The 57671-nt window shown below is 60.8% G+C and carries 53 protein-coding genes (2 of these 53 only partly in view); 25 read left to right on the forward strand and 28 right to left on the reverse strand.

Annotated elements, in window-relative coordinates; genetic code table 11:
• The 8 genes from JL474_RS06745 to JL474_RS06780 form a co-directional block, all read right to left on the reverse strand.
• Positions 1-863 carry the 5' portion of an IS1182 family transposase gene (locus JL474_RS06745; RefSeq protein WP_203141449.1) on the reverse strand. 709 nt of this gene lie to the left of the window's left edge, so the window shows 863 of its 1572 coding nt (coding positions 1-863); it begins with the start codon at positions 861-863; its stop codon lies beyond the left edge, outside the window.
• Between the two features lie 660 nt (positions 864-1523).
• Positions 1524-2387: a DUF2971 domain-containing protein gene (locus JL474_RS06750; RefSeq protein ID WP_203141450.1), complete on the reverse strand. Its 864-nt coding sequence runs from the start codon at positions 2385-2387 to the stop codon at positions 1524-1526.
• Between the two features lie 108 nt (positions 2388-2495).
• Positions 2496-2810 (reverse strand): hypothetical protein, encoded by a 315-nt coding sequence (locus JL474_RS06755; protein WP_203141451.1) that lies wholly within the window; start codon positions 2808-2810, stop codon positions 2496-2498.
• Positions 2811-3316: 506 nt separating this feature from the next.
• Positions 3317-3601: a hypothetical protein gene (locus JL474_RS06760; protein WP_203141452.1), complete on the reverse strand. Its 285-nt coding sequence runs from the start codon at positions 3599-3601 to the stop codon at positions 3317-3319.
• A gap of 85 nt (positions 3602-3686) precedes the next feature.
• Complete coding sequence (locus JL474_RS06765) at positions 3687-4247, reverse strand: hypothetical protein (protein WP_203141453.1); 561 nt, start codon at positions 4245-4247, stop codon at positions 3687-3689.
• A gap of 94 nt (positions 4248-4341) precedes the next feature.
• The gene (locus JL474_RS06770; RefSeq protein ID WP_203141454.1) at positions 4342-4836 is read right to left on the reverse strand and encodes a hypothetical protein; all 495 of its coding nucleotides are present in this window, start codon (positions 4834-4836) and stop codon (positions 4342-4344) included.
• A 439-nt stretch (positions 4837-5275) separates the two neighbouring features.
• The gene (locus JL474_RS06775) at positions 5276-6997 is read right to left on the reverse strand and encodes a bifunctional protein-serine/threonine kinase/phosphatase (RefSeq protein WP_203141455.1); all 1722 of its coding nucleotides are present in this window, start codon (positions 6995-6997) and stop codon (positions 5276-5278) included.
• 56 nt (positions 6998-7053) lie between these two features.
• Entirely contained in the window at positions 7054-7896 is an 843-nt protein-coding gene (locus JL474_RS06780; RefSeq protein WP_123632995.1) for a formate/nitrite transporter family protein, read from the reverse strand.
• A 424-nt stretch (positions 7897-8320) separates the two neighbouring features.
• Between JL474_RS06780 and JL474_RS06785 the strand changes: the two genes are divergently transcribed.
• The 5 genes from JL474_RS06785 (at position 8321) to JL474_RS06805 (ending at position 13292) form a co-directional block, all read left to right on the forward strand.
• A complete protein-coding gene (locus JL474_RS06785) occupies positions 8321-9202 on the forward strand; it encodes an AEC family transporter (protein WP_203141456.1) in 882 nt (293 codons plus the stop codon).
• A gap of 187 nt (positions 9203-9389) precedes the next feature.
• Entirely contained in the window at positions 9390-10475 is a 1086-nt protein-coding gene (locus tag JL474_RS06790) for an extracellular solute-binding protein (protein WP_131483812.1), read from the forward strand.
• 11 nt (positions 10476-10486) lie between these two features.
• Positions 10487-11572, forward strand: a complete 1086-nt coding sequence (locus JL474_RS06795; RefSeq protein ID WP_203141457.1) for an ABC transporter ATP-binding protein — start codon at positions 10487-10489, stop codon at positions 11570-11572.
• A complete protein-coding gene (locus JL474_RS06800) occupies positions 11569-12429 on the forward strand; it encodes an ABC transporter permease (protein WP_328797792.1) in 861 nt (286 codons plus the stop codon). The genes JL474_RS06795 and JL474_RS06800 overlap by 4 nt, the downstream gene beginning before the upstream one ends.
• The gene (locus JL474_RS06805) at positions 12429-13292 is read left to right on the forward strand and encodes an ABC transporter permease (protein ID WP_203141458.1); all 864 of its coding nucleotides are present in this window, start codon (positions 12429-12431) and stop codon (positions 13290-13292) included. The genes JL474_RS06800 and JL474_RS06805 overlap by 1 nt, the downstream gene beginning before the upstream one ends.
• On the opposite strand, the gene JL474_RS06810 is transcribed toward JL474_RS06805, so the two are convergent.
• Together JL474_RS06810 and JL474_RS06815 are read right to left on the reverse strand one after the other, a co-directional pair.
• The gene (locus JL474_RS06810; protein WP_203141459.1) at positions 13289-13654 is read right to left on the reverse strand and encodes a twin-arginine translocation signal domain-containing protein; all 366 of its coding nucleotides are present in this window, start codon (positions 13652-13654) and stop codon (positions 13289-13291) included. The genes JL474_RS06805 and JL474_RS06810 overlap by 4 nt on opposite strands.
• Positions 13641-15014, reverse strand: a complete 1374-nt coding sequence (locus tag JL474_RS06815; RefSeq protein ID WP_203141460.1) for a GMC oxidoreductase — start codon at positions 15012-15014, stop codon at positions 13641-13643. Before JL474_RS06815 ends, JL474_RS06810 begins: the two co-directional genes overlap by 14 nt.
• A 199-nt stretch (positions 15015-15213) precedes the next feature.
• Between JL474_RS06815 and rarD the strand changes: the two genes are divergently transcribed.
• On the forward strand, positions 15214-16107 hold the full coding sequence (gene rarD, locus JL474_RS06820; protein ID WP_203141461.1) for an EamA family transporter RarD: 894 nt from the start codon (positions 15214-15216) through the stop codon (positions 16105-16107).
• An 11-nt stretch (positions 16108-16118) separates the two neighbouring features.
• Here rarD and JL474_RS06825 read toward each other — a convergent pair whose 3' ends face one another.
• The gene (locus JL474_RS06825; RefSeq protein WP_203141462.1) at positions 16119-17762 is read right to left on the reverse strand and encodes an aminotransferase class V-fold PLP-dependent enzyme; all 1644 of its coding nucleotides are present in this window, start codon (positions 17760-17762) and stop codon (positions 16119-16121) included.
• 151 nt (positions 17763-17913) lie between these two features.
• Here JL474_RS06825 and JL474_RS06830 point away from each other — a divergent pair, with 151 nt between their 5' ends.
• Positions 17914-18381: an Lrp/AsnC family transcriptional regulator gene (locus tag JL474_RS06830; protein WP_203141463.1), complete on the forward strand. Its 468-nt coding sequence runs from the start codon at positions 17914-17916 to the stop codon at positions 18379-18381.
• 208 nt (positions 18382-18589) lie between these two features.
• Here the strand turns inward: JL474_RS06830 and JL474_RS06835 are convergent, their stop codons facing one another.
• From JL474_RS06835 to JL474_RS06855, 5 genes are all read right to left on the reverse strand, one after another.
• On the reverse strand, positions 18590-19561 hold the full coding sequence (locus tag JL474_RS06835; RefSeq protein WP_203141464.1) for an MBL fold metallo-hydrolase: 972 nt from the start codon (positions 19559-19561) through the stop codon (positions 18590-18592).
• Between the two features lie 115 nt (positions 19562-19676).
• Positions 19677-19874, reverse strand: a complete 198-nt coding sequence (locus JL474_RS06840) for a hypothetical protein (RefSeq protein WP_123632975.1) — start codon at positions 19872-19874, stop codon at positions 19677-19679.
• A 25-nt stretch (positions 19875-19899) separates the two neighbouring features.
• Entirely contained in the window at positions 19900-20193 is a 294-nt protein-coding gene (locus JL474_RS06845) for a hypothetical protein (RefSeq protein WP_203141465.1), read from the reverse strand.
• 217 nt (positions 20194-20410) lie between these two features.
• Positions 20411-20917, reverse strand: coding sequence for a DUF2244 domain-containing protein (locus JL474_RS06850; RefSeq protein ID WP_203141466.1), 507 nt, complete (start codon positions 20915-20917; stop codon positions 20411-20413).
• 136 nt (positions 20918-21053) lie between these two features.
• Positions 21054-21509: an aminoacyl-tRNA deacylase gene (locus JL474_RS06855; RefSeq protein WP_123632969.1), complete on the reverse strand. Its 456-nt coding sequence runs from the start codon at positions 21507-21509 to the stop codon at positions 21054-21056.
• 257 nt (positions 21510-21766) lie between these two features.
• On the opposite strand from JL474_RS06855, the gene JL474_RS06860 reads away from it, so the two are divergent.
• The 3 genes from JL474_RS06860 (at position 21767) to JL474_RS06870 (ending at position 25124) form a co-directional block, all read left to right on the forward strand.
• Positions 21767-22654: a chemotaxis protein gene (locus JL474_RS06860; protein WP_203141467.1), complete on the forward strand. Its 888-nt coding sequence runs from the start codon at positions 21767-21769 to the stop codon at positions 22652-22654.
• Positions 22655-22787: 133 nt separating this feature from the next.
• Positions 22788-23852 (forward strand): hypothetical protein, encoded by a 1065-nt coding sequence (locus JL474_RS06865; RefSeq protein ID WP_203141468.1) that lies wholly within the window; start codon positions 22788-22790, stop codon positions 23850-23852.
• A 207-nt stretch (positions 23853-24059) separates the two neighbouring features.
• Positions 24060-25124 carry a hypothetical protein gene (locus JL474_RS06870; protein WP_236012097.1) on the forward strand — a complete coding sequence of 355 codons (1065 nt, stop codon included), beginning with the start codon at positions 24060-24062 and terminating at the stop codon, positions 25122-25124.
• A 43-nt stretch (positions 25125-25167) separates the two neighbouring features.
• On the opposite strand, the gene JL474_RS06875 is transcribed toward JL474_RS06870, so the two are convergent.
• Together JL474_RS06875 and JL474_RS06880 are read right to left on the reverse strand one after the other, a co-directional pair.
• Complete coding sequence (locus JL474_RS06875; RefSeq protein WP_123632964.1) at positions 25168-25458, reverse strand: DUF6482 family protein; 291 nt, start codon at positions 25456-25458, stop codon at positions 25168-25170.
• Positions 25459-25634: 176 nt separating this feature from the next.
• Complete coding sequence (locus JL474_RS06880; RefSeq protein ID WP_123632962.1) at positions 25635-26252, reverse strand: LysE family translocator; 618 nt, start codon at positions 26250-26252, stop codon at positions 25635-25637.
• A 146-nt stretch (positions 26253-26398) separates the two neighbouring features.
• On the opposite strand from JL474_RS06880, the gene JL474_RS06885 reads away from it, so the two are divergent.
• Positions 26399-27523 carry a patatin-like phospholipase family protein gene (locus tag JL474_RS06885; protein WP_123632960.1) on the forward strand — a complete coding sequence of 375 codons (1125 nt, stop codon included), beginning with the start codon at positions 26399-26401 and terminating at the stop codon, positions 27521-27523.
• Positions 27524-27526: 3 nt separating this feature from the next.
• Here JL474_RS06885 and JL474_RS06890 read toward each other — a convergent pair whose 3' ends face one another.
• A complete protein-coding gene (locus JL474_RS06890) occupies positions 27527-28156 on the reverse strand; it encodes a LysE family translocator (protein WP_328797794.1) in 630 nt (209 codons plus the stop codon).
• Positions 28157-28427: 271 nt separating this feature from the next.
• Here JL474_RS06890 and JL474_RS06895 point away from each other — a divergent pair, with 271 nt between their 5' ends.
• Positions 28428-30416, forward strand: coding sequence for a hypothetical protein (locus JL474_RS06895; protein WP_203141469.1), 1989 nt, complete (start codon positions 28428-28430; stop codon positions 30414-30416).
• 8 nt (positions 30417-30424) lie between these two features.
• On the opposite strand, the gene JL474_RS06900 is transcribed toward JL474_RS06895, so the two are convergent.
• Positions 30425-31726: an MFS transporter gene (locus JL474_RS06900; RefSeq protein ID WP_203141470.1), complete on the reverse strand. Its 1302-nt coding sequence runs from the start codon at positions 31724-31726 to the stop codon at positions 30425-30427.
• A gap of 122 nt (positions 31727-31848) precedes the next feature.
• Between JL474_RS06900 and JL474_RS06905 the strand changes: the two genes are divergently transcribed.
• Positions 31849-32325 (forward strand): sll1863 family stress response protein, encoded by a 477-nt coding sequence (locus JL474_RS06905; RefSeq protein WP_203141471.1) that lies wholly within the window; start codon positions 31849-31851, stop codon positions 32323-32325.
• 115 nt (positions 32326-32440) lie between these two features.
• Here JL474_RS06905 and JL474_RS06910 read toward each other — a convergent pair whose 3' ends face one another.
• On the reverse strand, positions 32441-32806 hold the full coding sequence (locus tag JL474_RS06910; RefSeq protein ID WP_203141472.1) for a cupin domain-containing protein: 366 nt from the start codon (positions 32804-32806) through the stop codon (positions 32441-32443).
• 186 nt (positions 32807-32992) lie between these two features.
• Between JL474_RS06910 and JL474_RS06915 the strand changes: the two genes are divergently transcribed.
• Entirely contained in the window at positions 32993-33943 is a 951-nt protein-coding gene (locus JL474_RS06915; RefSeq protein ID WP_203141473.1) for a 1-phosphofructokinase family hexose kinase, read from the forward strand.
• Positions 33944-34094: 151 nt separating this feature from the next.
• Here the strand turns inward: JL474_RS06915 and JL474_RS06920 are convergent, their stop codons facing one another.
• Both JL474_RS06920 and JL474_RS06925 read right to left on the reverse strand, forming a co-directional pair.
• The gene (locus JL474_RS06920; protein WP_236012098.1) at positions 34095-34448 is read right to left on the reverse strand and encodes a n-acetylglutamate synthase; all 354 of its coding nucleotides are present in this window, start codon (positions 34446-34448) and stop codon (positions 34095-34097) included.
• Positions 34449-34487: 39 nt separating this feature from the next.
• A complete protein-coding gene (locus tag JL474_RS06925; RefSeq protein WP_203141474.1) occupies positions 34488-34811 on the reverse strand; it encodes a hypothetical protein in 324 nt (107 codons plus the stop codon).
• 316 nt (positions 34812-35127) lie between these two features.
• On the opposite strand from JL474_RS06925, the gene JL474_RS06930 reads away from it, so the two are divergent.
• The 5 genes from JL474_RS06930 to JL474_RS06950 all read left to right on the forward strand — a co-directional run bounded on the left by JL474_RS06930 (position 35128) and on the right by JL474_RS06950 (position 46355).
• A complete protein-coding gene (locus tag JL474_RS06930; protein ID WP_203141475.1) occupies positions 35128-35904 on the forward strand; it encodes a CLCA_X family protein in 777 nt (258 codons plus the stop codon).
• A gap of 353 nt (positions 35905-36257) precedes the next feature.
• On the forward strand, positions 36258-39584 hold the full coding sequence (locus tag JL474_RS06935; protein ID WP_203141476.1) for an alkaline phosphatase family protein: 3327 nt from the start codon (positions 36258-36260) through the stop codon (positions 39582-39584).
• Positions 39585-39701: 117 nt separating this feature from the next.
• The gene (locus JL474_RS06940; protein ID WP_203141477.1) at positions 39702-40514 is read left to right on the forward strand and encodes a gamma-glutamylcyclotransferase family protein; all 813 of its coding nucleotides are present in this window, start codon (positions 39702-39704) and stop codon (positions 40512-40514) included.
• A gap of 49 nt (positions 40515-40563) precedes the next feature.
• Entirely contained in the window at positions 40564-41277 is a 714-nt protein-coding gene (locus JL474_RS06945) for an MBL fold metallo-hydrolase (protein WP_203141478.1), read from the forward strand.
• 32 nt (positions 41278-41309) lie between these two features.
• Positions 41310-46355, forward strand: coding sequence for a diguanylate cyclase domain-containing protein (locus tag JL474_RS06950; RefSeq protein WP_203141479.1), 5046 nt, complete (start codon positions 41310-41312; stop codon positions 46353-46355).
• A gap of 29 nt (positions 46356-46384) precedes the next feature.
• Here JL474_RS06950 and JL474_RS06955 read toward each other — a convergent pair whose 3' ends face one another.
• Complete coding sequence (locus JL474_RS06955; RefSeq protein WP_203141480.1) at positions 46385-46879, reverse strand: MarR family winged helix-turn-helix transcriptional regulator; 495 nt, start codon at positions 46877-46879, stop codon at positions 46385-46387.
• A gap of 261 nt (positions 46880-47140) precedes the next feature.
• On the opposite strand from JL474_RS06955, the gene JL474_RS06960 reads away from it, so the two are divergent.
• From JL474_RS06960 to JL474_RS06970, 3 genes are read left to right on the forward strand one after another with little or no spacing between them, the layout of a single operon-like run.
• Positions 47141-48700 (forward strand): DHA2 family efflux MFS transporter permease subunit, encoded by a 1560-nt coding sequence (locus JL474_RS06960; protein WP_203141481.1) that lies wholly within the window; start codon positions 47141-47143, stop codon positions 48698-48700.
• A 52-nt stretch (positions 48701-48752) separates the two neighbouring features.
• Positions 48753-49958 carry an HlyD family secretion protein gene (locus tag JL474_RS06965; protein ID WP_203141482.1) on the forward strand — a complete coding sequence of 402 codons (1206 nt, stop codon included), beginning with the start codon at positions 48753-48755 and terminating at the stop codon, positions 49956-49958.
• A gap of 56 nt (positions 49959-50014) precedes the next feature.
• A complete protein-coding gene (locus JL474_RS06970; protein ID WP_203141483.1) occupies positions 50015-50449 on the forward strand; it encodes a universal stress protein in 435 nt (144 codons plus the stop codon).
• Positions 50450-50492: 43 nt separating this feature from the next.
• Here JL474_RS06970 and JL474_RS06975 read toward each other — a convergent pair whose 3' ends face one another.
• Complete coding sequence (locus JL474_RS06975; RefSeq protein WP_203141484.1) at positions 50493-51704, reverse strand: MFS transporter; 1212 nt, start codon at positions 51702-51704, stop codon at positions 50493-50495.
• Positions 51705-51881: 177 nt separating this feature from the next.
• Positions 51882-54317 carry a response regulator gene (locus JL474_RS06980; protein WP_203141485.1) on the reverse strand — a complete coding sequence of 812 codons (2436 nt, stop codon included), beginning with the start codon at positions 54315-54317 and terminating at the stop codon, positions 51882-51884.
• Between the two features lie 186 nt (positions 54318-54503).
• Here JL474_RS06980 and JL474_RS06985 point away from each other — a divergent pair, with 186 nt between their 5' ends.
• Positions 54504-54710, forward strand: a complete 207-nt coding sequence (locus JL474_RS06985) for a hypothetical protein (protein ID WP_203141486.1) — start codon at positions 54504-54506, stop codon at positions 54708-54710.
• A gap of 6 nt (positions 54711-54716) precedes the next feature.
• Here JL474_RS06985 and JL474_RS06990 read toward each other — a convergent pair whose 3' ends face one another.
• Positions 54717-55502, reverse strand: a complete 786-nt coding sequence (locus tag JL474_RS06990; protein ID WP_203141487.1) for a ZIP family metal transporter — start codon at positions 55500-55502, stop codon at positions 54717-54719.
• 289 nt (positions 55503-55791) lie between these two features.
• On the opposite strand from JL474_RS06990, the gene JL474_RS06995 reads away from it, so the two are divergent.
• Both JL474_RS06995 and JL474_RS07000 read left to right on the forward strand, forming a co-directional pair.
• Positions 55792-56457 carry an AbiTii domain-containing protein gene (locus tag JL474_RS06995; protein WP_123632924.1) on the forward strand — a complete coding sequence of 222 codons (666 nt, stop codon included), beginning with the start codon at positions 55792-55794 and terminating at the stop codon, positions 56455-56457.
• A 102-nt stretch (positions 56458-56559) separates the two neighbouring features.
• A complete protein-coding gene (locus tag JL474_RS07000) occupies positions 56560-57219 on the forward strand; it encodes a hypothetical protein (protein WP_203141488.1) in 660 nt (219 codons plus the stop codon).
• Between the two features lie 6 nt (positions 57220-57225).
• Here the strand turns inward: JL474_RS07000 and JL474_RS07005 are convergent, their stop codons facing one another.
• On the reverse strand, positions 57226-57671 hold the 3' portion of the coding sequence (locus JL474_RS07005) for an ATP-grasp domain-containing protein (protein ID WP_203141489.1). 373 nt of this gene lie beyond the right edge of the window; 446 of the gene's 819 nt are visible here — the last part of the coding sequence; its start codon lies off the right edge, out of view; its stop codon occupies positions 57226-57228.

The following is a 57671-nucleotide window of genomic DNA, read 5'->3' on the forward strand; positions in this document are numbered from 1 at the left end:
ACCCGTTCGAGAACCGGCTGCAGCGTGTGATGCTCCTGACCCTCGCCGAAGGCCTGGGCGTCGATGATGACCTGGTGTTTCTTATCCACGGTGGCCACGCCGTTGTAGCCCTGGAGGGTGCCCTTGGCTGTGGTCATCTTGGCGCTGTCGTTATCGGTCAGGTTGCTCTTCACTTCCTTGTTCTGCTTCCCCCGGCCCATCCTTGGGCGGTTCGTCTTTAGGAAGCGGTCGACCTTGGTCAGGGCTTCATCCAGCGAGAGGATGGTCTTTGCCCGGCGGATGTCCCGATCCAGTTCGGCTTCGGTCTCGGCTTCGTCCCGGGCGTAGTGTTCCTGCAGGTGGTGGCGGATCAGCCGTCGCAGCTTCTCCCGCTTCTCGCCCAGCTCCTTGAAGGTACCGGACCACTCCTTGCTCGCGTTGGAGGACATCTTGCAGCCGTCGATGGTAAAGAGCTCGTTGCCCAGCAGGCCCTGCTCGTGGCACACCAGCAGCACCTGCTCGAACAGCTCTTCGATCTCATCGGCATGGCCGCTGACGAACTTCGCCAGCGTGGTGAAGTGCGGCACCGTATCGCAGGAGAGCGCCTTGAAGATGATGTTGGTCTCGCAGCACCACTGCATCTCGCGGCTGGAGGTGATGCCCTTGGAATAGGCGAACAGGATGATCTTCAGCAGGATGGCGGGATCGTAGGCCAGGCGGCCGGTGTCTTCGTTACGGTACTTGGGGTGGAAGACGGACAGGTCCAGCTTGTGTTCGATCAGGTAATGCACCGCGTGTTCGAAGGTGCCGGGCTGGAGCTGCTCCTGATAATTGATCACGACCATCGCGTCCTGGTCGTAGTTGTAGTGCTTGAAGCGGGGCATGGGAGACGGGTCCTTGTCAGCCTGCGATCACTCGATGCTACCAAACCCGGAACAGCGATTCCGGGACTTTTTCTACAGCCTCAACGCCAATGTTCAGCGGCCGGTTTGGAGGCGCACCGCGCCGGAAAACCGGTCCGGTGGAGGGCCGTCAGGCCCGGAACGAACTGCAACTACTTGTTAGATTGACTGTACCGGATTGGGGGCGCTTCTTTTAGGTTTTGATTTGCATGAGAAAAAGCCCAGAACATTAATGTAGCCCCAGCTATCTACTCTGTCTTGGATCTGATATTCGCCTAATCTTGAACCTTGCTTGATGCAAAACGATTCCATTGAAATAAGTGCGGCTTGGGTTAGGTAACTCGCTCTTGTCGTCCTTTCCGAAATCAAAGCAGACCCCTGATATACAACAACTTGATATCTATTTGTTCCCACAGTTTCAATTTTGTACTGGGGATCAGTTGGTATACTTTTACCAAACTGACTATTAAAGTCGAGTAAATCCGACTGCCCAGACGTCGCACAGCCCAGCAATAAGAAAGTAAATATTACAATTAGACTCGATCGCACCATTGCTTCCTTAAAATCTAACGCGAAGCGCACCGGTGGCCTTTACAGAGCGAAGCGGCGTGAAGGACATCCGTGTGGCGCGTATTGTTACACCTATCCACGGTATGGCGTTTTCGAATACCGTCTACGAAATAGATTTTTGGTTACTTGCATATATACGCGAAGCGATTCAGCTGCCAGATGCCTTTCTTTGCAAGGCCCAAGATAGACCTCTGAAATTGGCAGATACCCATCTTCATCCCTGACTAGCTTCAGCTCATAGTAGGGCAACAAAAGCCCATCTCTTGTTCGCCATTGGGATTTCTTGTCTTTCCAAGAAAATGGACCGCCAATTAGACGCCATTCCTGCTCCTCGACAAAAGACGAGTGTTTCATTGTTGATCCGATTTTTAGGATTCGGCTATAAAACTTGCTTTCTCGTTCAATGACGTCGAAGTCCTCCCTGCCATCCTGAGATTCGAAATAGCTGACAGCGGCTTCAATTACTTCGCCAATCAGCCTTTCTTTCTCGGTGTCGTCGTATACGCACTTTTCGAGCCTGAAATTGGAAGTTTCACACAGTTCTTGGAGAGCCGATTTATTAAATCCTATGGAATAGCCGCCTAGTCCACAATAACCACGCCATTGGCTTAGCTGGTCAGGGTTCTCAGTCATGGAGAAAATAAACGTTCTTGCTCCATTACTTGAGCCCAAAGTGTTCTCCATGGCTGAATAGAACTGTGCTAGTCGGGCAGAAGCTGAAAATTTCTTTCGTTTGATCAATCCAAGAGCGATATCGACTGCATGCCCAAACTCCTTGGAATCGTTCATGTATTGAATCTGTGTAGTCCACAGTGATTCGTTATCGAGGATTCCTTTGAGGCCTTCAACAGAAGTGTAGTGATAAAGCCGTTCGTATCTCTCGGCTCGTTCAGTTTCTAGTTGAGTGGCTCCCAATTCTTCTTCAAAAAAGCTCATCTTCAGACGGACTCTTTAAAGGATGTAACGCCAGCCATAAGCGGCCGAAAAAACCGCCAGGTTTTTGAGGTCCAGCCGCCCGCAGGGCGGCGATGCTTGATGGCCTTGTTATAAGCCTTGGAAGAGCTTCTTCTTGGCATAGTTTGCGGCAGCATCTTTCTGCATCTCTTCCCAAGATGAATATGAAGTGCTTTTACTGATGAAAGCATCCCATTCATCATCAGGTATGGCGGCGAAATCTTCAGCTGATTCGACCTTAAAACCGCTATCATCAACCAGCTCTTCAAAACTTGAATACGAAGAACATTTGGACATGAATTCTGAGTCGAAAAGATCTATCAGCTTCACTTCGCTCTGGCCGGACAGCTTCTCCATATTGTCTTTCAGCTTATCCAGTCCGCTTGTATCACTCTTAAAAGACATCTCTATACCTCCTGCAACTTATAACGCTCAGGCGCAGCGGCCGGTTTGGAGTGCAACGGAAAACCGGTCCGACTGACGCGGCTGGTTATGTGGTACTCCCAAGTTCTGACAATCTCACCCGGGGTTGGCACGCCACAAAAGCCAGCGTAGATAATTATTGTGCCCTGGGCACCAATCTTGGCGGCATTCACCAAGCACCCATTTTCATTTTGTGAATCCAATTCGTTTGTTTAGCGCCGTTGAACAGAGATTGGTCAGCTACCAACAAACTTATCAATCAAGCTTGACGGAAACACCTGAGTTTCATTGCTGGCAACGGATATGGCCGGCCTGCCGGGATTCCCAATTCTCTTCAATCATCCGATTTTCTTTGCGCCGAACACCTTGAGCCTGGCAACCACTAGCTCTGACTTCAATCTGCCCGCCCCACATAACGCCTGCAGCACGCGCGCCCTTGGAATGGAGCCGAAGGCGCAATGGAAAGGGCTTCGCCGTGCCTGCACTGGTTATGTTGTCGATGCCAAGATCGACTTATAGCGATTAGCATGCAGATGCCCCATTAAGTTTGCCGCTTTTAGCAGATGCTCCCAGAACTCTCTGCCAGGGTTTGGGTTGTCCTCTATGACACCGTCAAGTTCTTCCATTGCTAGAAGCAGCTCATTTGCTTCGAGGTAAGAAAGAAAATCGCTCTCTCGGTAACCGTTTTCGGATTCAACGACGTTCTCAGGCAGCAAGCTGTAAGCTGCCCTCAACTCGACCTCAATTTTTTCCCATTTCTCTGCTTGATTCATAGTTCGCTAAGCAACATAACGCGAAGCTTTGCGGCAATTTTGGAACCGCGAAGCGGTGGAAAAATTGTCCGCCAACAGCGGCTGGTTATATTTTCCCGTCAATTTGATCTGCGGCCTTCTGTAGAACACTTGGATCAAGTGATGGCGAAAGCTCGTTCAGGAAAATGACTTTGCCACCATTTTCACTAGCACTTTTAAGTGGCCCTGGTTTTTTGTCGAGTGTCAGGACGTAATTGTGCACGGACAGTGCTCCAAGCTCGATATCAGCCTCTTGTTTGTTAAGAATCAAGCCATCTTTCCGTTTTCCCTGCCCACCAAACAGGGCATTCAACCTTTCCCGTTCTTTGTTCTCAAAAACGGAACTAAATCCACCCACACCAAAACCTGAGGATCGTTGCTCATCTTCTGGATAACGTGGATCTTTGAAGCCAAAGGTGTGAACTTCCTCTATATCGCTACCGAGGAGTGAGAAGATGTATTTCTTGAGCCCGATCGTGTATGGCTTATCGGACATCTGATTGATCTCAAATCGACCGTGCTTACTGATTGCGAGAGTGAACTTATCCCGAGGAAAATAAGCCATCAAATCAACATTGTTTTGATAGGCGAAATCCCAAACATTGTTATCAAGATAGACTCGGCTCATCAGCTCCCTCAAATATAACGCCCGCAGCATGCGCGGCTTTGAAATGGAGGCGAAGCCGCAATGGAAAAGACGTCGCCGTGCCTGCGATGGTTATCTATTCCTTGTAATCTGGAAGTTCAGTTAAGCTCGGATGCTCTTTCGTTTGAGCTACTGCGTCAAGGTAACCGCACAGATAATGGATGACACCACGTAAAGTCTCGTTTACGTCAAATTCTGCATCCTTTTTGATTTCCGTAAATCGTTTACCGAACGGGCTTCCAATCTTCGCCACATCAGACGCCGTGATGGATTTATTGAGGTTATGCGCAGCTTGATTTCGTATCTTGTTCAGATTCCGGAGCGAGGAAATTGCAGAATCTGGAACCACGTCAAATGCGTTAACGACCGCCAGTTTATGGTGGAAGCTTAGGTTCCCAGACTCAATCAATCTGTCCCCCCTAGGAAAGAGGGCCAGGATCAAACGTTCGAGAGTATTTTCGGTATAGAGGTGCCCTCTAAGTACAAGCATGGTTGGGTCAGACTCGCCGCCAACCGCAGACTCAAATTCGTCGTAATCCTGACCATATACCGTGTTAGCGAGCTTATCCACGCTCAACTCCCTATTAGATAACAGCTAATTCAACTGACTTTGTCGTATATCACCCACGCGGATAACTCCGCAGCGCGAAACCTTCAAATCTCCGAAAAGCGTAGCCCTGTCAGTCATATAAGGCCAGTAGCCTGCTTCACGCTTCTGGAGTTTTCCGACAAAGCGAGGATAACTCCGAGGCGTGTAATACTCAGTAGCAAAAGCACCTATTCTGATAAAGTAAGAAAGTTCAATACGTTACATTTGTTAGCTTGTGCATGTTCCGGAGTTTTCGTGCATTCAGTCGCTGAACTCTGCATTTTGAGCGCGGTCAACTCGCTTCCCGCGGTGTCCTGACCATCATCGTTGCCCATACGGCAAGCGATAGGGGTGTTCGTGTTCGATCGGGGAGAGGCGGCTGATAACAACCGGGAAACGAGGAAGGACTCTCTAGAGAACACTACCGCACCAACAAATAAACCACCGCCGCCGCCAAAACCGCCGAAATCCCCTGCCAAACTGCCACCGGATTCCGCTCCAGCAGAGGCGGCCGGGTCTTGTTGAGGTAAGCCTTGTTAGGATGCCGCAGGTCGTAGGTAAACTCGGACAACTCCTGGTAGCGTTTGTCCGGGTTGGGGTGCAGGGCCTTTTTCAGGGTTTCGTCCACCCAGGCGGGGATGGTGCGCTCGTCGTCGAGCACACTCTGGTATTTCAGGTTGCGCTGAGCGGCGGCGGTCTTGGCTTTGGCCACCTGTGGGCCGTAGGGAAAACGCCCGGACAGCAGGTGATAGGTGAGCACGGCCAGGGAGTAGAGGTCCGACCGCGCGGTGCCGACTTCCCCCATGAAATATTCCGGCGCCATATACAGCGCGGTGCCGGGCAGGGCGAGGGGATCGTCGTCGGTGCGCGCTTCCTCGATGCCGGCCACCCGGGCGACCCCCAGGTCGATCAGGCGCACGGTGCCGTGGGTGTCGATCATCACGTTATCCGGCTTCAGGTCCTGGTGCAGGATTTCCATCCGGTGCAGGGCGTACAGGCCTTTGCTGATCTGTTCGACCAGATCGCGCACGGTTTCCAGATCGGGCTGCGGGTGGTCGTTGAGCCACTGTTTGAGCGTCTGCCCCTCGATGTATTCGGTGACGGTGTAGAGGTACTGACGCTGGCGCGTTTGCGGCCCCGCTTTCATGACGTGCGCGCTGTGGACCCTACGGGCGATCCATTCCTCCATCAGCAGCCGTTCCAGGTAGTCCTCGTCCTGCTGCAGATCGATGGACGGCAGCTTCAGCACCACCCGTTCGCCACTGACCTGATCTTCCGCCAGATAGACATGGCTGCGGCTGGTGGCGTGCAGTTCCCGCAGGATCGTGTAGCCGTCGAAAGACGCGCGGGCCTCCAGCACCGGCGGCAGGGGCAGGTCGGCGATGGTGGCGTGAAAGTCGGGGGTCGTGTCCCGGGGGATCGAATCCACTCGCACGATCTGAAGGGTCAGGTTGTCGCGGCTGCCGTTGTCGAGCGCGTGGTCGATGATGCGCCGGGCGGCTTCGTCCAGATCCTCCGCGTACTCCCGGCAGCACTGGAGAATGAAGGCGGTCTCGGCGTGTTCGTAGACGCCGTCGGTGGCGAGGATAAACAGGTCGCCCGGCCGGATGGAGACGGAGCGGTAATCGAGTTCAATCGACGCCTCGATACCCAGCGCCCGACTCAGGTAATGCTCTTCGGGGGAGACCCAGAGGCGATGGTCGTGGGTCAGTTGTTCCAGCCCGGCATCGTTCAGGCGGTAGATGCGGGTGTCGCCCACATGGAACAGGTGGGCCCGGTCGGCCTTGAGCACCAGCGCGCTGAGGGTGCAGACGTAGCCGCGGTTCTTGTCGAAACGGGCATCGCTGCGCTGGGTCTGGGAATGCAGCCAGCCGTTGGTGGCGGTGAGCACTCGCTCGACGGCGTGGCGCACGGACCAGGCATCGGAGGTGCAGTAGTAGTCATCCAGGAAGGCGCGGACGGCGGTTTCGCTGGCGATGTGGCTGACATCGCTGCTGCTGATGCCGTCGGCCATGGCCAGGGCAATGCCTTTGAGGTCCCGCATCGCGCCGGTCGGTATCTGGCAGCCGTGGAAGTCCTGGTTGGTCGGTTTTCGTCCCCGGTCGGTGTGTTGACCGAGCGCGATGGTCAGGCGGTTTTCCATAGGCGAGACAGCGGCCCCCGCCGCGAGGGCAGGGGCCGACTGGGACGGTAGACCGCTCAGGCGGCCGCCCGTTCGGCGGACGGATGCGCGGCGATCTTGCGCTTGGGCGCGGTCCGGATATGGGTGGTGTACAGGGTCAGGCCGGTGAAGGCGAGGCCGCCCACCAGGTTGCCCAGTGCCGTGGGGATTTCGTTCCAGATGAAGTAGTCGGCGATGGAGAAGCCGCCACCCATGATCATGGCCGACGGGAACAGGAACATGTTCACGACGGAGTGCTCGAAGCCCATGAAGAAGAACAGCATGATGGGCATCCACATGGCCAGGATCTTGCCGGTGACGTTGGTGGAGATCATCGCGCCGACCACGCCCATGGAGACCATCCAGTTGCACAGCATGCCGCGGATGAAGATGGTGATCCAACCCATGGTGCCGTATTCAGCGTAGCCCAGCGTCCGCGCCTCGCCGATGCCGGCGATCTTGGTGCCCACCGGTCCTGGGTCGGTGCTGAAGCCGTAGGTGAAGATGAAGGCCATCATAAAGGCGACGGTCAGGGCGCCGGCAAAGTTGCCCAGGAACACCCAGCCCCAGTTGCGCAGCACCTGGGCGACGGTGACGCCCGGGCGTTTGTCCAGCAGGGCCAGCGGCGTGAGCATGAAGACCCCGGTCAGCAGGTCGAAGCCCATCAGGTAGAGCATGCAGAAGCCGATCGGGAAGAGCACGGCGCCGATCAGGAAGACGCCGGTCTGGACCGCGACGGTCACGGCAAACACCGCGGCCAGGGCCAGGATGGCGCCGGCCATGTAGGCGCGGATCAGGGTGTCGCGAGTGGACATGTAGATCTTGGATTCGCCGGCATCCACCATCTTGGTGACGAATTCCGACGGGACTAGATAGGACATCTTGGCTTCCTCTTGCGTGTGGTCACTTACGTTGTGTGGCCCTGCCTCAATCGGGCGGGCTTTCTTTTGGCGGGCACAAAAAAACGACGCCACACCGGGCCTGCGTTGCAGACGGATGCGGACGCCGTTGTCCGGTCGTGCTTCGGTAGTCTGGGCCGGGTGGATTCACCCGACGTCGTTGTTGTCAGAGCAACTCCCGTGCCCAATTTTCAGAAAGTTGAAAATTGCACTCGTTATCAACGTATTAGTGAGTTTCTTGAGGCGTCTGGTCGCCGCTTTCCACAGGCTTGACGCCGAGGCATGCACAATAATGAATCACGCCGACACCATCGGGGTGCTTTGCCGAGGCCACTTTCTTCGCGCTGCCAAGCCGGGGCACGCAAGGTACAATGCCCACCTTTAAAAGGACTCGGAGATTCCCGTTTTGTTGTCGGCCTACCTCAACGCGCTGTTTCCCGTCGTTTTCTGTGCCGTGTTGGGCCTGATCCTGGCCCGGCGGACCACGTTGCTCGATTCGCCGGCCCTGTCCCGACTGGTGACCCTGATCGGCCTGCCAGCGCTGATTCTCAAGGCCATGCTGGGGATGGATACGCCGATCTGGAGCGTGTCGGATACGTTGATCGCGATCCTTGCGGTGCTGGCGCTGTCGGCGGTGGTGGGCGCGATCGCCCTGAAGCTGTCCGGGCTGGAGGTGCGCGGCTACCTGTCCATGCTGGTCAATCCCAATACCGGCAACCTGGGGATTCCGCTGGTGTTCTCGCTGCTGGGCGATCAGGCCCTGGTGCATGCGGTGGTGGTGTCGACCGTTGTCCAGATCAGTCACTTCACCCTGGGCGTCTGGCTGCTGTCCGGGCGCTTCTCGTTCAAGGCGATTTTCTCGAATGCCTCGATCATCGCACTGCTGGTGGGGTTGGTCTGGGTGGCGACAGGCATCGAGGCGCCGGAAGCGGTGACCCGCACGCTGGATATCCTGGCGGGCATGACCATCCCGGTGATGCTGTTGTTGCTGGGGCGTTCGCTGGCTTCGATTAACCTGCGGGAGCTGGGGCAGGTGTGGCGGATTGTCGGTCTTTCCATCGGCCGCGTAGTGCTGGGGCTGGGTTCGGCGCTGGCGGTGATCTCCGTCCTGCCGCTGGAACCCATCGTCGCCCATACCATCCTGATCCAGGCCAGCATGCCGGTGGCGGTGATCAGCTATATCCTGGCCAGCCATTACAACGGACCCAAGGATGATATTGCGGCGGTAATCCTGCTCAGTATGCCGGTTTCCCTGTTGGCGGTTTTTGCGGCGCTTCATTTCGTCTGATCGGTCACCGGATCGGACCCATGCCCGGGAAACTTGATCCCGGGCAACCTCTTGGCGCGTTGCCTGCTCCATATTTCACAAAAATGACATATCTGGTCTATACCGTTCTGATAACCCAATGATTCCCGGCGTGTTCCATGACTGGTCCGTGCCGGGCAATATCCGGCGTTTAAGACGAGGACATCGCATGGACAGCCAGCCCAGAACCATCCTGACCCGCACCGGAGCGCTTGCCGCGTTCCTGACCGCAGCCGTTTTTTCCACCTCGACCCTGGCCGAGGAACTGCGACTGATCACCTGGGGTGGCTACGCCCCGGACGACGTGGTCGCCCAGTTCGAGAAAGAAACCGGCATCGACGTGAAGATTACGCTGTCCAACAACGAAGACATGATCTCCAAGCTGCGGGCCACCGGCGGTGCCGGCTTTGACCTGGCCCAGCCGAGCCAGGACCGGATCATCGGTGTCCAGCGCCAGTTCAACATCTACCAGCCCATCGACCTGGGCAAGATCGACACGGACCAGATCCAGCCGTCCATGCTCAAGGCCACCGAGAAATCCACTTCCCTGAATGGCAAACAGTACGGCGTGCCGGCGGTCTGGGGCACCAGCGGCCTGATCGTGAACAAGGATGTGGCGGACACCGTCACCGATTACACCGACCTGTGTGACGATGCGGTGGCGGGCAAGGTCAGCTACCGCCTCAAGCGCCCGACGCTGATCGGCTTTGCCTTCGCGCTGGGCGAGGACCCGTTCGCCGCCTACGACGACAAGGACAAGTACCAGTCCATCCTGGCCAAGGTCGAGGACAAGCTGATCGACTGCAAAGCCAACGTGAAGACTTACTGGACCGGCGGCGACCAGCTGCTGGCCCTGATGCGCACCGGTGAAGTGAAGGCGGCCATGGCGTGGGACGCCGGCGGCTGGAAACTCCACGGCGAGAACCCGGACATCAGCTTCGTGGCTCCGAAATCCGGCGCCCTGGGCTGGATCGACACCTTCGCGCTGCCGCGTCGCAGTGAAAACGTGGACGCCGCCTACAAGTGGATCAACTTCGTGATGCAGCCGGAAATCGCCGCCAAGATCACCAACCAGTCCGGCAACTTCACCGCCTCCAAGGGCGCCGATGAATTCGTGAAAGCGGACCTGCGCGATGCCTATCGCCAGAGCTTCGACGAAAAGGCCCTGAACAACATCAAGTGGTACCCGCCGGTGCCGCCGGGACTGGAAGCCATGGAAGGGCAGGTACTGGACCGCGTCCAGGCCGCCAACTGATCGGATCATCCATGGCTTCCGATCTCTTCTGTACCGACCTGGTCCGCCGCTTCGGTGATCACACCGCGGTGGACCGGGTGTCCCTCGACGTGCCTGCGGGCACCTTCTTTTCCATTCTGGGCCCGTCCGGCTGCGGCAAGACCACCTTGCTGCGGCTGCTGGCGGGGTTCGACCGGCCCGACAGCGGCGAGATCCAGATTCGCGGCGCCCGCATGAACGACGTGCCGCCCAACAAGCGGCCGGTGAACATGGTGTTCCAGCATCTGGCGCTGTTCCCGACCATGTCGGTGGGCGACAACATCGGTTATGGCCTGCGCCGCAAAAAAGTGCCGGCGGCGGAACGCACGAGGAAGATTGCCCGGGTGCTGGAGCAGGTGGGCCTGCCGGGGCTGGAAGATCGCAATCCCCAGCAGTTGAGCGGTGGCCAGCGCCAGCGGGTAGCTCTGGCGCGTTGCCTCGTGCTCGAACCCACGCTGCTCCTGCTGGACGAACCCCTCGGTGCGCTTGATCTGAAGCTGCGCGAGCAGATGAAGGTGGAGCTCAAGCACCTGCAAAAGGCCTTCGGCACCACCTTCGTGTACATCACCCACGACCAGTCCGAAGCCATGGTGATGTCGGATCAGGTGGCGGTGATGCGCCAGGGCCGATTCGATCAGGTGGCCGCGCCGGAGACCCTGTACCGCGACCCGGCGACGCCGTTCGTGGCGGGCTTCGTTGGGGACAACAACCGGTTGTCCGGCGACGTCATCTCGGTGGACGGCGATCTGGCTCGATTGCGGCTCCAGAGCGGCGAGGAAGTCACTGGCCGGATCGCGGGTGAGGGCATTGCAGCCGGTCGCCGGGCAGACCTGTTCATTCGTCCCGAATCCCTGGTGATGAACGGCGCGGTACCCGACGGCTACAGCCGCATGCAGGCGACCGTGACGACGACCCTGTTTGACGGCGCCAACAGCCGGATCGAAGCGGGCGTGGCGGACCAGACCATCTTCGCTCGGCTGCCCCAGGACGGCTCGGTCTCGAACCTGTCGCCGGACTCGGCCATCCAACTGGGCTGGGACCCGCAGCGGGCCACGGTGTTTGCCGGAGAGCGCGTGTGAGATCAAGCGCGAGCAAGCTGTCCCTGTGCCTGTTGATGACGCCGTTTGTCCTCTGGATTGTCCTGCTGGTGCTGCTGCCTCATCTGCAGATGCTGCGGGTGTCGTTCCACGTGCGGGAAAGCTGGGACACGGTGACCCTGGGGCTGGAGCAGTACCAGAACTTCTTTTCCGAATCTTATTACTGGCGGACCTTCGTGCGCACGGGCGTGATGTCCCTGTTCACCACTTTCCTGACGCTGGTGATTGCCTTTCCCATTGCCTGGTACATCGCCCGGCTGGCCCGCGGCCGGGCCAAGGGCTTCCTGTTCCTGGCGTGCCTGATTCCGTTCTGGGCCAGCGAGCTGGTGCGCACCTACGGCTGGATGATCCTGCTGCGCGAGAGCGGCCTGTTCAGCACCTGGCTGCAGGCGCTGGGGCTGGCGGACGGTCCGGTGGAAATGCTCTACAACGACGCCGCCGTGATCATCGGTCTGGTCTACAACGGCTTGCTGTTCATGGTGGTGCCGCTGGTGACCACGCTGGACGGCATGGACAAAAACCTGGTGGAAGCCGGCTACGATCTGGGCGGTAACCACTGGACGGTGCTGCGGGAAATCATCGTGCCCTGGGCCATGCCTGGCGTGGTGTCCGGCTGCATTGTGGTGTTCATGCTGACCCTGGGCAGCTACCTGACGCCGATCCTGATGGGCGGCAAGGACAGCGCCTGGTTCACCGAGCAGATCTTTACCCAGTTCATCACCCGCTTTAACTGGGAGCAGGGCGCCGCGCTGGGCGTGCTCCTGCTGGTGCTGTCGTCGGTGATCGTCTGGCTCGGGCTGCGGGTAACCGGGCAGAACCTGCGTAAGGTGATGGGCTGATGATTCGTTCCGTACCGCGCTCCGCATGGTTCGACCGGATCTATCTGGCGTATCTGGTGTTGTTCTTCATTTATCTGGCGATGCCGCTGACGGTGACGGCGGTGTTCGCCTTCAACGACGCGTCGTTTCCGTCGCTGCCCTGGAAAGGCTTTACGCTGGACTGGTTCTTTGCGGACGGCTCAAACGGGCGCACCGGGCTGTTCCATGACGACGGCCTGCTGTCCGCCCTGTGGGTCAGCGTGGTGATTGCTTTCTGGGTGACGCTGCTTTGCGTGTGCCTGGGCTGCATGAACGCCATCCTGTTCGAGCGGCTGGAGTTTCGCGGCAAGGAATTCCTGTATCTGGTGATGCTGCTGCCGCTGGTGATTCCCGGTGTGATCCTGGGCGTGTCGATCCTGGTGTTCTACAGCGGCATGGCCAATTCGGTGTCGCAACAGTGGGGCATCGAGCTGGATATGTTCCGGCCCGGCATGCCGCTGGTTGTGGCGGGGCAGGTGGCGTTCATCACGACGCTGTGTACGCTGGTGATTGCCGCCCGTTTACGCAAGTTTGACCGGCAGTTGGAAGAAGCCGCCCTCAATCTCGGCGCCACACCGGTGGTGGCCTGGTTCACGGTCACGCTGCCGTGGCTGCTGCCGTCGATTTTCGGCGCGGCGGCGATGGCGTTCCTGATGTCGTTCGAGAACTTCAACACCACCGTGATGCTGACCGGCAGTGACACGCCGCTCACCGTGGCCTTGTTCAACCGGCTACGGGAAGGCTCGACGCCGGTGCTGAATGCCGTCGCGCTGTTGCTGATGGTCGGTTCGGCCCTATTGGCGGTCCTGGCCATGGGTCGAAGTTCCGCACGAAAAGAGGGTTAGCGCCCCAGCGTGGGCCGATGCACCAGGTAGGCCAGGTTATACAGCGCCAGTTCCGACCGGCTGTAATAGAACCCCTGATACTGGATAAGCGGCTCGTTGCGGGCCAGGCTGCGCAGTTTGCCCGTGTTGATCCCCCGTTTTGTGGACAGCACGCCGTTTTGGCGAAGGCGATCGAACAGCACCTGGCTGCTCAGGCCTTTGGCGCTGGCACTGAAGCGGGCATCCGCCAGCTCCGCCAATTGATCGGACAAACTGGGAGCGGCTTCGGTGGCCGCGGTGTCGTCCTGCACCCAGGGTGTGCAGCCGGTCAGGCCGAGTCCCACAATCGCCCCGGCCCCTTTCAGCAGATCACGACGTCGCATCGGCGTTTCCTCCCAGTCGAGTGGCCAGGTGGTCGCCCAGGCGCAACGTCAGGGCGATGATGGTGTAGGTGGGATTCGAGGCGCCGCCGGCGGGAAACACGGACGAGCCCGCTACGTAGAGATTGTCGGTGGTGTGCACCCGGGCGTTGATATCGACTACGGACTGGCGCGGGTCCCTACCCATGCGGGTGGTGCCCATCAGGTGGCCGCCGCTGTGGAGCTGGAAATCCGGGCGCAGGGTCGACGGTCGTCCCAGACCTGTGCGCAGCAGGGCGTCCGCAAACAGCTGCCAGGTCCGGTGCGCCTGTTGCCGGAAGCGGTAATGGAAGTCGATGCGCGGCAGCGGCTGGCCCAGGGCGTTGAGCTCGTCGCTGTCACCGACCCGGTTGGCCGGGTTGGGGGCGATTTCCGCCCGCAGGCTGACGGGCGTGAACAGCGCCTCCCGGCGCTCGCCCAGCAGCGGTTCCGACACCAGTTGCTGCAAGTTGAAATCGGCGCTGAACGACAGGGCGTCGTGAGCCACACAGTAAGCGTCGGCAAGCTGCAGCGCGTGGACGGCATTGGCGCGGCGATCCACCACATCCTGCAGGCGATCCCAGTCCAGGTACATGTTGGCCACGGCGTACATGTGCGGGTGCTCCATCAGCCCCACGCCGACCGGCAGGTCCTGGCCAATACCGGACAGTTGCAGCAGGCGCGGATTGCCCACGCCGCCGCAGGCGAGGACGACCGTATCCGCCCGCAGTCGAACCGGGGCGCGGGCGGTGTCCAGCGAGTCCTGCAACAGCAGGTGGCGGACCTGTCGGCCGGACGCTTCCAACCGGGTACAGGTGTGCCCCAGGATTAAATCGATGCGGGGATGGCTGATGATCTCGTCGCCGTATTTCTCGTTAAACCGCACCGGCGGGCTGAGGTAGAACGGTTTGTAGACGATGTCCCGCGTGCCTTCGATGGCCACGTGCGGGCGGGTGTAGGCGTTGTCAGGCAGTTCCAGCATGCCGGCCGCCGCCGGGTACCAGCGTTTGAGTTCGGAATAGGGGATCGGCCAGTCGCCGGCCATAAAGGCTCGTTCCTCCAGCACGGCGCAGTACCCGCCCCAGATGGTGGAGCTGCCGCCGAAACGTCGCTGGGTGTGCATCGGGAAATAGGCCTCGCCCAGGTCTCCCCGGAGTTGGGCGCGGGCCAGGGCCTGGATGGTCGGGTCGGCGTCCAGCAGCCCGCTTTCCAGCAGCGCGATGCGAAGCGGGGTGAGCCGGGCCAGGCTCAGGGCCAGCGTAATGCCGGCGGGGCCACTGCCAATGATCGCCACATCGTAATGGCGGTTTTCAGGATCCAGGACCAGCATCGTTGTGCGCCCCATCGCCCGGCCGGACCCGGCTGGGTGGCCTGTCTGAATTATTGGCCAGAGCCGCGAATTTGGCACCTGTTTTTGTGAGGAATCCGCGGCGGGGCATCTGAGGAAATGAATTAACTGTGCCGGTACAGCAACCGCCAACTGTCCCGTTTCGGGGCGCGTGCCCTATGATAGATTGGCTGTCTTTTTTCGGGGACCGCACACCATGCCAGCCAACACCTCTGAGACCACCAAGGGCGTTCTGTTCGGACTGTCGGCCTACACCATGTGGGGCTGCTTTCCGCTGTTCTTTGCGTTGTTCCAGGATGTGCCGGCCTACGAAGTGCTGATCCACCGGGTGATCTGGTCCAGCGTGTTCCTGGCGGTGGTGATCTGTGTGCTGCGCCGCTGGCTGCCGGTCAAGGCGGCCTTTGCCAATCCGCGAAAGCTGTGGCGGGTGCTGGGCTGCGCGATCCTGATTGCCACCAACTGGGGCATCTACATCTATGCGGTGGAATCCCGCCACGTGCTGCAGGCGAGCCTGGGTTATTTCCTGACGCCGCTGGTGAACGTTGGCCTCGGGATGCTGGTGCTGCATGAGCGGATGGAGCGGCTGCAGGGTGTGGCCGTCGGGCTGGCGGGCGTCGGTATCCTGATCCAGCTGGTGCTGCTCGGCAGCCTGCCATGGATTACGCTGGTGCTGGCGATGACCTTCGGCACCTACGGCCTGTTGCGCAAGCAGGTGGAGCTGGACGGCCTGTCCGGTCTTTTCGTGGAAACGCTCCTGCTGCTGCCGGTCGGGCTGCTGGCCCTGGGCTGGCTGGACCACCTGGGACAATCCCACTTCGCTGAGGGGCTGCGACCCACCACGTTACTGATCGCCAGTGGCGTCGTCACCGCGCTACCGCTGCTGGCGTTTGCCGGTGCGGCCCGCCGCCTGCGTCTGGCGACGGTGGGCTTCCTGATGTACATCAACCCCAGCCTGCAGTTCCTGATCGCGCTGTTCGTCTTCAACGAGCCGCTGAGCCAGATCCAGCTGCTGAGCTTTATCGTCATCTGGGCGGCGTTGCTGCTGTATTCCTGGTCGTCCTGGACCTCGCGCCGGACCGCGACCGCCTGATCCTTGGGGCTTCAGGCCACGTCCTGTGGCCGGACAAACCAGCGCAGGGCTTCGGCTTCCGGTGACAGCGTCATGGTCTCCACCGTGTCCCCGGCGGATCCGGATGTCAGAATCGCTTCTCCGGCGGTCAGGTAATCCGCCAGCGGGCGCTGATTCCTGCGCGGCGCCGGATCGTCCGGCCGGTTGAAGTCGATATCCCCCAAACTTTCCAACGGCGCCCGTCCGGAAGGGTGATGCCAGACGCCGGCCGCGCGGTCGTAGCGGTAGGCCGGCAGCAAACGCCAGCCGTGCTCTGCGATCAGGTTCACGGCGTGCACCAGGTAGTTGAAGGTGGCGTCGTCGATAAAGTAATTGAAGTTCAGGCGCACCCAGCCTGGCCGGAGCAACGATTCGCCGGCAACCACCTGGCTCTCGATGGCCTGGCTGGTGGCTTCGTTAATCCCCAGCAGTTCATGACCGTAGGGACCGGCGCAGGCACAGCCGCCCCGGGCCTGGATGCCGAACAGGTCGTTGAGCAGGGCGACCACGAAGCCGTAGTGGAGATGCTGTGCGCCGTGACGCACCCGGAATGACACGATGGACAGCCTCGGCACGTCGGTCGGTCCCAGGATGTCCAGGTTGGGATTGCTTTGCCATTCAGTCAGCGCCCGCTGTACAAAGGCCTGCTCGCGGGATTCGATGGTGTCCGTGCCCACCGCCTGCTGCAGGCGAAACACCAGCCCGGCGCGGATGGATTCGATGATTGCCGGCGTTCCGCCTTCCTCCCGACGCTCCGGATTGGCCACGTAACGGTGCGATGTCGACGTGACGTAGGACACCGTGCCACCGCCGGGCACGGCCGGCACGCGGTTGTTCAGCAGCTGTTTTTTCACCACCAGCACGCCTGGCGTGCCCGGCCCGCCGATGAACTTGTGGGGTGACAGGAACAGGGCGTCTTTGGCGGCCCCGGTCTCGCCCTGCATATGGATCGCCACGTAGGGGCCAGCGGCGGCATAGTCCCAGAAGGCGAGGGCGCCATGGCGTTTCAGCCGCCGGGTGACGGCGTCCACGTCGGTGCGGATGCCGGTGACGTTGGAGGCCGCCGAGAAGCTCCCGATCACCAGCGAGCGGCCCGCGTGGCGTTCAAGTGCCTGTTCCAGTGAGGCCAGATCCAGTTGTCCCCGGTCGTCCAGGGGAATGCGGACCACGCGGGCAATCGTTTCGCGCCAGGGCAGTTCGTTCGAATGATGTTCGTAAGGCCCCACCAGCACCACGGGCCGTTCGGCCTCCGGAATCTGCTCGGCCAGGCGGTGTCGGGCATCCAGGTCTGCCGGCAGGCGCAGGTTGAGGATGTCGATCAGCTTGTGGATGGCCGCGGTGGCGCCGGACCCACAGAAAATCACCGCATCGTCGTCCGTGGCGCCGACCGCGTCGCGGATGGATTGACGCGCCTGCTCGCGGAAGGCGGTGGTCTGGGCGCCGGTCAACGATGCTTCGGTATGGGTGTTGGCGTAAAAGGGCAGGACCCGATCCCGGATGACCGATTCGATCATCGCCAGCGAACGGCCCGAGGCGGTGTAATCGGCATAGACCAGCGGGCGCTCGCCAAACGGCGTGGGAATCAGTTGCTGGTCGCCAATCACGGCATCGCGAATTCGGGAGATCAGGTCGGTCATGGTGCTGGCCCTGTTATCGAATGTCCGTCCAGTTTACGGCGTCCAGGGCTGCACATTGTTTCTGATTTTGCGTTAATATCGACCAACATCGAACAATCGTTCTTTGGTTGTGGTCTTATTTGAAATTATATTTCGATAGTGGGGGTGAGGCATGCTCGACAGGCAGGATCGGCAGCTACTGGAGTGGCTGCAGGGGGATGCGGGATTGTCCGTGGGCGACCTGGCCGAGAAGGTTGGCATGTCCAAATCCGCCTGCTGGCGGCGCATCCAGAAGCTGGAGGAAAGCGGCGTCATTCGTCAGCGGGTGACCCTGCTGGACCCGGAAAAGCTGAACCTGCCGCTCACGGTGTATATCTCCATTCGCACCAATCAGCACAACGACCAATGGTCCGAGCAGTTCCGGGAGGTGCTGGCGGACATTCCGGAGATTCTGGAAGTGCATCGCATGAGCGGTGATCTGGACTACCTAATCAAGGCCGTGGTCACGGACATGCCGGGTTACGACCGTCTGTATCGCCAGATCATCCGCGCTAACCTGTCGGATGTCAGTGCCAGTTTTGTGATGGAAACCATGAAGCACACGACGGCGCTGCCGCTGACGCATCTCCCCACCGTCTGACCGGCCCACAAAAAAGGCGCCGCGAGGAGGCCGTGTGAAAACGTCGCGAGCGCAGGCTAGACAAGGCGGAATTGGCCGAAAAAGCGCAGTTTATGTGCAATAAATGAGCATTTTGAGGTCAATTCCAACGCCGTATAGCCAAGCGCAGCAGTTTCCACACGGCCTCACGAGGGCGCCTTGGGATACTCGGACAGGTCTCCGGGTATCGTTATTCCGACTTCGGTGACACGACCGTCGCGTCGTAGTTCACCGGGATGAAGGCGTAGCCGTCACCGGCGGACGTCAGGTGACCCATGCCCGGGAACGACAGGTGGGCCGAGCCGATGAGCGTGCCGGTGTCCACCGCGTTGTCGAACGCGGATTCACGGGCGCTGACGGCCTGGTCCGGGTTGCTGTCGAACTGGATGGCGATGGACGGCTCGGAGAACTGAACCGACCCCACGTGAATCAGGTCGCCCATGAGCATCAGGGACTGGCCGTCGCTTTCCACATGGTAGATGCTGTGGCCCGGCGTGTGGCCATGGGCCGGAATGGCCTCGATGCCGTCGACCAGATCGGTCTTGCCGCTGAAGGCTTTGAAGTGGCCGCTCTCAACGTAGGGGTTGAGGGAGGCCATGGCGCCCTTGAAGAAGCCCTGTTTGCCTTCTGGTGCCGATTCCATCTCGTCTTTGCTCAACCAGTAGTCGGCGTCGGCCTGGGCCGCGCGGACCGTGGCATTGGGGAAGACGACCTTGCCGTCGGAGATCAGGCCGCCCACGTGGTCCGGATGCATGTGGGTGATGTAGATTTCGTCCACTTCATCCGGCGTGTAACCCGCGGCTTCCAGGTTGCTTTCCAGTTTACCCAGCGTCGGGCCGAACAGGCTGCCGGCGCCGGTGTCGATCAGGACCAGCTTGTCGCCCGTGTTGATCAGGTAGCCGTTGACGGACGTTTCCAGCGGTGCGGACAGGAAGTGTGCTTTCAGCACGTCGCGCACATGCGCTTCGTTGGTATTCAGCAGCAGCTTGTCGACTGGCAGTTGGACTGTGCCGTCAGACAGTGCGGTGATTTCGAAGTCGCCAAGCATCGTGCGGTAGTAACCCGGCGCCTGGGTCTTCACCATGGGCGCGTCGGCCTGGACGGCGCCGGCGGCAAAAAGCGATGCGGCCAGGGCGATAGCGGTTTTCCGGTATCGGTTCATGCAATATCCCTCCAACATTTTTCTTTTACCAACGTTGCCGCTGGCTTCACATGAGTCCACGGCATCTACGTTGGATCGTGCAGGAACGGATCAGGGCTCGGCACCCGCCGGTTCTCTAGAGAACGGCAAAGCCGGGGTTGCGCTTGCGCAAGGCGGCAATCACAACGTCACGGGGGGTATCGCTGGCAAATGCGGTTGGCAGCACGTTGCTACCAAACAGGCTGACAATCTCTTCCGTGTGCGGCCCGGTGTGCTTGGCCATCCAAAGTCCCTTGGCTGGCTTGATCTTGATCATCGATTGCGAAGTATCCAAAAGATCTCCTCTGGTTGATTGAACGTCAATGAACCTCGTGATCGGAGGTTCGCAGATGCCCCATGGTCCAGATCGAGCTGGCAAACAGGACAACGATGCTGGTCGGTAACAACCACAGCTTGTGTTCGTAAGGCAGCGGCTGACCGAGATGCTGTGCCAGACCCGGCAGGATGTCCTGCAGGTTGAGCATGACGAGCACGGCAGCCGACAGGCAGGCCGTTGTGATGCCCGTGGCTATCGCCAGATTGTCCGGATAGACGGGGCGTGAGGGGGAGGCTGGGAAATAGTCCTCCGCATCCGCGGCTTCGAAACGTTCCATGATTTCATCCTCTTCCGTGAGTTTTTGGTGTACACAAAAAATCAGGTACAGAATGCTCTTGAAACCCATGCGGTTCTGAGGCGTCGACCGCATTGTTTCTCGATATGGGGACGAACTGAGCAAATTCAACCGTTTCCCCATTCATAAATGGTTGCGTCCTATTCGTACGCAACCCTATGGGAGCTGGATCACTGCATCGCTGGCAACGACACCCGCCTCAGAACCACACGCCCTGATCCGGTTGCCGCCGTTCGACGTAGAGACCCTGGCCTTCCAGGATGTCCACCAGAAGTCGGGTGTCATCCATATTCAGGAAAGGCGCCAGTGCGATTTCCAGCTCCTGGTGCAACAGGAACAGCCGGGGCGGCGTCCAGGGGTGCCGGGCCGCCACCAGGTGAATGCGGGTGGCACGACGAGGCAGGGTCCACTCCGTCTCCTTGTGGAAAATGCCTTTCTCCAGCCGCAACAGTTCCGGTGCGATCAATAACAGCTCCTGACGCCGACACTGGCGGGCGGTCAGGTAGAACCCGAGGGCCAGGGCCGCCAGTTCCAGTCCGGCAAACGGCAGGATGACCCAGGCGCCGGCGAGCCACATGCCGGTGTTGATGCCGGCCATAATGATCAGCAACCCCAGCCAGACATGGATATTGCCACGCCAGCTCAGGGAACGGTTGGGCGTCAGCCGCAGCTGGTCGCCCTGGTCATTCACGAGGTGTTCCACCATGGCCATGGTCGGATGCGAGAGCTGTCAGGATTGAGTATAGATCATCCGTCAACGTGGCAAGTGGCTGCGGTGGTAGCGCATAGGGGATGAAAAGGAGGGCCGGTGCTGCAGCCGGGCACCGGCCCCGGACGGTGCATCAGAAGTGCAGGACGTGAGGCCGAACCAGCCGGTCGTAGTCCTGATAGCTCATATGCATGACCTCGTCATGACTGCCGGCGTTGAAGGCGATGTGATCGTCTTCCCGCAGGTGCTCGCTGACAAAGACATCCATATCGTAGAGATTCCCGAAAGGCGGCATGGCGCCCAGTTCGCAGTCCGGGAAGGCTTTGGTGATGTCGTCTTCGCTGGCCAGCTCCATGTCCAGGGTGCCCATGGCCTGTTTCAGCTGATCCAGGTGGACTTGGTCGGTGGACGGCAGAACCGTCATGAACAGGCGACCACCGGATTTGATGACGACGGTCTTGGCGAATTCCCGGCCGCGGACATGCGCCGATTGGGCCGTACGGGACGAACCGATGGTCGGTTCGTGCAACTGGGTGCGGTAGTGCACCGAATTGCTCTCAAGGTAGTTGCGGAGTTTGTCACTGATCATGGCGTTAACCTCCTTCACCGAAGTGAACGTTCCATGATGCTCCCGATCGGGAGACCCGGTGTCCGGCAGGACCGTTCCGGGTGACCGTATTTTACCACGGACGTTGATGCAGGACGTGACGAGACACAAACGGAAATTGAACCATTCGTCCTGGCGGTTTAAGTTCAACAGTATTCATTAACGATAGGTTGACCCGCTGCCGACGGCCCACGCCGTCCGCAGCCGGGCCACACGCTGACCAGGGATCGCTGAACACGATGTCCAATCCAAGCCATCAAGCCCAGAAACTGTTGTTGTTCGGCCTGTCCGGCCAGAAATCGTTTGCCATCGGCACCCTGAAGATCCGGGAAATCATGCCGTTGCCGCAGCTCACCAAGCTGCCTCACAGTCATCCGTCGGTGATCGGCACCACCACGTTTCGCGGGTCCGCCGTCCCGGTCATCGACATGGGCGCGGCGGTGGGCTATCCGCCCCTGACGCGCGAGGAATTGCAGCAGAGCTCCGTGATCGTGACCGATATCCAGCGCAAGGAAATCGGCTTCGTGGTGCGCAGCGTGCGCAAGATCATCGAAGCGGACTGGAAGCAGGTGAAGACCCCGCCCACGGCCCTGGGCAAGCGGGCGTTCGTCACGGGACTGCTGGACATCGAGGGCGAGGTCATCCAGTTGATGGATGTGGAGTTGCTGCTGTCGATGGTCTACCCCAGCGCGGTGGCCGCGGACGAGGTCGTGCTGACCGACGTCCAGCGGGAGACCCTGAAGTCCCTCAATATCCTGCTGGTGGACGATTCCCAGGTGGCGCGCAAACAGCTGTCCGACGTGCTCGACAGCAAGGACATTCCCTATTTCGTGACTACCAACGGCGACGAGGCGCTGCAGATCCTGCTCAACGCCGGTACCGAGGGGCGGCCCATCGATATCCTGGTGAGCGACATCGAGATGCCCGGTCTGGACGGCTACGAACTGGCGTTCCAGGTCCGTGACAACGGTTCCCTCAGGCAGCCCTACATTATTCTCCACACGTCGCTGAACAGCGAAATGAGCGTCAGCTACGCCAACCAGGTGGGCGCCAACGAGGCCCTGACCAAGTTCGATGCCGAAGAGTTGCTGCAGGCGATGCTGCGGGGGGCCGAACAGAGTCAATGAATGTGACGGCCATCACAGGCAATTCGACAACTGGGGCTGCAAATTGAACAGTAACGGTTTGTAAGCCAATCCGTGGGTGTGTACGTTTTAACCAATAACAACAAGACAACGAGACACATCAACGGAGTGGTCAATGCACTGGCGTGGCCCGCTTTTCATCCTGGCCTGTGTCGGCACCGCGGCCGGCATTGGCTTTGCCTTGTCACAGGTCCCCGATGACGGAGACCCGCGCGCCCTTGCGGCTGTAACCGCGCAGGCCAAGGCGACACCCCAGGCGCAGACCGTCCCCCGGCCGGCGCCAGCGCAGCCCTCGACGCCCAAGCCACCCGCGGGCGACAGTCCCATCCGTTTCATGCTGGCGCAGGTGGCCGACCAGTACGAGGCGGCGTCTCGCTATCCCGCTTATTCCGTACCCATCTCGCCCGATCAGGCGAAAGCCTACGCGGGCAATCAATACCAGGCGGTCACCCTGCCGCTGGCCGATGACGGGCGCTTCACCGTCAACCTGGAAAAGTACCGCTTTACCCGCGGCGAAACGATCCTGGTGGTCGCCAGCCTGGAAGGGCCGATGGTAGTCGGCCAGCGGGTCGAAGCCCGTCTCGAAGCGACGGGGGAGCGATCGGGCACGCAGACCGGCACCACGCTGACCCGAAACCCGGATGGGATCTACCAGGGCGAGCTGGACAGCGACCGCGAGCCCGGCGAATACCGGCTGATCGTGTCCGCCCGGGTGGACGGCCAGACCGTGCGCCATGTCTCGACCCTCTCGATCGAACCCCATCTGGGCGATTTCGGTGGCGTGGGCACGACTCGCATCGAGAACAATAATCTGGTGATCCCGGTCGAGTTCGAGCCCGACGAGGCCGGCTTCTATGCCTTGAGCGCCAATCTCTACGTCAATGGCCAGCCGGTGGCGCATCTGAGCCACGAGCAGCGCCTGGATGGCTCCAAAGCCGATATTGAACTGCGGGCCCACGGCTCTGTGATGGCCGGCCGCAGTGGCACGCTCCAGCTCAAGGGCCTGCAGATCCGACGCTTGCCCGCGCGACCGGGTGACCGGACCGATTACGCCTTCGGCCCTGAGGACGGCTTTGATGTCGACGCCTCGGGGCTGGATCGCCTGGAAGACATCCCCGCGAGGGATCCCGAATCAGAGCAACGGGCCGCAATATTGAGAAAGATGGCAACCGGAGCCTGATCGACCGTCGAGTCCGCCCTGAGGTCGCACCGCCTGAAGGTGCAGTGGCGCAGGGACCCGCCGGACGAGACCGGAGTGATACCCGGTCAACGCAACCTTCCCGTATCAGAGGCCGTTGTCTGTCGACGGTGGCACCGTCATGCCTGAAGGCGGTTCGGGAAGGCGCAGTGAGGAAAAACAACAACATCGACTCACACGGAGCACATCATGAAGAAAACAATGATAGCGGTCGCTCTGATGGCCGCAACCTGCTCGACAGGCGCGCTGGCGCAGCTGGCCGGACACAACGTCATCCTGGTTCACGGCTTCCAGCAGGAAGACCTGGCGTCGCCACCGGCGGATATGGATGCGGTCAAAGCCAACGGCGAGGATTACTGGCGCACCTTCTGGCTCTCCCGGTCCGAAGCCCGGATCGACTGGGCCAGTGATGGCCGCGTCGAAGGCAAGATCGCCCAGCAGGCCTACCAGCAAGTGAAGGCGATTGCCCAGGAAGGGCTGTGCAACGATTACTGCATCGTCGTTTCCCATTCCACCGGCGACCTGGTGACCCGTTACCTGCTGGACAACCAGGCCCGCTGGCTCGCAGCAGACGGCCTGCCGCCGCTGAAAATACTGGCTTCGCTGGACTTCTCCGGCGCCGGTGGCGGCACGGACCTGGCGGATCTGGCGGTGAGCGTGGCCTACAACGACAGCTGGTACCTGGCGCCGGTCAAGGCGGCCGTGAAGCTGTTCACCGGCATTGACCCGCAGCCCGGCAAACTGGGCGTGGTCAACGACCTGCAAACCAACGCGGCGCGCAACCTGGCCGTCAGCCCCAACAGCATTCCCCGTCTGCGATTCGTGGCGGGCGGTGCGTCCTACGGCGGCGTCACCAAACCGTTTATCGATGGCACGGACGATGGCGTGGTGCCGACCCATTCGTCCTGTGGTTCGGCGTCATCCAATGCCATCGATTCCTGCGTGTCCAACCTGAGCCTGGCGGGCAAGGTCTCCAGCCAGGACGCGCCCTCGAGTCTCTACTACAATCACTACCCGATCCTGATGAACGAGGGCGTCACCCACAGTGGCGTGCTGGGTAGCGAAGTGGGGAACATCTCGGTACCGGTGGTGAACAACACCGCGCTCAACGGCCTGCAGGTGGACTTCGCCAGCCGCACCTACAACAAGCGCGCGTGGTGGCAGCTGTGGGGCAGTGGGGACCGGTACATCGAGGTGCCGGGCTCCGACAATACCGATATGTCCACGCTCGTCTACACCACCCTCAACGACTGACCGCCCGGGCCCCGGCCATCCGTCGGGGCCCATTCCTCACCGTCTAAAACCGTACCCGCATTTCCGTCACCGAGTCGCTGGTCATGCCGACCATTTCGTCAGTTCCAGACGGCGGGATGATCTCGATCTGATGGATGTGGAAGTGATGGAATGCGTCCCGGGCGTCACACGTGCTGGTGAAGAGCACCGGTCGTTGCTCCCGATTGACGAGAATGAAGGCGTCCTCGCCAATATAAAAGCGCGCCATGTAGTAGCGCCCTTCCATGGAAACGAGTTCGAGCAGGTCGATGTGGGTTTCCGGTCTGAGACGGGCCTCGGTCATGGTGATGTTCATTGCCGTTCTCCAGTGAGGATCACGAAAATGGATACGACCGCACGGGTATGGGGGATTCTTTTTTGTCGATCCCTGCTGCAGCATAGGCGGGATCGGTCATCAAAGGAAAGAGGTGGGTGGTAATCCGAATCTTCCGGGGCGATACGCCTGCCACTCGCCCCGGGGCGGTGTCGATGTCAGTGGCGCAGGATACCCAGGACCAGCCGACCGGCCAGTCCCACCAGGATGGCGCCGAACAGGCGCTCGAACCAGACGGTGTGATGCTGCAACCGGGACAGCCAGCGCGGGTTGGAAAACAGCCAGGCGACGATCAGGTACCAGCCGCCGTCAATCACCATCGCCGTGGCGGCGTAACCGAGTTTGGCCACGAAGGAGGTGTCCACGCCCACCACCTGACTGAACAGGGCGATGAAGAACACCGCAATCTTGGGGTTCAGGAATACCACCAGAAAGCCATCCCGCGCCGCACTGGAGGTGGTCGGAACCTCCGGCAGATTGCCGTTCTCACGGCGTTTTGAGGTGAGGCCTTTCATCCCCAGCCAGGCCAGGTAGAGCGCGCCACCCCATTGCAGCAGCCCGAAGGCTACCGGCGACGCCTTGATCACGGCTGCCAGGCCGATGATGCTCAGCAGCGCATACAACCCCACGCCCAGACCGTGCAGCAGGGCCGCGGCCACACCATTGCGCCGGCCACCGGCCAGGGTCTGCTTGAGCACCACCGCCAAAGAGGGTCCCGGCGACATGGCGCCCAGAACACAGATGGTGACAACCGTTAGCCAGGTGGCGAGCGTCATAGCGAATTCCCGGAATCAGAAGGGTGAGCAGAGGCGCCCCAGTTTAGCGTCGGAGGTGGCCTGAGTCATCCGGTCGCCGGAACCGCCAAGGGCTTCGACTATCCTATGGGAACGGTTAACCGATTCGGGCGGAACAGGAGTGGGTGATGCAGACGGGCGTGGTCCTCACCGGTGGCGGCGCGCGGGCCGCCTATCAGGTCGGCGTGCTGAAGGCGATATCGGAGATGTATCCGGACTGGGCGCACCCTTTCCGGGTCATTACCGGCACGTCGGCCGGCGCTATCAATGCGGTGGCCATTGCCAGTGGCGGCGGCGTGTTCCGGCATAACATCGCGCGTCTGGAAGGCATCTGGTCCGAGTTGACGATCGACCAGATCTACAAGAGCCACAGTTATGACATCCTGCGAAACGTCAGCGACGTCGCACGACGGCTGATCACCGACAGCACCGGTGAAAAACCCATGTCATTGCTCAACAACAGCCCGCTGCGTGCGTTGCTGGAAAAAGAGGTGGATTTCGGTGCCCTGAAAACGGCGATCGACGAGGATCGACTCAGCGCCGTGGGCATCAACGCCTGCGGCTATACGACCGGGCAGAACGTGTGTTTTTTCCAGGCGGGCAAGGACAAGGCCAATTGGACCACAGGGCAGCGGGCCGGAGCTCGGACCAATCTGACGCTGGACCACATCATGGCGTCATCGGCGATTCCTACCGTGTTTCGCCCCGTGAAGATCAACCGCGAGTACTTCGGGGATGGCGTCACCCGGCAGATGGCCCATATCAGCCCGGCGCTGCGCCTGGGGGCGGAACGGGTGATTGTGGTGGGGGTCAGTGCCAACCACGTGTGTTTTCCCGGTCGCCCCAAGCAGCCACCGATGCCGGGGTTCAGTCAGGTGCTGGCCCACGTTTTCAATGGCATGTTTCTTGACACCCTGGACTACGACATCGACCGCCTGCGGCTGATCAACCAACTGCTGGAACTGGTGCCGAAGAAAAAACTGGAAGAGTCCGGACTGGACCTGCGCCCGGTGCATCTGCTGGAAATCTCCCCCAGCGAGGACATTGGCGAAATCGCCACCCGTCACCTGGACAACATGCCGCTGGTGTTGCGGAAACTGGCGGGCGCGAGCAGCGAGGCGTACACGCCCGGCTCCAGTCTGGCGAGTTACCTGATGTTCGATCACCGCTTCTGCCGGGAGTTGATCAGCCTGGGCTACAAGGACGCGCAGACCCAGGCCAGACAGATCGAACAGTTCTTTCGGGAGGCATGAAGATCAGCCCAGTGCCAGCCAGGCGGCCACGCCCATCATCAGGGTGCCCGCCACGCGATTGACCGTGCGCACGCCGCCACCGCGACGTAGCGCCTGGCTCAGCTTGCGACCGCCGTGGGCGTAGATCTGAAGGCAGATGAATTCCAGACCCAGGATAATCAGGATCAGCGTCGTCAGCTGCGGTGCCATGGGCAGCTTGCTGTCGATGAACGGGGGCAGCAGGGCAATAAAGAACGCCCAGCCTTTGGGATTGGCAATCGCCGTCACGAAACCCTGCGTCGCCAGCTGCCAGGGGGAAGCCGCCGGTGCCGGCTCATCCTGATCCCCGAGCGCCAGCTTGCCGCGCGAGCGCCACATCTGGATGCCCAGCCAGGCCAGATAGACGCCCCCCGCGTACTTGAACAGGGCAAACGCGGTCGGGTACTCGAGCATAAATGTCGCCACACCCACCGCAGCCGCCGTCGCCACCAGACCCACGCCCAGCAGCTCGCCCACCATCATCCACATCGCACGGCGCACGCCGATGGTAATCCCCAACGACAGGGACAACGTCATGCACATTCCCGGCGTCAGTGACACCAGAAAGAAGGTCGGAATGAAGGCGGACAGCAGATGCATGTTCAGTGAAGCCACGGTACACGTCTCTGATATGTGGGAGGAAACCGTCCATCATAGAACCCGCAGGGTCGTGCTGCCTACTGCTGCTTGATTCGTAGAAACCCCTATCCGCTTTTCCCGAGCGTGAAACGGGTCTCGCTAAGACGGTGGATTTACAAAAGTTTTAAGACAGCGACCAGTTGCTTGGCTAAGGTGTTCGCAATGACGACAGTCTGCCGCTGAAACCACCTGTCATACGGGGGGAGGGCAGGGATGTAAAGCAGGGAGTAGCGCTCAACAGAGGAGTGTGTTTGCTGCCTACAGCAAAATGAACCTATGGCTGGGAGGCCATCCTGTGCAGAAAAAATGGATCCTTTTGTTTTCGGTTTTATGGATTGCCGTGCTGACATCAGTTGGCAGCTTCGTTTTCTTGAGTCTGTGGGATGGCAGTCAGAGCCCGGCCGACGATATCGACGTGGGATTGGTGCCGGATACCTCACTCTCCGGGCAGGAACAGCTGCAATGGCTGCTTAACGGAGACTTTCAGCGCCTTTCCGCCAAGCTCGATCCACTCCTTGACCCCGGCAGCGGCAGCGCCGATGTGGATCTTGAAAGTGTCATGCAGGCGACTGCCCGGCCAGAGCATGCTGTTGGTGATCAGTTGAATGCCTGGGTCGAAGCGATGCCGAAAAGCGGACCGGCCCATCTCCTGCGTGCGAACTATCGCATGCGACAGGGCGTCAGGGCTCGGGGCACCGCCTATATCAGCGGGACCTCCCAGTCCCAACTGGATAGCATGCATCGCTTTTTCAGCCTGAGTCGTCAGGATCTTGATGTGGTCAAATCGTTGCGTCCGCAAAGCGCCTATCCCTATGCCATCGAGTTGGAAATGGCCATGCGGGCCTCCGGGCCGACGCCGTCAGCGGAGGTATTCGAGGCAGGCGTTTCCCGAGATCCAGATCTTGTCTGGCTCTACCTCACGAATCTGGCCCGACTGGCGCCGAAATGGGGAGGCAGCGACCCGGCGCGCGAATCTTTCATAAGCTCCGTTCGCGAACAGTATGCCCGCCACCCTCATTTGAAGGCTGTCGAGGTGCAATGGCGCCTCGACAGCGTCGCCGCTTTACCTGGAGAGCCTTGCGACAAAATTGATGCTTACCGTTCGGTGTATCAGTTCCACCGTAATGCCTCCAGTGCCTACTACCTGGGGCGGGCCTACAGTTGTGACCTCCAGTTGGATAAGGCTCTTCCTTTTCTGGAGCAGTCCGTTGAGGCCTGGCCCTACATGGAAAAGGCATGGCGGGTCATCGGGTCCATCGAACACGCGCGAGGCCATCATGAGAAAGCGCTTGAAGCGACGCACCGGGCTGTTTATCTGAATCCACAAGACGCGTTTGCCCATTTTCAGGAGGGCGAGATTGCGATGTATACCCATCGCTACGAGCAGGCGGAAACGGCATTCCATAATGCCGCGTTGGCCGACGACGATCCGTTCCACTATTCGCAGTATCAAGAATTGGCTCGAGCGTTTGCCGAAGAGCCCGGCGAGGCCCACGAGCTCGTTGTTCTGAAAACCGAATACGGGCCGATGCTCTCGCGGACACCATACCGCAATGGACGGAAAGAAGGCGTTGGTTTGGCATACAAGGACAATCGCCCCTCGGAGAAGCGTCAGTATGTCAACGATCGGATCGTTCATGTGTCAGTGTTGAATGACGATGAACAGGTTGTCTCTGAAATCGACATGGATTTGGGGAAAACAAACGGTCCGTTTACCGAATATTCGGAGACTGGAAAGGTCATATCCCGCGGCCAGATGATTCGCGGCCATCGGCACGGTGAGATCCGCGTTTTCTTCGAGAATGGTCAGCCGGTTTTCAGCAATCGATTTGAAGCCGGTAAGCGACTTGAGCCGACGAAGTTTTTCATCCCGGAAACACAGATCGGAGACCTCAATGTCGCCGCGGTTACGACGTCGGGGATATCGAGGATCCAGACCCCGTTGGATCGCACGACCTCGCTACGGGTGGACTATTACCACCCCATTTTCCTCTATGCCGCGATCTACGGGATTGAAGAGCCGGGGCATCGCATTGCCGTGACATTCAGCGATCCGGATGGGCGGGAGGCCTATCACTATGAGCAAGCGCTCCAGCCCGGGCAGGAACGTTTTAACTCCCAGTACGTGTATTGCAACCCGAACCCGAAGCATGACAAACCGGGTGAATGGCAGGTTGACGTGCTCATCGATGGGCAGGTGGCCCATCGCATTCCCATATCCGTGAGCTACCAGTAGGCTCAAAATCAGGCCCTGTCCGGATGGTCGGCTTCGGCCGCGTGAGTGTGCGGATCTGAGACTTCAGCCGGATGTTCTTCAAAGTCCGGGTTCCGCGGATCGAGGTCGGCCATCGCGATGGCCACCTCAGGCGTGGTCATGTAGTAGTCTTCCTGTTCCTCCACACTCGGATGCTTGCGGCGTCCGGGGCCGACCACCATGAACAGCATCAGCAGACCCAGAATCGTGGCGTTGCTGACAAACAGCCCCGCCGGGCCCATCAGTTCCATCGCGGCCGCGCTGACCACCGGGCCGATGCAACTGCCGATCCCGTAGCTGAGGAGCAGGGCGGTACTGGCGGCGGTGATCTGGTGGCTGTCCATCAGGTCGTTACTGATCGCCACCGCGATCGGGTAGAGCGTCGCGCTGATGCCCATGTACAGTCCCACGAAAAGCACCAGCACCCAGGCACTCATGCCCCCAATAAAGGCCGCTGCCAGACTGCAGCCAGCGGCGATCAGCGCCGTCACCACCATCACGCGATAGCGGTCGAACCGGTCGCACAAACGGCCCACCGGCCACGCCATGACCATCGCGGCGATGATGGCCGAGGCCATGAAGTTGGAGACCTGGCCCACATCCAGACCAATGCGGTTGGCATACACCGGCCCCATGGCATAGAAGGCGCTGATCAGCAGTCCGGCCACGAGTGATCCGAGGGTGCCGACCGGCGACTTGCCATACAGGCGGCGCAACGACATGCGTTCGCCCTGGACGATGGTTGGCGATTCACGGCGGGTCAGCGACAACGGCACCACTGCAAGCGCCACCAGGATGGCCGCCAGGGAGAACGGAATGTAGCCGGCCGGATCCCCCAGCCGGATCAGGACCTGGCCGCCGGCGGTCGAGAGGAAGAACACAATCTGGTAGATCGCGAACAGGCTGGCCCGGTTCTGGTTGTCTGCCTTGCTGCTGAACCAGCTCTCCATGACGATCATCAGACCGGCCATCACAAAGCCACCGACGGCGCGCAGTCCACCCCACAGGCCGGCCTGCACTGCCATCGGATAGATCAGGATGGACGCCGCCAGGATGGCCGCGAACACGGCAAACGCACGGATGTGCCCAACCCGCTCGATGATGCGCCCGGCGAAGAGCGTCCCGGCCACGAAGCCGAAGGAATAGAACACCAGGATCCAGCCGATGACGCCCGGACTGACGCCCTCGATACTCAGTCGCAGGCCCAGTAGAGTCATCAGGAAGGCGTTGCCGCCGATCAGCAGGATGATGCTGAAAATGAGCGAAGACAGCGTCTTTGCGGTTCGGGTCATGAGCGTCCCCCGGCCAGATTCGATGAGTGTCCTCTTTCAATGATTCCAGTATGGTAAAGACTTAACGCCCTGCCACAGCAATCCGCAATAACTGGTATATCGACACGGAGAAAGAGATGACGATGGCACGTACGACTTCCAAAACGCCCCGGTTGCGACACCTGATGCTGGTTGCCCTGTTGGGCGTCGTACCCGTGGCAGCAAGCGCTGATGAGGCCCAGCAGCCACCCACCATGGAAGAGCTGAAACACGATACCGAGAACCTGATCGACAAGCTGGGTAACTACTCTGCCGAGCAACGGGACGAAGCTGCCGCATCGATCAAGGAATCGCTGGACGAGCTCGATCAGCGCATCGACGTGCTGGAAAAGCGCCTGGACGAGAACTGGGACGACATGAGCGAAGCCAGCCGCGAGAAAACCCAGCAAAGCCTGGACGCCCTGCGCGCCCAGCGGGAAAAGGTCGGGGATTGGTACGAGCGCATGAAGGGGAGTTCGGCCAATGCCTGGGACGATGTGAAGGATGGCTTTACGCGCGCCTATGACAATCTGTCGAATATCTGGGAGGAAACGGAGCAGTCGATGGACTCAGGGGATTAAGGCAGCACTTTAAAGAGGCCTGCCTTGCTTTTGTCCGATTTGCGCCGGGTCAAAGGCAGAATCGGGAAGATCTGTCGTAATCAACGGTGAGGCATGGGGTCAAAAGCCGGGTTGCTTACACCCAGACATCATTGTCAGCCTGCAACTCGCCACCCGCCTCACCGGTGTTCACTACGCCTCGCGGCTCAATCAGCAGCACGTGGCACTCGTTCTCCGCAAACGGTTTGTGCTCCGTTCCCCTGGGAACCACGAACATCTCACCCTCGGAAAGGTGAACCGTCCGGTCCCGCATCTCGATGCCCATTGAGCCATGGATCACCAGGAATACCTCATCGGTCTCTTGGTGGTCGTGCCACACGAATTCTCCCTGGAACTTGGCGACTTTGAACTGGTAATCGTTCATTTCCGAAATGACCCGGGGAGACCAGTGCTCTGCGAATTTGCTGAATTTTTCGGCCAGGTTGATGACGTTATCGGTCATGGCGGGTCTCCGGTTGCAGAGGGGGCGAGCCGTGAAGAGCCGGTCCGTGTGACTCAAGGCCATGATCGCATAATGACGCCACCCGCGGTTACCCGTTTTGTTGGTGGCCGACTATCAGTGGTTTTAAAATGTTGTTATCCGCACATTGATCCGCGTTGGCAGACCGCCGCCACCCGGGAGCGCCTGATGGTCGACGCAAGCAAACAAAGGCCTGTGGCCGTACTGAGCCTGAATCCCGCGGTGGACATCACCTACGAGATTCCCCGGCTGATAGCGGATCAGAAGGTGCATGCGTCCAACAGCCGTTACGATCCCGGAGGTAACGGCGTCAACGTGGGACGGGCCCTGAAGCGCCTTGGTGTGCAGGCCTGCACCTTCTGTGCGGTCGCCGGTGAGATCGGCCGGTTCCTGCGCCACCAGCTCGATGCGCAACTGGATCAGGCCTGCTATCTGGAGGTTGAAGGCGAAACCCGGATCAACGGTACCATCATCGAAAGCCTCACCGGAGCTCAGTTTGAAGTCAGCGGTGTGGGTCCGGCGGTGTCGGCGGCGCAATGGACGCATCTGCTCGAACAGTTCGTCACCCACTGCGGAAAGGGGCTGGGCGTGATCACAGGGTCATTGCAGCACAGCCTGCCGGACGATCTGTATGCCGATGCGGTACGCCGGGTGCAGGCCGGTGGTGGGCGTGCCATCGTCGATTGCCATGATGAGCAACTGAGACACGCCATCGGCGCCCAGCCTTTCCTGATCAAGCCCAACCGTTTCGAACTGGAAACCCTGGTGGGTCACTCATTGAAGGACCTGAACGCCATCGTTCGGGAAGCACACCGGTTACAGGAGCAGGGGGTGAGTCGGGTTTGTGTATCCATGGGCGCGGACGGCGCGGTGTTGGTAACGCCGTCAGAGGTCCTGAAAGGGGAGGCCCCTGCCGTCCCTGTGGTCTCCACGGTAGGTGCCGGAGATTCGATGGTGGCTGGTCTGGTGGCGATGCTGGCTCAGGACGCATCGGATGAGGACGCGCTGCGCGAAGGCATTGCCTGCAGCGTCGCGACGGTGATGCAGCCGGGAACGGAGTTGTGCGATCGGGCAACGGTCGAATGGCTGCGTGGAGAGATACGGCTGACATCACTCTGACAGTCAGAAAGGGCGATAATCGCCAGCGCGATCAGTGTCTGGTAACGGGCTCCACCGGAAACCATGGGGGCTAACCTCAATGCCGCTGCGACGGATCCGCCACCGCGCCTCTTCACCCTTGGGGAAAAGGTTGCACCTGAATTTGCAGTTCTCAGGTATGGCCGGTGATCTCCTCAACTTCGGAATAACTGGATGTCCGATCTCCGGTAAGCCACTGCCAATGTTCTTTAAGCACGAGATGACCGGCCTTGTCCTGGCTTGGCGTTGAGAAGCATTGGCCGGCCATCAGCTCACCGTCGACATTTTCATGGTGGTAAACAAACTCCAGGCTACCGTCGGCACAGACCTTTCCCTGTAGGTGCCCGCTGACTATGTCGCCGCCGCTATACGTTGCCCAAACCCGGTCTTCACTTTGCCGATAATGAAACGTGGTTTGACCTCCGAATTCACCATTGTCGGAATTCGTCCGGCCTCGAAAAATGCGATGGTTGTAATTCACATCCATTCCGTACGCCCGTGCTGTTGGAAACTTTTAATGCATCGTTTAAGGGTGTAATGCGAAAACCACTATGAATTTGATGGCGACACTCGCAGCGATACCGAGAACGATGATGGCGTAAAACGCGAGCAGGTTGTCGTGGTAACGATCAATGAGCCAGAAGAATATGAAGCCGGTGGCAAGATCGTAGATGAGTGTGATGGCAAGGCCTATTCCGGCGATCGCTGTGAACTGGTGAATTAAGGCCACGACCAAACCAACGACCAGGAATGAGCCTGCGTAGATGGCTGTTGTTTGCCCTGGCCGTCCAGTGTTCATGACGTGCCGAATACAGAAAATCAAAATAGCTAACTTCAGGATTAAACCCACGTATCCTCTCCTTGTAAGCAAAGCAAAGCAAAGCAAAGCAAAGCAAAGCAAAGCAAAGCAAAGCAAAGCAAAGCAAAGCAAAGCAAAGCAAAGCAAAGCATGCAGGCATGCTTCCGTTACACCGCGTCCCGCGGTGTTGAATAATCGGGAATTCTATATAACTGCACCGTTCTCATTCTGAGAGAGCGGTTTCTTTTTCCATTTAAACAGCAGCTTAGCGTTTGATCGGTCGTCCTGCCATGCCATCGTTTGACTTCTTCCTTTCGTGATTTCAATATAGCTGTATATTTAAACAGTATTCACGAAGTCCCTGTCTATGCCCCGAACCTTCTACCGCCGCGGCCCGGATCATCGTTCCGGCTCTGCCGTGTCTTTCCTCGATGTGCGCCGTCGCTTCCAGTTCCGCTCGGTGGAGATCGGGCGGTGGGTGACGGAGCCGGAAAAGGCGCGTAGCGCCGGGCTGTTCTATGACGCGCTCTGCGATCTGATGACGATTCTGGGTGGGACGGAGTCGCTGATTTCCCTGCGTGGGACGCTGGGGCTGCAGTACGGCATCGGCGGACAGCGGGGCGTGTCGGCCCACTACACGCCGGCGACGCGGAGCTTTTCGCTGGCCAAGAACGCCGGGCCGGGCAGTATTGCCCATGAGTGGTTCCACGCTTTCGATCACTACATCTGCGACAAGCTTTATGCCGGCAGTCCGCCTGGAGCGTTTGCATCCAAGCGATGGCTGGGCAAGGAGAAGGGCGATGAGCATCCCCTGAACAAGCGCCTTCAGGCCTGCTTTGCGGCGGTGATGCTGGATGAGAGCGGGGAGGCGCCCAGCGATCTGTTCCGGCAGTCGGTGACGGCGGACAAGGCGGCGGGCACGTTGTATTTCAGCCTGCCGGAGGAGTTGTGTGCCCGCGCGTTTGAGGCCTTTGTCCAGGACGCCGACTGCAAGAATGCGTTCCTGGTCCGCGGTACGCGGGAAACGGACGAGGCGAAAATGGGCCTGTATCCGCGAGATGAGGAGCGGGCACGTATGAACCGCGCGTTCGCGACCTACTTTGCCACATTGGGCAAGGCGTTGCAGCGGGCTGAAGCGTCGTGATCGTTACGGGCTGAAGACGGAATCCCCATTAAATCCGGACGCTTCATGCTGGCGGCCTCTGGCAACCCCATCTACGCTTTATCCAGTTCCGCTCTGCGGCGGACCAGCCGGCGTGTTGTTTGACGTTGCGCCAGGTTATGACTCCTGCGAATAGCCAGCCCATGCGAGCCAATCCGAGACCGGGGGCATCCAGCCCACACCGGGACTCGGACTTTGGCTTGTAAGAGTCTGGTGCTTCCAGGCAAAGGCTCCATCCGCAGATTGGATCGTGGACGTCCAGAAACCCCATCAGGCGCGGTATGCCGTCGCGTATCGCACCCCGTATTGTAAATGCCGCTATCGAGGAGTCGGTTTTGCTGAATCAAGAAACGGAAGTCAGGCGTACGAGTGTCGATATTGGGTTGGGATACGACCAAGAGATCGAAGGTCTGTTTCAGTTCGGCGATGATGGCCCCTCACTGGAAGATGCGATCACCTTTGTTTTCAGCCAGACCCTGCAACGCGACGGCTATTTCGGTTCCTGGGCCCAGGCGTATCGCAACGGGAATGGCGAATACCGGCTGAAGATGACCAGTCCCTGCGATGACATGACCCCCTACGAAACGCTGGTGCCTCATTACATTGCGGCAGGCCGGGAGGCGCAGGCCAGCTACTACGGGAATATTCCCTATTCGGCACGTGAAGGCTGGGAATTCCTGTTGCCGTTCGGGCTGGCGATGGCGAACGTGAAGTCGGTCCAGCTGCTGCACTTCCCGCCGCTGGAGACGTTTACTTACCGCGATTACCTGTATTCCCCAACCAACCGGCGTTGGGAATGTCTGCTGGCGCAAAACGGGTTTAACGGTGCCCATAACCACCAGGTCGAGCGCATTGTGGATGTAGCGCCGGTCGCCGCTCCCGGCGGCGCAGGCGCGGAACTGGAGGATTACAACGAAGACTTTATTCCCTACGCCAAGGCGCAGCTGCGTAACTTCCTGCGCCCACTGAGCGAGACGGGCAATACCCGGACCCAACCCGTGGTCGCCTATGGCGAGCCCGTCCACAGCTGGCTCACGCAGGCGTTTCATCTCGAGCAGACGCCCGCCGTTCTGGACGTCGTTGAGCTGACGATTTTGCCGACGGAAGAGGGCCAGCCCGCGGCGAAAACCTGGGTACTGTGCGCCAATCACCCCAGCGAGTACCTCTACGATACGGACCTGCCGCTCAGTGATGCCTTTAAGCCCAATGGCGACTATCCGCCCCCGATCACCGTTATGTGCCAGGATTTGATCGCCGCTGGCTGGCAGGCCCACATGGCAGAGCACCCCGACCACGATCCGCACCGGGTGCTGGCCGGCTTCGCAGAAAAATGGGGCTGGGATGCGAGCACCGGCACGGTCAAAAAGGACAAGGCCGATGCCATCCTGGCGATCATGAAAGAGCAGAACCAGGCGTTCGGCTACGACAACAACAGCTTCACCCCGACCGAGGCGCAGTCCCGGGCCACGGCGTTCGTCCTGCAGCGCCAGGCCGATGCGGATCGTTACGCCGCCTACGCCTTCGAACCCGGCGCCGATCAACCCTTCAGTCAGATTGCTATGGCCGATCACGCCCGTTTCCCGGCCCGCGACCGGCTGACGCAGGTTGGGGGCTACCTGCTGGCCTGGACGCCGCCAACCGCGGATGATGACGCCATCCATTACCGCCTGCTGAAGTACGACCGGGACAGCGGCAACCCGCTGGCGGAAAAAACGCTGGCCTATGGCACCTGGGGCCGTGAAAAGTTCTTCGGCGACTACCGCCCGAATTTCGGCGCCTCGTTTGAACAGATCGAACTGATTGGGTTGCCGGGTTACGTGCTGAGCATCATTCCCGCGGCCGGGCGGCGCACCTACCAACTGTGGCACTTTGACCCCCAGGCGGAATACGACTGCCTGTCCGCGGGTGAATTCAAGAGCGGCGGCTTCCGGGACATTGCGGCGGATCGGGAACTCTATCCCATCGGCAACACCATGCTGGATCGCAAGGGAGCGGACTACCGGATCTGGAGCATCGATCCGCAGTCCAACCCGCCGCTGGCGTTGCCCACGGTGCAGGCTGGCACCTGGACAGCGATTGACGAGCACGATGCCATGGCCGTTGTTGGGGAACACGTGGTTACCTGGAAGCCCGGCGATCTGTCTGCCGGATGTCGCATCTGGCGCTTTGATGCCCGCCGCGAGAACCCATTGGGGAACGAGCCGGTAAATACCGCTGCCTTGCCGCCTGGCTTTGACGGCCAGTCGACCCTGTTCGGCGCGTTGCCCAGCCAGCCGGTCGATGCCGTCCGGCAGAAAACCCCCGGCACCATCGAGTTCATGCGCCGGGAGATAGAACACGTCGTTTACTACATGCTGGAGAGCCGTTCCTTCGACAACGTGCTGGGCTGGCTGTATGAACGCGGCCGCCAGGACGGTTTGAACTGGGTCGGCCCCGATGCCGAAGGCTTCCGCGGGCTGGATATGTCCATGAGCAACCCGATGCCGGACGGGACGCCGGCATTCGTCAGCCAGTACCAGAACGGCGAACTGAGTGACCGGTTTGTGCTCGGCGGTCCGGCCCAGGACCCCTGGCACGACAACAGTGACGGGCTGATGCAGATGTTCCATGGCTACGAGGGCTACGCGAAGCGCGACGCACCGACCATGACCGGCTTTGCCTGGAACCAGGACAGTGCAGCGGTGTTGTCCAGCTTCACGCCGCATCAACTCTCGGTGCTCAATGGCCTGGCCAAGGCGTTTGCCGTGAGCGACGACTGGTTCAGTTCCATTCCCGGCGGTACCGACGTCAATCGGGGGTTCTCAGTCAGCGGTTCCGCCTATAACCGCCTGGGTTCCTGGGAAGGGGGCAAAGCCTATGAGGACTGGCCCGACGAGGCGCACCGCCAGTCGCTCTGGAAAACCCTTTGGAGCCACGGCCACCAGGACTGGAAGATCTACTACAGCATTCTCTGGGACCAGGCGGTCTTCACCTATCAACTCTACCTCAAGGGCCAGATTCCCGAGGTGGACGCCGCCTGGGCCAAAGCGGTTCTGGAGGCAAAAGGTGGAAGCAATCTGCCCAGCTCGCGCTGGATCGCACCGCTCCAACAGTTCTTCGATGACGTGAAGGACGACAACCTGCCGCGATTCAGCTATCTGGAGCCGGCGTGGGTCGGGGAGGCGTGCACCTCCTATCACCCGGGATCGTCATCGAGCGGGATTGACTCGGTGGTGCCCGCAGAGCGGGCGCTCAACCAGATCTATGAGGCCCTGCGCAGTCGTCCGGAGGTGTGGTCGAAAACCCTGCTGGTAGTGACCTTCGACAAGAACGGTGGCCTGTTCGATCACGTGGCGCCGCCCTATGCCCGTAAGCCGTGGCCCAACGACCGGACGGACGGCTTTGAATTCGACCTGATGGGCCCGCGGGTGCCGGCGATCTTCGCGTCTCCCTGGATTCAGTCGCAGACGGTTCTGCGCAGCCCGAACGGGGAGGGCTTCGACTCGACTTCCTTCGCCGCGACCCTGCTCAACTGGTTCGGCATTGCGCCGCCAACCTGGGGCCTGGGAGATCGCATCCGGAACGTACCGACCTTCGAATCGGTGTTCACCCGGAGCCAGCCCAGGGAGACAGCGCCCACACTCTCGGTGCCATTTGACAAGAATTTTCCCAGGAATGCGTGAACCGTCGTGTTCCCGGACCTATTGTGTATGGATAACGGTCAATCGTGAGGGTAATCTTTGCACTTTCAAACGATCCCGATGATGGCTTTGATCGCAACCGGATAGTCGCCCGTTTTTATGTTTCATTACTTTGGCTTCGGTTCCAATATGAGCAGGCTCTCGCTGAAAGCCAAGGGCGTGGAGCCGCTGTCATCGAGACGGGCCGAATTGTCCGGCTGGCGTTTGCGCTTCAACGTACGGCACTTTTTTCGCCACGAAGGTGGCGTCGGCAATATCGAACGAACCGGCCATCCGGGCGATCGCGTGCTTGGCGTGCTTCATGAATGTCCGGATGACGCGTTGGACCTGCTGGATGCGGCCGAGGCCTGTGGTTATGGCTACGACCGGATTGAGGTGGCCGTCAAGCCGCAGCAACGGGCAGACGACAGCAGCCATGCGGTGTCGGCGCTGACGTATGTGGGCACGCCGGCGTTTATCGACGACTGCTGCCGGCCCAGTCGCCGCTACCTGAATATTGTGCTGGACGGCGCCCGCCAGGCGGAGTTGGACGAGGGCTACATCCGGGCGCTGGCCCGTCAGCCCACTCATGTGGTGGATGACTATCCCGAATTCACGCCACCGCCGGGCTCGTATCCGACCTTTACCCGGGACACGCTGGCCGCGCAGCCGCTCTTCACGGCGCTGTATGGTGCGGTGTTCGATATGACCGAAGCCCGGCACCAGCATGAGTTTCTGAAGGGCTTTTTCGGGGGGCGGGACATGACGCTGTTCCACCTCAAACGGCTGGACAGCAGCCGGGCTGAAGAAACGATGGAAGACATTCGCAATGGCCATCTGAATGCGGTCCAGAGGCAATACCTCAATGCCTATCTGAACGAATACGCTCGAGAGTATCGCTACGTCGGTCGCTATGACTATCGACAGGACTGAACCGCTATCAACCCGATCGAACGACGATCAACTAGACCGAGGAATCTGCATGTCGTCTTTCCCGAGTGCCCTGGCTCACAGCGCCATCCAAGCGGCTTTTACCGACGTGTTTGTCGTTAGCGGTGCCATGGAAACCGTACTGATGGACCTGGACTGGCAGTTCAGCCGCAACATGACCATCGTCCGGGATGGTGAGCGCCTGATCCTGATCAACACCGTGCGACTGGATGACGCCGGTCTTGCCGAACTCGATCAGCTGGGCCAGGTCACCGATGTCATTCGCCTCGGTGCATTGCATGGGCGGGACGATGCCTTCTACGTGGATCGCTATAACGCCCGTTACTGGGTGATGCCGGGCCTGGAGTCGGAAAACGATGACGCCACGCAGACCCTGAGCGAGTCCGCGCCGCTGCCGATCAGCGATGCTTCCCTGTTCCGGTTTGAAACCTCCAACGTTCCCGAGGGCATCATCCACCTGGACCGCGACGGCGGGATCCTGATCGCCTGCGATGCCCTGCAGAACTGGTTGGGGCCGGATGAGCACTTCTGCGATGCATCCCGCGAGCGGATGGAAGGCATGGGCTTTTTTACACCGGCCAACATCGGCCCGGTCTGGATGCAGGCCGCCGAACCGGAAGCCCGGGATTTCCAGCGCCTGCAGACGCTCAGTTTCCGACACGCCCTGTGCGGCCACGGCGAACCGCTGTGTGACACGGCCCGGGAATCGTTCAGCGCGACGTTCGACCGCCTGTTCCCGGGTTGAGACAGCCCCTCATCGAGAGCGAGACGTCCCCGATGCTGAGCCATCTGCAACTGCCCGGATATCGCACCCTCTCATGCCTGTGGCGCCACTCGGGGAGAGTCGCCTTTGGCGCGCAGCGTTTATCGGACGGGGTGGACGTCACCATCGAGACGCTGGACACCGACTACCCGGACCGAAAGCAGGTGGCCGCGCTTCACTATGAAGCCCGCATTGCCACCCGGTTGGCGGGGGTGGGCGGCGTGCGCAGCATCAACGAGGTGCTGCCCTATGGCAGCGGCAACCTGGCGCTCGTTTCGGACCCCTACGATCGCTCCCTGGCTTCGATACTGGCTCGGCGTGACGACCGGCGCCTGCCTGTGGGTGAGGTGCTCGACATCGCCCAGAAGCTGGCCCGTATCCTGGGCGATATCCACGGACAGGATATGGTGCACAAGGCGCTGTCTCCCAATAATGTGCTGGTCGATACGCGTCGCGACGTGCTCGCACTCATCGGCTTTGGCGTCGCCTCGGAGCTGGGGCAGGAGCAGCAGACCACCGATCTGTTCAGCCAGCTGGAGGGGCTGTTGCCCTACATGTCACCGGAGCAGACCGGGCGCATGAACCGGAGCCTGGATTACCGCTCCGATTACTATTCCCTTGGGGTCCTGCTGTTCGAGTTGCTGACTGGCGAGACGCCCTTTACCGCCGATAACACCCTGGAATGGGTGCATGGCCATATCAGCCGTCTGCCGCCATCCCCCATAGAGGTACGGCCGGACATCCCCGAGCCGCTGGCCGCCATCATCCTGAAGTTGCTATCCAAATCACCGGAAGAGCGCTACCAGAGTAGCCATGGTCTTTTGCACGACCTCTCTCGCTGCGTCACCGCGATCCGCCAGGGCGAATCGCCCGCGACCTTTACCCTGGGGGAGCAAGATCACCGTCAGAAATTCCTGGTTCACCAGGCCTTGTATGGCCGGGATCAGGAGCTGCACGCGCTGCTGGATCTGTTCGAACAGGTGGTGAACGGTCATACCCGTTTCTGCCTGGTGCATGGCTATTCGGGTGTCGGTAAGTCTGCCCTGGTGAATGAACTCGATCGCTATCAGATTCGCGAACGGGGCTTTCTGGTACAAAGCAAGTTTGATCAGTTCCAGCACGGCGAAGCCTACTCGGCCCTGGCCGCCACCTTTCGGGCCCTGGTTCAGCAGGTGTTGCTGGAGCCGGAGGAAAAACTGGCTGAGTGGCGGGCACGGCTGGTTGAGGCGCTCGGGCCGAACGGTGCCCTGGTGATCGACCTGGTTCCCGAGCTGACGCTGATCATTGGCGAGCAGCCGCCGGTGGTCGAGTTGCCTCCGGCGAAAAGCCGCAACCGGTTGCAGCTGGTGTTGAGTGCGTTTCTGCGTGTATTTGCCGGGCGCGGGCATCCGGTCGTGCTGTTCCTCGACGACCTTCAGTGGAGCGATACACCCACGCTTGAGCTGCTGCGCCGGATTGTCACCGCCAAGGATCAGAGCCATCTGCTGCTGATCGGGGCCTATCGCAGCAACGAAGTGGGGCCAGGGCATCCGTTGCGGGGGCTGCTGGACGAGCTGGGCAGCCACCAGCGTATCCATCAGATCCCGGTCGGTCCGCTGGACAAGTCTTCGGTGGAGCAGTTGGTGGCGGCGACCCTGCGATGCGATGTCAGCGCCAGTCAGGACCTGAGTGATATGCTCTATCACCGGGCGCTGGGCAATCCCTTCTTCACCAATGAGTTGTTGCGTGAGCTGCATGCCCAGGGCGCGATCTGGGCGGATCTGGCCAGCGGGCAGTGGCATTGGCAACTCGACCGGGCCAGTTGGGAGGATGCCAGCCAGGATGTGGTCGAGTTCATGCTGGACAGCCTGCGGCAGCTGCCCGCCGAGACGCAGCAGGCGCTGCAACTGGCGGCCTGCATCGGCAACACCTTCACGCTCGAGACACTCGCCACCATCTACGAGCATTCGGTGGCGGACACCGCCCAGGCGCTGCTGCCCGCCTTGAGGCAGTACACGATCGTGCCCCTGCACGGCGATTACCGGCTTGCCAGCCAGGCGGATGAGGGGCTGTCGATCAACCCCAGCTACCGTTTCCAGCACGACCGGGTCCAGCAGGCCGCCTACCAACTCGTCGAGCCGGAAGATCTCCCCGGCAAGCACCTGATGATCGGCCGCCTGATGTTGCGCCACGGAGGAGGGCGGGCCGCCGACGATCAACTGATCGATATCGTCAACCACCTCAACCAGGGGCGAACGCTGATCGATGCGGACGATGAACGCCTGCGGCTGGCGGAATTCAATCTCCGCGCGGGTCGCCGCGCCCGTGAAGCCTCGGCCTACGAATCCGCACTGGGCTATCTCAAGGTGGCGGCTGACCTGTTGTCGGACGACGCCTGGACACGCCACCCGTCACTGATGGGCCCGCTGGCCACCGAAATGCAGTTGTGTCTCTACCTGACCGGGCGCACCGACGACGCCGATCACTGGCTGGCCATCCTGCTGGATCACGCGCAATCCGATCTGGAGCGCGCCGATGTACTGGCCACGCGAACCCGACAGAACGCAACGCTGGGCCGGATGAGTGCGTCGATACAGGCCGCCATTGAGGGGCTGGCGCTGCTGGGTGTTGATTTCACCGAGCATCCCGGCCAGGCGGACATCGACCGGGAGCGTCAGCTCGTGGATCACTACCTGGCCGGCCGGGCTATTGCCGACCTGGTCGACGCGCCGACTATCGATGATCCGGCCACCCTGACGGCCATGCGCCTGTTGATGGAAATTTTCGCCGCCGCGTTCCTGTCCGGCAGCACGCTGTTCAGTTACCTGGTGCTCAAGGCGGTGAACCTGGCGCTGCACCGGGGTAACTGTCCGGAATCCGCATTCGCCTACGCCGCCTACGGCATGCTGCTGTGTGGCGAACTGGACGAGCCGGCCCTTGGCTACCAGTACGGTAAAGTGGGATTGGCGATCAACGAGAAGCTGGATGATCTCAGCCTGAGGGCTCGGGTCATCTATGTGTACGCCATGTTCGTCCACCACTGGAGTAATCACTGGGCCACACTCACGCCCTGGTTTCGCAAAGGGATTGAGGCGGGCTACCAGTCCGGTGACCTGCTGTACCTCGCCTACAGTGCCCAGGACTGCGTGATCTGGGATCCGGGCATGGATCTGGAAACCGCCCGACAGCTCCATGAGGATAACCTCGAGATCGTCCGTGAGTGCGCGTATCAGGATTCCCTCGACTCCGGCACGCTGTTCCTGCAACTGCAGCGCAACTTTCTGGGTGACACCGAAGCGCCGTCCAGCCTGAGCAGTGAGGACTTCGACGAGCAGCAGTGCCTGGCGGCCATGAACGAGCGCCGGTTCCTGACGGGCATTGCCAACCACACTATCTACAGCGCCGAAATCAACCTGCTGTATGGCCATTACGAACGGGCGCTGAGCTTCATCGAAAAGCAGGACGCGCTGATCAAATCCTCGATGTCGCTGCCGCAGCTGGTGCGGTTTTACATCGTGGCCAACCTCACGCTCTCGACGCTGTATCCGGAAATGGATCGGGCGAACCAGCAGGTCACCCGGGAACGGCTCGAGCGCGATCTGGCCCGCATGACCCGCTGGGCCGATAACTGCGAAGCCAATTTCCGCCATTTGCAGTGGCTGATGACCGCGGAGCTCGCCCGCCTTGACGGTGATAACGACGCCGCGCTGGCCGGTTACGACGCGGCCATTGATGCCGCCCGCAATGGCGGATTCCTGCGCGACGAGGCCACCGCTTACGAGCGGGCCGCCCGACATCTGCTGGCGCAAGGCAAGGGCCGGGCGGCGGAAGGCTACCTGCGGGGGGCCTACGGTATGTACAACCGCTGGGGCGCCCAGCGCAAGATGGCGCACCTGGAGGCGGAATTTCCGGTGCTGGGCGAACTGGGACAGACCCCCGTCAAAGCCCTGGGGAGTGACCTGTCCGACCTGGACCTGGCGTCGGTCATGCGGGCCTCCCGGGAGATTTCCGGCGAGATGGTGCTGGACCAGCTTCTCCAGAAAACCCTCGCCATCCTGCTGCAGAATGCCGGCGGTCAGTGGGGCTGTCTGATCGTGCGCACTGAAGGGCAATGGGTCGTCGAGGCGGCCATCTTGCCGGAGCAGCGTCCTTCGCACGCCAATATCCCGCCCGCGTTCCTGTTGAGCGATCCTCAAGGCGTTGATATACCCGTACCAATGAGCCTGATCAGTCAGGTGTTCCAGCGCGACGAGGCGACGGTCCTGCATAACGCGTCCATTCAGGGTTCGTTCGTGAACGACCCTTACATGCTCCAACTTCAGCCCCGTTCCGTGCTGTGTGTGCCGATCAAGCGGGAACGTTTCGAGGCGGCTGTGTATATGGAGAACAACCTTGCCGATGGCGTCTTCACCGAGGCCCGGGTGGAACTGATTCAACTGCTGGCCGCCCAGGCTTCCGTGGCGATTGAAAACGCCGGGCTGTACGCCCAGGTCCAGGATTATTCCCATCGCCTGGAGGAAAAGGTGGCGGAACGCACCGCCGAGCTGGAATTGCTCAATGAAGAGTTGCAGCGGTTGGCGGATCGCGACGGTCTGACCGGCGTCGCTAACCGGCGCTCCGGCGATGCCTATCTGCGGGATACCTGGCTGAGGCAGCGGCGCAAACCGCAGCCGATGTCTGTGATCATGCTGGATGTGGACTACTTCAAACCCTTCAATGACGCTTATGGCCATCAGCGAGGGGACGATTGCCTGATCCAGGTGGCAGCGGCGCTGACCGGGGAATTACGTCGGTCGAGCGACATGGTCGTGCGCTACGGGGGCGAGGAGTTCATGCTGATCTTGCCGGAAACGGACCGTGACGGCGCCACGCAGGTGGCTGAAAATGCCCGTCTGGCGGTTGAGGCGTTGGGTATCGAACACAGCCAGTGCCCGTCTGGCGACCGCGTGACGGTCAGCGTGGGCAGCGCGACTACGATTCCCCGGGAGAACGGCAGCGTCGAAGCGTTGGTGTACGCGGCGGACCAGGCGCTCTATAAAGCCAAGCAGAATGGCCGCAACCGCATCAGTATCGCCTCCTGAGCCGATCCGGCCGGGGGCGACGCCGGTCACTAAAGTTTATTTTCGTCCAGCATCCGGCACAGCCCTTCGTTGAGATCCCCGAGGGCGCGCACCAGCGCCTGCTGTTTGTCATCCGGCCAGTCGGCCACCATGGCGTCGACTTTCTCTTCCCGCATGCGACGCATCCGGGTCGCTTCCTCATGACCCAGCGCGGTCGCACACACCATGCCGCCACGCCGGTCGCCGGGGTTGGGTTGCTTGCAGACCAGCCCGCGTGTCGTCATCACCGAGACCTGCCGGGTCACCGTTGATGCGTCCAGGCGCAGGCGTTCGGCGAGGCGGCTGACGTTCTGCGGACCGTCGCTCATCAGCAGGAGCAGCATCAGGTAGTGGGCCCGTTCCAGCGGATACTGCTGGTCGCGCTTGGTGGCTTCGAGCCAGCGCACCAGGAAGGCGAGTTCCTGTTCCAGGGTGGCCGGTGTGCTGGGAATGGCCGGCGCGCCGGTGCGTTGTGGGGTGTCTGTTCGGTCAGTCTCGCGCGACATGGCCGCTGTCCTTCGGTGGCTGTAGGTCCGGTCGGTGATTATCCGGGCCTGTACCGAACAATCAAATGACAAATATCGGTGCATGATACACAAATGTGACTTAGTCATCCATTGCTTTGAAATGAGCGGCTATAGGCAAGTAGGCTCTTTAAATAAAGGGTATCAGTTGTCCCTGGATGATCAGAGGCATCCTTCGGTTCATTTACGGTTTGGCAATAATTTGTATAATACACAATCTTTGCCATTCATTGCCGGGGGCCCATGTCACAGCTTGAACAACTTTCCGAGCGATACGGGGCCAGCTACCGGTGGCTGGTGACCCTGACCGTCCTGTTGGGACTGGTCGCGCTGGGGATGTCGATCACCATCGTTAACGTGGCGACGCCTTACATCAAAGGCGCCTTCGGCATGAGTTCGGATCAGGTGCAGTGGCTGTCCACCGGCTTTCTGGCGGCCACTACGGTATCGCTACTGATTGCGCCCTGGACGAGCCGTGCGTTCGGGCAGCGGGCGACCTACATGGGCGTGCTGCTGATCTTTATCGGGGCATCTTTCCTGGGCGGTATGGCCACCAGTATGGAGGCCATCATTGCCGCGCGGATCATCCAGGGAGCCATGACGGGCCTGGTGCGGCCGGTGGCGCTGGAGGCGTTGTTCTCCGTGTACCCGCCGGAGCAACGGGGCATGGCGACCGCCATGTACGGCATGAGTCTGGGCCTGCCGCTGACGCTGGCCACGGTGGTCGGCGGCTGGCTGGTGGACGTCTACAACTGGCGCTACGTGTTCTTTATCGTCTCGCCGGTCTGCGTGGCCGCGATTGTGATGGGCTACTTCTTCCTTCCCGGGCGGGAAGAGACCGGGCCGCGGCCGCCGTTTGACTGGTTTGGCGCCGGCTCCCTGTTCGTCGCGATTTTCACCCTGCTGACTGCACTGTCCAACGGCCAGCGCTGGGGCTGGCATAGCGAAGCCGTAGTGGGACTGCTGGTGTTCTCGATGGCGCTGGGGGCGCTGTTTGTCTGGTGGGAGCGCCGCACCGACAAGCCGCTGCTGGACCTGGCGATTTTTGGCCACAAAGGTTTCGTGATGGGCGCGCTGGCCCTGTTCCTGTTCGGGGGTGTGTTCTACGCCATCATGTACCTGTTGCCGCAGTTCGTGCAGGTGATCCTGCATTACGACCCGATCAGGGTGGGCGAGCTGTACCTGCCGTCGACCCTGGTCATGGCCATCCTCGTACCGATGGTGGGCAGGCTGAGCGACCGCTGGAAGCCCCATTACCTGACCCTGCCGGGGCTGTTCTTCGCGACCTGGGCGGTGGTGCGTATGGCGCAGGCGGATTGGCACACGTCTTTCGAGTCGCTGGCGATTTCCATGGCGCTGCTGAGTGTGGGCATGGCGGCCTTCCCGCCGCCGACCCTGTCCCGGGGCATTGCCTCGTTGCCGCCCCACCTGATCGGTTTCGGTTCCGGGGCGATCAACTTTGCGTTGCAGCTTGGCGGCGCCTTCGGCACCGCGGCGCTGGTCACCCTGCTCGACCAGCGCACGCTGTTCCATTCGGATCACCTGACGGCCGGATTGAACGCCGGCAACAGCGTCGCCCTGCAGGCCTATTCGCAGCTTCAGCACGCCTACGATCAGGTGGGTACGCCGGACGCCTACCAGTCCTCGGCGGCCGCGGGCTTCCTGGCGAAAATGGATGCGATCTGGGCCCAGATCTATGCCTACCAGGACGGGTTCCTGATGATTGTGGTGGCGCTGGTGATCGTGGCGGTGCCGTCCATCCTGCTCAGCCGCTGGTCCGGTTGGTCGGGTAAGACGCCGTAATTCCGATTGCTTTCCATCGTTTTCTTTTCACTCTATTCGGACTTTCAAGACTATGGCAGAGACAAGCACTTCAGCAGACGGCCGGAACGAGACGCCAGCGGCAAAGAGCGCCGGGCGCGGCGGTCCCGGTCGCTGGATCAAACTGGGCATTGCGTTGCTGGTCGTCATCGGCCTGGTGGTCTGGATCGGGAAATGGTTCTACCATCAGCACACCCACGTCAGCGGTGACGATGCCCGGGTGATGACCCACCAGATTACCGTCAGCAGCCGGCTGGACGGCCGGGTTACGGATTTCTCCCTGATCGTGGGGGACAAGCTGGCCCGGGACGATGTGGTGGCGCGTTTGTACGATCGGCCTGACCAACTGCTGCTGGACAAACTCGAAGCCAAAGTGCGCCAGGTGCAGGCCCAGGTGGATCTGGAAGAGCAGCAGATTGACCTGTCGACCCATCAGCTTAGCGGCGGCATCAAGGAAACCGAAGGCCAACTGGACACCGACCTGGCGGCGGCCGACGCGGCCAAGGCGTCGATGGAAAAGGCCAAGCGGACCTACGAGCGCTCCAACCGGCTCTACAAAACCGGCACGGTATCGGTCCAGAAGAAAGACGAGGACTACTACACCTACGAGGCGGCGAAAGCGGAATACCAGCGTGCCCAGCGCCAGGTGGCTGTTGATCGCAGCTCGCTGAGCAACGCCCGCAACGGCATGATGTCCGGCACCGCCATGACGCTGCAGAATCCGGAGCTGCTCAAGGCCCAGTTGAGCGTCACCCGCCAGTCGCTGGCTGAAGCGAAGGCGGAGCTGGGCCACCAGCAGTTGCAGGTGGACGATCTGGTGGTGGACAGTCCGATCGACGGCATCGTCGACAAGACCTTCGTGGAGCAGGGCGAATACGTGTCGGCCGGTCAGCCGCTGCTGATGATGCACGCACCGGACAACGTCTGGGTGGAAGCCAACATCAAGGAAACCAAGGTGCGCGACCTGCACCCCGGCCAGCCGGTCGAGATCGCTGTGGACGCCTACCCGGATCTGCACTTCCAGGGGCATGTGCAGGTCATCGGTCACGCGGCCACCAGTCAGTTTGCGTTGCTGCCCAACCCCAACCCGTCCGGCAACTTCACCAAGATTACCCAGCGCATCCCGGTGCGTATTGCCATCGACAAGGGACCGCTCAAGCAGCTCAGTCCGGGCATGATGGTGGTGGTTGATATCGACATCAGCGGCAACGGTTCAGCAGCGCAGACCGCAAGCCGCTAGACTGGTATCAAAGACCCGGGAAACGGGCGATCAACCACAGGCGAAGGAGTGAGGGGATGTACCAGCGTATTGTCCTGGCATTTGACGGTTCGGTGGAAGGACGTGCGGCCCTGGCCGAGGGTATGGCCCTGGCCGCGTTGTGCGACGCGAAGGTTCATTTGTTGTCGGTGCTGGAGCTGACCGGCTCCGCCGGATTTGGCGAGGGGATTCACCCGATCGAAGACTTCGACGACGATCAGTTGGGCTACCTGCGCAAACTGGTGGATGAAGGCCTGGAGCAGTTGCGCGCCTCGGATGTCCACGACCCGGAAGGGCACGTGGCATTCGGCGATCCGGTAGAGCACATCGCCGGCCTGGCCAAAGAAATCAAGGCGGACCTGGTTGTGGTCGGCCACCGTCACCAGGGGCTGTTGGCGCGCTGGTGGCAGGGTTCACTCAGCCGGGCGCTGCTGGATGAAGTGGACTGCAGTATTCTGGTGGCGATGAACTGAAGACCCTCGGCCCGGGCTGGCGAAGGGGTGAGGAGGCAGGCCGCTAGTCTGACTTCTGCAGCTCGCCCGTTTCCTGAACCCGCGGCTCGGTGAGCCAGAACAGCACGCCGGTGGCGCCCAGCGCCATACCCAGCGCACAGGCGCCGGTCCAGCCGGCGAACTGGAACAGGTAGGCGGCGCCCGCCGAACCGGCGGCACCGCCCAGGAAGTAACAGGTCATGTAGGCCGTCGTGATGCGGCTGCGGGCTTCCGGGCGGATCTGGTAGATGGCGCTCTGGTTGAGGATCTGGTTCCCCTGGACCCCCAGGTCGAGCACGATGATGCCGATGATGATCGCCGTCAGACTCTCCGGCATCACCGCCATCAGCACAAACGACAGCCCCATCAGCGCCTGGAACAGGCCGGTGCCGATCCGGGAGTAGCCTTTGTCGTGAAGACTGCCCGCCAGGTTGGCGCACAGCGCTCCTGCCACGCCCAGCAAACCGAACAGCCCGATGACCGAATCGGGATAGTGATACGGCGCCTGTGCCAGCAGGAACGGAATCGTCGTCCAGAACGCGCTGAACGACGCAAAGCCCAGCGCGCCGTAGATAATGCGCCGGCGCAGCAGGGCTTCCTCCTGCATCAGCGTGATCACCGACAGCAGCAGTCGACCGTAGGGCATCTTCGACTGGGGCGGTTCTTCCGGCAACAGCCGACGCAGTGCCAGGGCCTGCAGCAGCATGATGCCCGCGCCGATCCAGTAAACCGTGCGCCACCCCAGCAGGTCGGCGATGCCGCCGGACACCACACGGGCCAACAGGATGCCCAGCAGCAAACCGGTCATCACCCGGCCCACGACCCGCCCGCGCTCGGCATCGCTGGCCATGTGGGCGGCGAACGGCACCAGAATCTGGGCCACCACAGCGGTGATCCCGGTGATCAGGGCCGCCAGGATGAACAGGCCGCTGGTGGGCGCCAGAGCCATGCCGATCAGCGACAACACCGTCACGCCGGTAATCACCGTAATCAGTCGACGCCGTTCCAGCAGGTCGCCCAGCGGGACCAGCAGCATCAGCCCGGCGGCGTAGCCGAGTTGGGTCATGGTGATGATGATGCCGGCGGTACCGCGGCTGATGTCGAAATCCCGGGCCAGGGTGTCCAGCAACGGCTGCGCGTAGTAGATGTTGGCCACGGCCAGACCACAGGCCACGGCCATGACGAAGGTCAGCAGATCATTGGGACGCAGGCTCGGAACGGCCGGATTCTCGGACATGTCGGTCAGTCTTCCCTGGCAGAAGCAGTGGATAAATTCGGAAACAGGCTTGCAGCGGGCAGGCGCCGGCTGTGGGATTACCGCCACGGCAGGCGGCCGCCCAGTATACCGCAGTTACGGTCTGGGCGGGCGGACCGCTCACTTTGCCGGGGTCATGGAATGAGGGGCAGGGTGAACTCAGGTAGCCGCGGAGTACTGCATGGTCAGCCCCGGCTTCTGGATAAAGTAGCCCTGGAAATAGCGGATGCCGCGCTCCCAGAAGCGGGACAGAACCCGCGCATCCTCGACACCCGTCACGATGATGGGCACCGTCGTTCCCAGGAAGCTTCGCAGCTCATCGATAAAGGTATCCAGTTCCGCCGTTTGCTCGCTGTGGCGGCCCAGTTCGGAGTTGAGTTTCACGAAGTCCACCGGCCCCACGTCACGCAGCATCTGGATGATGTTGCTGCCCGGCGTCACGTGCTCGATGATCACGCCACAGCCCATTTCCTGGAGCGTCCGGAACAGCTTGCGGGCGCGCGGTACGTCCTTGATCACGATGGGGACGGAAAAGGCAAAGTAGATCCGGCGCTGGCCCTTGATGCGCGAGCCACGGATGACGTTGGTGATGAACGGCTGCATCCGCTCCACATCTTCCAGCGGCGAGGACAGCTTGACGATCACCGCCTGGGACGCAGACGCCTTGCCTTCGAGTTGCACCAGGCTGGAAATGGCATTCTGGATGACCCAACGGTCCAGTTCGTAGAAGTTGCTGCGGTTGCCCGAGGGTAACCAGGGCAGGAACTGGTGCGGCATGTAGACCACCTGATCGTCGTCCACCAACCGGACCAGGGCTTCGGACAGGGTTTCCTCGTTGTCCATGTTCATCACCGGCTGGAAATGCAGCGTAAAGGCCCGGGCATCGATCAGGTTACGGATCTGGTCCGTCAGCCCATTGTGGCCGGGGGCGGCCTCCTCGCGATGCCATTCCAGGCCGCCACTTCCCGCCTTGAGAGCGCGGGCGCAGGCGGATTCGACATGGGCCAGGACCTGATCCAGGTCCCGGGCATGATCCAGGTGCATCACGCCCATGGAAAGCGTTACCGGTTTGCCGCCCTGGCCGGGAGACCAACGCTGACGGTTCAGTTCGGTATGGAACTGCTCGAGGGCGCTGTCCGCGGACTGGCCTTCCGGGACATCGAACAGCAGCAGGAAATAGCCTCCGCCCAGGTTGCAGCCCCGGCCGTGGATCCGCGAGTGGCCGGCCACATAGGATTCCAGCCGGCCATTGAGGTTGAGCATCGCGCGCATGCCATGGCGGGCCTTGAGGTATTCCTCGTTGTCGATGGCCAACTGGATCAGGTAATACGGATGTGCCGCACCTTCGGCGTCCAGCGTGGCCATGCGCTGTTCCAGCCGGTTGATGAAATAGTCCTGGTTTTGCAGGCCGCTGGGGGCGTGGCGCTGGCTGAGCAGGTCGATGCGGGCGCCAATCAGCTGGGCGCGAACGATCTGGGACTGCAGACCGTGCAGGAAGTCCTCGTCATCCAGCGGCTTCTGGAAATAGGCGTTGCCGACGATGCTGTCCTGGCCGTGCCGGGCCTGAAGATCCTCGGACGCCGAGACGAAAATCAGCGGAATGGTCATGTAGCGCGGATCCTGGCGCAGGATGCGGGCCAGTTCGAAACCGTTGCAGCCGGGCATCTGGTAGTCCAGCACGATGACGTCCGGCTCGAACTGCTCGATCCGTTCCAGCAGGCGCACCGACTGGGACAGGACATCCACTTCATAACCGCGGTTGGTGAGCAGGTCCTGGTAGTAGCCCAGCAGATCCTTGTCGTCGTCGACCCAGAGTACGCGAGGCCGGACGTGACAGGTCGCCTCGTGAATCTGGTCGATGCGCCGGGCCAGGAAGTTCATGTCCAGTGGCTTGGTCAGGAACACGTCGGCGCCGGCCTGCAGGGCGCGCATGCGGGCCACCATATCCGTGCGTGCCGACATGATGGCAACCGGCACCTTCGAGCCCACATGGCCTCGCAACCGCTCCAGCCAGGCCAGGCCTTCCAGCGGCCCCTGCGGAAAGCCGACGTCCAGCAGGATCATCTGGTAGACACGCTCCCTGGCGTGCTCGGAGTAGGCTTCGGGATCGGCAAAGGTGTGTACGGTGTAGCCAAGATCGGTGAGGCCCCGGTCCAACTGCGCCGCCTGGTCCGCATCATCCTCGATGACCGCAATATGAAACGCTCCGCGGTCGCCCGGACGGTTGGTCGCGGTGGCGGCCGGTTCGGCCGCGTCTTCGCTGGCCACAGCCTCGTCCACGGCTTGCTCCAGACGGGCCAGGGCGTCGGTAATGTGTTGACGTTCCAGGGCGTTGGCTTCCAGGTGAAGCTGGACATCCACCAGCCGCTTTTCCAGCGCGCCGGCGGTCAGGGTGATGGCCGGGAAACGGAATGTGGTGCCGCTGCCGGTCAGCTTGTGGACGGCATGCACCATGTAATTCAGCACTTTGGAATCCCAGCTGACGTGGCGCAGTCGATCCCAGGCCGTTCGAATCTGACGGATTCGTTGCGGTAACCCCTGGATGTACTGTTGTCTGAGCTGAAGAAATTTCTGGTCGGCGTTGCTATCAGCCATCGAGCCTATTTCCTGCCTTACGGTGTTCTGATCGGGTCGGAGGCGTTGAACGAACTGCGAACGCGTTCACAGTCAGACCATACTAGAAAACGTCCGTGAATGAGCGAATCTTTCACAGAGTTAATCCGGTACGGGAACGTAACGGTCCAATCATCCTTCGATGCTACGCATCAGAGAGTCCGCCGGATGCAGCGGGCGGCGTCGTCGGTCATGACCGTGGTCGTTCGCAGGCGTAACGTGGAGACCTGTGACCCACGTATCCATCGGGAGTTCCTGTCCCACGGGGCACCGGCAGTCCGTCAGGGCCGAATGACGTTGAGTGATCGGCCGGGGCTGGGCGTCGAACCGGCCATCGGCCGGTTGGGCAAACTCCTGCGGCAATGGTCGGTGTGATTGACGTCAGCCGAGCGTCGCGTCGAGGAACATCATCACCGCGAAACCGCCCAGTAGGGAAAACGTCGCCAGCGTGCGGTAATCATTGCGGTGGGTTTCCGGGATGATCTCGTCACTGATGATGAACAGCATGGCGCCGGCGGCGAAGCCCAGCGTCCAGGGCATGATGGGTTCGGCCAGCCAGACCATGCCGGCGCCGAAAACGCCGCCGATGGGTTCCACCAGACCGGTCAGCACGGCCAGACAGAAGGCCTGTAACCGGGAATGCTGGATGGTCAGTAACGAGACCGCCACCGCCAGGCCTTCCGGGATGTTCTGCAAGCCGATGCCGATCGCCAGCACAATCCCGTTGTTGAGATTGCCACCACCGAAACCGACGCCCACCGCCATGCCTTCCGGGAAGTTGTGCAGGGTAATGGCAATGATGAACAGCCAGATGCGCTTGATCCTGGCCCCTTCCGGCCCTTCGCGGCCCAACGCAAAGTGTTCGTGGGGCAGTCGCTGGTGAATCTGGTAAAGCAGCAGGGCGCCCATCAGGATGCCGGCGATCACCAGCAGGGCAGCGATCCAGGTGTGACCGGTGAGTTTTTCGCCGTATTCCAGGCCCGGCAGGAGCAGGGAAAAGAAAGAAGCGGCCAGCATCACGCCGGCGGCGGCACTGAGCAGGCTGTCCTGCAGCCGGTCGGACAGGCGTCGCACCAGAAACACACCGGCTGCGCCCAATGCGGTGCCGTTGCCGGCCAGAAAACTGGCGATGGATCCCTGCCAGACGATGCTCAGGTCCGTAAACATGTGACTCCCAGAATTTGTGGAACGGCGTTACTGCTTGGGTACGACGGAGTATGGCATTTCGGGTCGCCTACCGGCGCCTATCGCCTCGATAGGACCCGTGAGGCAGGCGGTTGATCTTCCCTCAAGGGCTGGTAATTACCTCCTGTTACGTCCTGCAACCAATTCATCACAGATTTCATTCAAACAGCTGCCTATTTTTTGAACATGCCTCGCCCAGTCTCCCTCCGGCGAAGCTCCCCAAGGACAATAAAACAGGACCGCGCCCCGCAGGTTCTCAGGAGGCTATGGAATGGAAACACCGGTTGATGACCTGGACCAACGGCTCCAGGATGCCAGCGACCCGCTCACGGACATTATGCCCGCCGCGATCACCCTGGCGATGATGTGCCGCCACCGAACCATGGCCAACTGGCTGCGGACGGAATTCGACGGTTATCACGTCGGGAATCAGTTGCCGCCTTACCGGATCGGGTTACCCGGTCACATCGTGGCCCGTTCCCCCCAGTACGGCTGGATCCCGGCGCCGATCGACGACGACCAGAAAGAGACCCTGGGCCAGCAGGATCTGCACGACGGTGTGAAGTCGCTGGAAAAAATCTGCCTGGCCTGCAAGAAGGGCAGTGGCCACCGCATCGCCTACGATCCCGAGGTGCTGGCCGATCTGCAAAGCCGCATCAATCTGAGCGCTGAACTGGCGATCACCGTTTCCCGAGACACATACTCTGACCTGTTGCGAGTGATCCGTTCGACGATCTATCTCTGGACCCAGTCCCTGATGGAGGCGGGCCTTGGCGGCGCCCACAATTCCCTGTCCAAAGAAGAACGCGAACAGGTCGCCCACCTGGACGATCCTACTCTGTATTGGCGTCGGGCGATGACTGAAGTGGACAGCCTGCCGGTACCCGGCGTGCGGAATGTGGGCTTCCTGGAACGGTTGTTTGGTGGGGCAGGATAAACGGCCGGTCTTCGTTCAAAAGTCCGGTTAAGCAGCCGAATCAATCCAGGCTTCCCGTGGGTGAGCCATGGCGATTTAAAGCGATCGTGCTAGATTAACCCCATGCGATTCCGGATCACCCACAGGCGCATTACCTTTGCTCTGCAGCTTGTGCTGGCGGCGGAGGCGGCTTTTGCCCTTTGGGAAATGCATTGGCTGACCGCCGGCTTCACGTTGCTGATTATCGGCATCACGTTTTTTCCCGCGTTGCTGGAACGACGGTTCCGGATCTTCGTGCCGCCCCAGCTCCAGCTTTTGGCCATCCTGTTCGTGTTTGCCTCGCTGTTCCTCGGGGAAGTGCGGGGCTACTACATGCGCTACTGGTGGTGGGACGTGGCGCTGCACACCAGCTCTGGCTTCCTGCTGGGCATCGTCGGTTTCCTGCTGGTGCATATACTCAATGAGATCGAACGGATCGACATGCACCTCAAGCCGGGCTTTGTGGCGTTTTTCGCGTTTATGTTTGCGGTGGGGTGTGGTGCGCTCTGGGAAATCTTCGAATTCAGCATGGATCAGTTCTTCGACACCAACATGCAGAAGGCCATGCTGGGCGATCCGTCCGGCCTGACGGACACCATGTGGGACCTGATTGTCGATACCATCGGTGCGTTGGTGATTGCCGTGCTGGGCTGGCATTTCCTCAAGCACGGCCGACGGGAGTCGTTCCTGGAGCGCTGGATCAACGCCTTTATCGAGCGCAATCCGCGCTTCTTCGGGAACTGATCGGTTTCAGACGGCCTTCGGCAACGGCGGCACCGGATCCAGCGGTGTGTCCGGGTCCTTGGGAGTATCGCATTCGCGCAGGTAGCCGAGGATAGCCTCCTGCAGGGCGGTACCCCGGTTCAGACCCTGGTTACCAAACAGGCGGTTGAATTCCAGCACGTAGGGATGGTTGCCCACCATCGCAATATCGAAGCCGGCGTGGTCGACACCCAGATCCCGTGCCAGCGAAAGCGCCAGGTCGACGGCGGCGGCCGGCACGTCGGCCGTGTCGATGCGTCCCCCGCGAGCCACGTTGTTGTAGAAACCCTGCGCCGCCTGATGTCGCCAGTAGGCCGTCACCACCTTGTCTCCCACGATGACCACGCGGATGTCACGGTCGATGGGCAGGTATTCCTGCGCGTAGAGGACCGTCGCCACCTCACAGTAACGCTGCCAGTCGGCGCGGTTTTCGA

The organism is Marinobacter mangrovi (assembly GCF_016798325.1).
Classification (GTDB): Bacteria; Pseudomonadota; Gammaproteobacteria; order Pseudomonadales; family Oleiphilaceae; genus Marinobacter_A; species Marinobacter_A mangrovi.

Excerpts from the sequence above, each read along its gene's own strand:
- JL474_RS06750 (WP_203141450.1), bottom strand. The coding sequence starts at position 2,387 with ATGAGCTTTTTTGAAGAAGAATTGGGAGCCACTCAACTAGAAACTGAA.
- JL474_RS06755 (WP_203141451.1), bottom strand. The coding sequence starts at position 2,810 with ATGTCTTTTAAGAGTGATACAAGCGGACTGGATAAGCTGAAAGACAAT.
- JL474_RS06760 (WP_203141452.1), bottom strand. The coding sequence starts at position 3,601 with ATGAATCAAGCAGAGAAATGGGAAAAAATTGAGGTCGAGTTGAGGGCA.
- JL474_RS06765 (WP_203141453.1), bottom strand. The coding sequence starts at position 4,247 with ATGAGCCGAGTCTATCTTGATAACAATGTTTGGGATTTCGCCTATCAA.
- JL474_RS06775 (WP_203141455.1), bottom strand. The coding sequence starts at position 6,997 with ATGGAAAACCGCCTGACCATCGCGCTCGGTCAACACACCGACCGGGGA.
- JL474_RS06780 (WP_123632995.1), bottom strand. The coding sequence starts at position 7,896 with ATGTCCTATCTAGTCCCGTCGGAATTCGTCACCAAGATGGTGGATGCC.
- JL474_RS06790 (WP_131483812.1), top strand. The coding sequence starts at position 9,390 with ATGGACAGCCAGCCCAGAACCATCCTGACCCGCACCGGAGCGCTTGCC.
- JL474_RS06795 (WP_203141457.1), top strand. The coding sequence starts at position 10,487 with ATGGCTTCCGATCTCTTCTGTACCGACCTGGTCCGCCGCTTCGGTGAT.
- JL474_RS06805 (WP_203141458.1), top strand. The coding sequence starts at position 12,429 with ATGATTCGTTCCGTACCGCGCTCCGCATGGTTCGACCGGATCTATCTG.
- JL474_RS06810 (WP_203141459.1), bottom strand. The coding sequence starts at position 13,654 with ATGCGACGTCGTGATCTGCTGAAAGGGGCCGGGGCGATTGTGGGACTC.
- JL474_RS06815 (WP_203141460.1), bottom strand. The coding sequence starts at position 15,014 with ATGGGGCGCACAACGATGCTGGTCCTGGATCCTGAAAACCGCCATTAC.
- rarD (WP_203141461.1), top strand. The coding sequence starts at position 15,214 with ATGCCAGCCAACACCTCTGAGACCACCAAGGGCGTTCTGTTCGGACTG.
- JL474_RS06825 (WP_203141462.1), bottom strand. The coding sequence starts at position 17,762 with ATGACCGACCTGATCTCCCGAATTCGCGATGCCGTGATTGGCGACCAG.
- JL474_RS06830 (WP_203141463.1), top strand. The coding sequence starts at position 17,914 with ATGCTCGACAGGCAGGATCGGCAGCTACTGGAGTGGCTGCAGGGGGAT.
- JL474_RS06835 (WP_203141464.1), bottom strand. The coding sequence starts at position 19,561 with ATGAACCGATACCGGAAAACCGCTATCGCCCTGGCCGCATCGCTTTTT.
- JL474_RS06845 (WP_203141465.1), bottom strand. The coding sequence starts at position 20,193 with ATGGAACGTTTCGAAGCCGCGGATGCGGAGGACTATTTCCCAGCCTCC.
- JL474_RS06850 (WP_203141466.1), bottom strand. The coding sequence starts at position 20,917 with ATGGTGGAACACCTCGTGAATGACCAGGGCGACCAGCTGCGGCTGACG.
- JL474_RS06855 (WP_123632969.1), bottom strand. The coding sequence starts at position 21,509 with ATGATCAGTGACAAACTCCGCAACTACCTTGAGAGCAATTCGGTGCAC.
- JL474_RS06860 (WP_203141467.1), top strand. The coding sequence starts at position 21,767 with ATGTCCAATCCAAGCCATCAAGCCCAGAAACTGTTGTTGTTCGGCCTG.
- JL474_RS06865 (WP_203141468.1), top strand. The coding sequence starts at position 22,788 with ATGCACTGGCGTGGCCCGCTTTTCATCCTGGCCTGTGTCGGCACCGCG.
- JL474_RS06870 (WP_236012097.1), top strand. The coding sequence starts at position 24,060 with ATGAAGAAAACAATGATAGCGGTCGCTCTGATGGCCGCAACCTGCTCG.
- JL474_RS06875 (WP_123632964.1), bottom strand. The coding sequence starts at position 25,458 with ATGAACATCACCATGACCGAGGCCCGTCTCAGACCGGAAACCCACATC.
- JL474_RS06880 (WP_123632962.1), bottom strand. The coding sequence starts at position 26,252 with ATGACGCTCGCCACCTGGCTAACGGTTGTCACCATCTGTGTTCTGGGC.
- JL474_RS06885 (WP_123632960.1), top strand. The coding sequence starts at position 26,399 with ATGCAGACGGGCGTGGTCCTCACCGGTGGCGGCGCGCGGGCCGCCTAT.
- JL474_RS06900 (WP_203141470.1), bottom strand. The coding sequence starts at position 31,726 with ATGACCCGAACCGCAAAGACGCTGTCTTCGCTCATTTTCAGCATCATC.
- JL474_RS06905 (WP_203141471.1), top strand. The coding sequence starts at position 31,849 with ATGGCACGTACGACTTCCAAAACGCCCCGGTTGCGACACCTGATGCTG.
- JL474_RS06910 (WP_203141472.1), bottom strand. The coding sequence starts at position 32,806 with ATGACCGATAACGTCATCAACCTGGCCGAAAAATTCAGCAAATTCGCA.
- JL474_RS06915 (WP_203141473.1), top strand. The coding sequence starts at position 32,993 with ATGGTCGACGCAAGCAAACAAAGGCCTGTGGCCGTACTGAGCCTGAAT.
- JL474_RS06920 (WP_236012098.1), bottom strand. The coding sequence starts at position 34,448 with ATGGATGTGAATTACAACCATCGCATTTTTCGAGGCCGGACGAATTCC.
- JL474_RS06930 (WP_203141475.1), top strand. The coding sequence starts at position 35,128 with ATGCCCCGAACCTTCTACCGCCGCGGCCCGGATCATCGTTCCGGCTCT.
- JL474_RS06940 (WP_203141477.1), top strand. The coding sequence starts at position 39,702 with ATGTTTCATTACTTTGGCTTCGGTTCCAATATGAGCAGGCTCTCGCTG.
- JL474_RS06945 (WP_203141478.1), top strand. The coding sequence starts at position 40,564 with ATGTCGTCTTTCCCGAGTGCCCTGGCTCACAGCGCCATCCAAGCGGCT.
- JL474_RS06950 (WP_203141479.1), top strand. The coding sequence starts at position 41,310 with ATGCTGAGCCATCTGCAACTGCCCGGATATCGCACCCTCTCATGCCTG.
- JL474_RS06955 (WP_203141480.1), bottom strand. The coding sequence starts at position 46,879 with ATGTCGCGCGAGACTGACCGAACAGACACCCCACAACGCACCGGCGCG.
- JL474_RS06960 (WP_203141481.1), top strand. The coding sequence starts at position 47,141 with ATGTCACAGCTTGAACAACTTTCCGAGCGATACGGGGCCAGCTACCGG.
- JL474_RS06965 (WP_203141482.1), top strand. The coding sequence starts at position 48,753 with ATGGCAGAGACAAGCACTTCAGCAGACGGCCGGAACGAGACGCCAGCG.
- JL474_RS06970 (WP_203141483.1), top strand. The coding sequence starts at position 50,015 with ATGTACCAGCGTATTGTCCTGGCATTTGACGGTTCGGTGGAAGGACGT.
- JL474_RS06975 (WP_203141484.1), bottom strand. The coding sequence starts at position 51,704 with ATGTCCGAGAATCCGGCCGTTCCGAGCCTGCGTCCCAATGATCTGCTG.
- JL474_RS06980 (WP_203141485.1), bottom strand. The coding sequence starts at position 54,317 with ATGGCTGATAGCAACGCCGACCAGAAATTTCTTCAGCTCAGACAACAG.
- JL474_RS06985 (WP_203141486.1), top strand. The coding sequence starts at position 54,504 with ATGCAGCGGGCGGCGTCGTCGGTCATGACCGTGGTCGTTCGCAGGCGT.
- JL474_RS06990 (WP_203141487.1), bottom strand. The coding sequence starts at position 55,502 with ATGTTTACGGACCTGAGCATCGTCTGGCAGGGATCCATCGCCAGTTTT.
- JL474_RS06995 (WP_123632924.1), top strand. The coding sequence starts at position 55,792 with ATGGAAACACCGGTTGATGACCTGGACCAACGGCTCCAGGATGCCAGC.
- JL474_RS07000 (WP_203141488.1), top strand. The coding sequence starts at position 56,560 with ATGCGATTCCGGATCACCCACAGGCGCATTACCTTTGCTCTGCAGCTT.